Annotated in this window: 56 protein-coding genes and 1 pseudogene (1 of these 57 running past the window's edge); 33 read left to right on the top strand and 24 right to left on the bottom strand. The window is 73.2% G+C overall.

Annotation, left to right across the window (positions count from 1 at the left end; genetic code table 11):
- The first annotated feature begins 240 nt into the window (after window positions 1-240).
- Together ACZ7BZ_RS15355 and ACZ7BZ_RS15350 are read left to right on the top strand one after the other, a co-directional pair.
- Window positions 241-1743 carry a S41 family peptidase gene (locus ACZ7BZ_RS15355; protein ID WP_470358753.1) on the top strand — a complete coding sequence of 501 codons (1503 nt, stop codon included), beginning with the start codon at window positions 241-243 and terminating at the stop codon, window positions 1741-1743.
- Between the two features lie 22 nt (window positions 1744-1765).
- Window positions 1766-2655 (top strand): IS5 family transposase gene (locus ACZ7BZ_RS15350; RefSeq protein WP_470358752.1). Its coding sequence is split into 2 segments (ribosomal slippage): window positions 1766-2120 and window positions 2120-2655, totalling 891 coding nucleotides; the frame shifts between segments, so codons are not numbered across the junction.
- Here ACZ7BZ_RS15350 and ACZ7BZ_RS15345 read toward each other — a convergent pair.
- Both ACZ7BZ_RS15345 and ACZ7BZ_RS15340 read right to left on the bottom strand, forming a co-directional pair.
- A complete protein-coding gene (locus tag ACZ7BZ_RS15345) occupies window positions 2656-3102 on the bottom strand; it encodes a hypothetical protein (protein ID WP_470358751.1) in 447 nt (148 codons plus the stop codon).
- 150 nt (window positions 3103-3252) lie between these two features.
- Window positions 3253-4860 (bottom strand): ABC-F family ATP-binding cassette domain-containing protein, encoded by a 1608-nt coding sequence (locus tag ACZ7BZ_RS15340; RefSeq protein ID WP_470358750.1) that lies wholly within the window; start codon window positions 4858-4860, stop codon window positions 3253-3255.
- A gap of 582 nt (window positions 4861-5442) precedes the next feature.
- Between ACZ7BZ_RS15340 and ACZ7BZ_RS15335 the strand changes: the two genes are divergently transcribed.
- From ACZ7BZ_RS15335 to ACZ7BZ_RS15320, 4 genes are all read left to right on the top strand, one after another.
- Window positions 5443-6648 (top strand): trypsin-like serine peptidase, encoded by a 1206-nt coding sequence (locus ACZ7BZ_RS15335; protein ID WP_470358749.1) that lies wholly within the window; start codon window positions 5443-5445, stop codon window positions 6646-6648.
- Between the two features lie 127 nt (window positions 6649-6775).
- A complete protein-coding gene (locus tag ACZ7BZ_RS15330) occupies window positions 6776-8413 on the top strand; it encodes an ABC-F family ATP-binding cassette domain-containing protein (RefSeq protein WP_470358748.1) in 1638 nt (545 codons plus the stop codon).
- A gap of 123 nt (window positions 8414-8536) precedes the next feature.
- On the top strand, window positions 8537-9220 hold the full coding sequence (locus ACZ7BZ_RS15325) for a nitroreductase family protein (protein WP_470358747.1): 684 nt from the start codon (window positions 8537-8539) through the stop codon (window positions 9218-9220).
- Window positions 9221-9362: 142 nt separating this feature from the next.
- Window positions 9363-10022, top strand: coding sequence for a GNAT family N-acetyltransferase (locus ACZ7BZ_RS15320; protein WP_470358746.1), 660 nt, complete (start codon window positions 9363-9365; stop codon window positions 10020-10022).
- Here ACZ7BZ_RS15320 and ACZ7BZ_RS15315 read toward each other — a convergent pair.
- A complete protein-coding gene (locus ACZ7BZ_RS15315; protein ID WP_470358745.1) occupies window positions 10016-10975 on the bottom strand; it encodes an aldo/keto reductase in 960 nt (319 codons plus the stop codon). The two genes, ACZ7BZ_RS15320 and ACZ7BZ_RS15315, sit on opposite strands and share 7 nt — an antisense overlap.
- A 310-nt stretch (window positions 10976-11285) precedes the next feature.
- Between ACZ7BZ_RS15315 and ACZ7BZ_RS15310 the strand changes: the two genes are divergently transcribed.
- From ACZ7BZ_RS15310 to ACZ7BZ_RS15300, 3 genes are all read left to right on the top strand, one after another.
- The gene (locus tag ACZ7BZ_RS15310; RefSeq protein ID WP_470358744.1) at window positions 11286-12779 is read left to right on the top strand and encodes a carbohydrate binding domain-containing protein; all 1494 of its coding nucleotides are present in this window, start codon (window positions 11286-11288) and stop codon (window positions 12777-12779) included.
- Between the two features lie 167 nt (window positions 12780-12946).
- Window positions 12947-13348, top strand: coding sequence for a peptidase inhibitor family I36 protein (locus ACZ7BZ_RS15305; protein ID WP_470358743.1), 402 nt, complete (start codon window positions 12947-12949; stop codon window positions 13346-13348).
- An 89-nt stretch (window positions 13349-13437) separates the two neighbouring features.
- Window positions 13438-14841, top strand: a complete 1404-nt coding sequence (locus ACZ7BZ_RS15300) for an SDR family oxidoreductase (RefSeq protein WP_470358742.1) — start codon at window positions 13438-13440, stop codon at window positions 14839-14841.
- A 117-nt stretch (window positions 14842-14958) separates the two neighbouring features.
- On the opposite strand, the gene ACZ7BZ_RS15295 is transcribed toward ACZ7BZ_RS15300, so the two are convergent.
- Complete coding sequence (locus tag ACZ7BZ_RS15295) at window positions 14959-15702, bottom strand: SDR family oxidoreductase (RefSeq protein WP_470358741.1); 744 nt, start codon at window positions 15700-15702, stop codon at window positions 14959-14961.
- A 111-nt stretch (window positions 15703-15813) separates the two neighbouring features.
- Between ACZ7BZ_RS15295 and ACZ7BZ_RS15290 the strand changes: the two genes are divergently transcribed.
- Window positions 15814-16452 (top strand): TetR/AcrR family transcriptional regulator, encoded by a 639-nt coding sequence (locus ACZ7BZ_RS15290; protein WP_470358740.1) that lies wholly within the window; start codon window positions 15814-15816, stop codon window positions 16450-16452.
- Between the two features lie 104 nt (window positions 16453-16556).
- Here the strand turns inward: ACZ7BZ_RS15290 and ACZ7BZ_RS15285 are convergent, their stop codons facing one another.
- From ACZ7BZ_RS15285 to def, 5 genes are all read right to left on the bottom strand, one after another.
- Complete coding sequence (locus ACZ7BZ_RS15285; protein WP_470358739.1) at window positions 16557-17075, bottom strand: hypothetical protein; 519 nt, start codon at window positions 17073-17075, stop codon at window positions 16557-16559.
- Between the two features lie 125 nt (window positions 17076-17200).
- Complete coding sequence (locus ACZ7BZ_RS15280) at window positions 17201-17440, bottom strand: hypothetical protein (protein ID WP_470358738.1); 240 nt, start codon at window positions 17438-17440, stop codon at window positions 17201-17203.
- A gap of 195 nt (window positions 17441-17635) precedes the next feature.
- The gene (locus ACZ7BZ_RS15275) at window positions 17636-18844 is read right to left on the bottom strand and encodes a serine hydrolase domain-containing protein (protein WP_470358737.1); all 1209 of its coding nucleotides are present in this window, start codon (window positions 18842-18844) and stop codon (window positions 17636-17638) included.
- Between the two features lie 189 nt (window positions 18845-19033).
- Entirely contained in the window at window positions 19034-19219 is a 186-nt protein-coding gene (locus ACZ7BZ_RS15270) for a hypothetical protein (RefSeq protein WP_470358736.1), read from the bottom strand.
- A 9-nt stretch (window positions 19220-19228) separates the two neighbouring features.
- Entirely contained in the window at window positions 19229-19858 is a 630-nt protein-coding gene (gene def, locus ACZ7BZ_RS15265; protein WP_470358735.1) for a peptide deformylase, read from the bottom strand.
- 10 nt (window positions 19859-19868) lie between these two features.
- Between def and ACZ7BZ_RS15260 the strand changes: the two genes are divergently transcribed.
- Complete coding sequence (locus ACZ7BZ_RS15260; protein ID WP_470358734.1) at window positions 19869-20423, top strand: winged helix-turn-helix domain-containing protein; 555 nt, start codon at window positions 19869-19871, stop codon at window positions 20421-20423.
- 1 nt (window position 20424) lies between these two features.
- Here the strand turns inward: ACZ7BZ_RS15260 and ACZ7BZ_RS15255 are convergent, their stop codons facing one another.
- Complete coding sequence (locus ACZ7BZ_RS15255; RefSeq protein WP_470358733.1) at window positions 20425-20955, bottom strand: hypothetical protein; 531 nt, start codon at window positions 20953-20955, stop codon at window positions 20425-20427.
- Between the two features lie 83 nt (window positions 20956-21038).
- Between ACZ7BZ_RS15255 and ACZ7BZ_RS15250 the strand changes: the two genes are divergently transcribed.
- Window positions 21039-21206 (top strand): hypothetical protein, encoded by a 168-nt coding sequence (locus ACZ7BZ_RS15250; RefSeq protein ID WP_470358732.1) that lies wholly within the window; start codon window positions 21039-21041, stop codon window positions 21204-21206.
- A gap of 85 nt (window positions 21207-21291) precedes the next feature.
- Here ACZ7BZ_RS15250 and hemC read toward each other — a convergent pair whose 3' ends face one another.
- The 4 genes from hemC to ACZ7BZ_RS15230 all read right to left on the bottom strand — a co-directional run bounded on the left by hemC (window position 21292) and on the right by ACZ7BZ_RS15230 (window position 26654).
- Entirely contained in the window at window positions 21292-22227 is a 936-nt protein-coding gene (hemC, locus tag ACZ7BZ_RS15245) for a hydroxymethylbilane synthase (protein ID WP_380463700.1), read from the bottom strand.
- Between the two features lie 25 nt (window positions 22228-22252).
- On the bottom strand, window positions 22253-23509 hold the full coding sequence (locus ACZ7BZ_RS15240) for a hypothetical protein (protein ID WP_470358731.1): 1257 nt from the start codon (window positions 23507-23509) through the stop codon (window positions 22253-22255).
- Between the two features lie 89 nt (window positions 23510-23598).
- Window positions 23599-25929, bottom strand: a complete 2331-nt coding sequence (locus ACZ7BZ_RS15235) for an ABC transporter permease (RefSeq protein ID WP_470358730.1) — start codon at window positions 25927-25929, stop codon at window positions 23599-23601.
- Window positions 25926-26654: an ABC transporter ATP-binding protein gene (locus tag ACZ7BZ_RS15230; protein WP_470358729.1), complete on the bottom strand. Its 729-nt coding sequence runs from the start codon at window positions 26652-26654 to the stop codon at window positions 25926-25928. Before ACZ7BZ_RS15230 ends, ACZ7BZ_RS15235 begins: the two co-directional genes overlap by 4 nt.
- A 139-nt stretch (window positions 26655-26793) precedes the next feature.
- Here ACZ7BZ_RS15230 and ACZ7BZ_RS15225 point away from each other — a divergent pair, with 139 nt between their 5' ends.
- The 6 genes from ACZ7BZ_RS15225 to ACZ7BZ_RS15200 all read left to right on the top strand — a co-directional run bounded on the left by ACZ7BZ_RS15225 (window position 26794) and on the right by ACZ7BZ_RS15200 (window position 32578).
- Complete coding sequence (locus ACZ7BZ_RS15225) at window positions 26794-27624, top strand: sensor histidine kinase (protein ID WP_470358728.1); 831 nt, start codon at window positions 26794-26796, stop codon at window positions 27622-27624.
- A gap of 170 nt (window positions 27625-27794) precedes the next feature.
- Window positions 27795-28496, top strand: coding sequence for a response regulator (locus tag ACZ7BZ_RS15220; RefSeq protein ID WP_470358774.1), 702 nt, complete (start codon window positions 27795-27797; stop codon window positions 28494-28496).
- 198 nt (window positions 28497-28694) lie between these two features.
- Window positions 28695-29903 (top strand): cytochrome P450, encoded by a 1209-nt coding sequence (locus ACZ7BZ_RS15215; RefSeq protein WP_470358727.1) that lies wholly within the window; start codon window positions 28695-28697, stop codon window positions 29901-29903.
- Window positions 29904-29930: 27 nt separating this feature from the next.
- Window positions 29931-31088 carry a type III polyketide synthase gene (locus tag ACZ7BZ_RS15210; RefSeq protein ID WP_470358726.1) on the top strand — a complete coding sequence of 386 codons (1158 nt, stop codon included), beginning with the start codon at window positions 29931-29933 and terminating at the stop codon, window positions 31086-31088.
- 365 nt (window positions 31089-31453) lie between these two features.
- Window positions 31454-32047 (top strand): NUDIX domain-containing protein, encoded by a 594-nt coding sequence (locus ACZ7BZ_RS15205; protein ID WP_470358725.1) that lies wholly within the window; start codon window positions 31454-31456, stop codon window positions 32045-32047.
- Between the two features lie 81 nt (window positions 32048-32128).
- The gene (locus tag ACZ7BZ_RS15200) at window positions 32129-32578 is read left to right on the top strand and encodes an SHOCT domain-containing protein (protein WP_470358724.1); all 450 of its coding nucleotides are present in this window, start codon (window positions 32129-32131) and stop codon (window positions 32576-32578) included.
- A 94-nt stretch (window positions 32579-32672) separates the two neighbouring features.
- Here ACZ7BZ_RS15200 and ACZ7BZ_RS15195 read toward each other — a convergent pair whose 3' ends face one another.
- A complete protein-coding gene (locus ACZ7BZ_RS15195; protein ID WP_470358723.1) occupies window positions 32673-35153 on the bottom strand; it encodes a Tex family protein in 2481 nt (826 codons plus the stop codon).
- Between the two features lie 355 nt (window positions 35154-35508).
- Between ACZ7BZ_RS15195 and ACZ7BZ_RS15190 the strand changes: the two genes are divergently transcribed.
- Entirely contained in the window at window positions 35509-36408 is a 900-nt protein-coding gene (locus ACZ7BZ_RS15190) for an aminoglycoside phosphotransferase family protein (RefSeq protein ID WP_470358722.1), read from the top strand.
- Between the two features lie 241 nt (window positions 36409-36649).
- Window positions 36650-37996, top strand: a complete 1347-nt coding sequence (locus ACZ7BZ_RS15185; RefSeq protein WP_470358721.1) for a methyltransferase domain-containing protein — start codon at window positions 36650-36652, stop codon at window positions 37994-37996.
- Window positions 37997-38027: 31 nt separating this feature from the next.
- Here the strand turns inward: ACZ7BZ_RS15185 and ACZ7BZ_RS15180 are convergent, their stop codons facing one another.
- Entirely contained in the window at window positions 38028-38930 is a 903-nt protein-coding gene (locus ACZ7BZ_RS15180; RefSeq protein WP_470358720.1) for a LysR family transcriptional regulator, read from the bottom strand.
- Between the two features lie 72 nt (window positions 38931-39002).
- Between ACZ7BZ_RS15180 and ACZ7BZ_RS15175 the strand changes: the two genes are divergently transcribed.
- The 5 genes from ACZ7BZ_RS15175 (at window position 39003) to ACZ7BZ_RS15155 (ending at window position 41805) form a co-directional block, all read left to right on the top strand.
- Complete coding sequence (locus ACZ7BZ_RS15175) at window positions 39003-39401, top strand: RidA family protein (protein ID WP_470358719.1); 399 nt, start codon at window positions 39003-39005, stop codon at window positions 39399-39401.
- 84 nt (window positions 39402-39485) lie between these two features.
- Window positions 39486-39998 (top strand): DUF6232 family protein, encoded by a 513-nt coding sequence (locus ACZ7BZ_RS15170; RefSeq protein WP_470358718.1) that lies wholly within the window; start codon window positions 39486-39488, stop codon window positions 39996-39998.
- Entirely contained in the window at window positions 39995-40318 is a 324-nt protein-coding gene (locus ACZ7BZ_RS15165; RefSeq protein ID WP_380459546.1) for a hypothetical protein, read from the top strand. Before ACZ7BZ_RS15170 ends, ACZ7BZ_RS15165 begins: the two co-directional genes overlap by 4 nt.
- Window positions 40319-40415: 97 nt before the next feature.
- Window positions 40416-41048 (top strand): TetR/AcrR family transcriptional regulator, encoded by a 633-nt coding sequence (locus ACZ7BZ_RS15160; RefSeq protein WP_470358717.1) that lies wholly within the window; start codon window positions 40416-40418, stop codon window positions 41046-41048.
- Between the two features lie 22 nt (window positions 41049-41070).
- Complete coding sequence (locus ACZ7BZ_RS15155) at window positions 41071-41805, top strand: tyrosine-protein phosphatase (protein WP_470358716.1); 735 nt, start codon at window positions 41071-41073, stop codon at window positions 41803-41805.
- Window positions 41806-41980: 175 nt separating this feature from the next.
- On the opposite strand, the gene ACZ7BZ_RS15150 is transcribed toward ACZ7BZ_RS15155, so the two are convergent.
- Complete coding sequence (locus tag ACZ7BZ_RS15150) at window positions 41981-42898, bottom strand: pentapeptide repeat-containing protein (protein ID WP_470358715.1); 918 nt, start codon at window positions 42896-42898, stop codon at window positions 41981-41983.
- A gap of 137 nt (window positions 42899-43035) precedes the next feature.
- On the opposite strand from ACZ7BZ_RS15150, the gene ACZ7BZ_RS15145 reads away from it, so the two are divergent.
- Window positions 43036-43677, top strand: coding sequence for a GNAT family N-acetyltransferase (locus ACZ7BZ_RS15145; RefSeq protein ID WP_470358714.1), 642 nt, complete (start codon window positions 43036-43038; stop codon window positions 43675-43677).
- A gap of 31 nt (window positions 43678-43708) precedes the next feature.
- Here the strand turns inward: ACZ7BZ_RS15145 and ACZ7BZ_RS15140 are convergent, their stop codons facing one another.
- Both ACZ7BZ_RS15140 and ACZ7BZ_RS15135 read right to left on the bottom strand, forming a co-directional pair.
- A complete protein-coding gene (locus ACZ7BZ_RS15140) occupies window positions 43709-44488 on the bottom strand; it encodes an SGNH/GDSL hydrolase family protein (protein WP_470358713.1) in 780 nt (259 codons plus the stop codon).
- Between the two features lie 254 nt (window positions 44489-44742).
- Window positions 44743-45135, bottom strand: a pseudogene (locus ACZ7BZ_RS15135) (winged helix-turn-helix transcriptional regulator); the annotation flags it as partial.
- Window positions 45136-45232: 97 nt separating this feature from the next.
- Here ACZ7BZ_RS15135 and ACZ7BZ_RS15130 point away from each other — a divergent pair.
- On the top strand, window positions 45233-46447 hold the full coding sequence (locus ACZ7BZ_RS15130; RefSeq protein ID WP_470358712.1) for a pyridoxal phosphate-dependent aminotransferase: 1215 nt from the start codon (window positions 45233-45235) through the stop codon (window positions 46445-46447).
- A gap of 19 nt (window positions 46448-46466) precedes the next feature.
- Window positions 46467-46799, top strand: coding sequence for a YnfA family protein (locus ACZ7BZ_RS15125; protein ID WP_470358711.1), 333 nt, complete (start codon window positions 46467-46469; stop codon window positions 46797-46799).
- A 60-nt stretch (window positions 46800-46859) separates the two neighbouring features.
- On the opposite strand, the gene ACZ7BZ_RS15120 is transcribed toward ACZ7BZ_RS15125, so the two are convergent.
- The 3 genes from ACZ7BZ_RS15120 to ACZ7BZ_RS15110 all read right to left on the bottom strand — a co-directional run bounded on the left by ACZ7BZ_RS15120 (window position 46860) and on the right by ACZ7BZ_RS15110 (window position 47948).
- Entirely contained in the window at window positions 46860-47087 is a 228-nt protein-coding gene (locus tag ACZ7BZ_RS15120) for a hypothetical protein (RefSeq protein WP_470358710.1), read from the bottom strand.
- A 60-nt stretch (window positions 47088-47147) separates the two neighbouring features.
- On the bottom strand, window positions 47148-47402 hold the full coding sequence (locus tag ACZ7BZ_RS15115) for a hypothetical protein (RefSeq protein WP_470358709.1): 255 nt from the start codon (window positions 47400-47402) through the stop codon (window positions 47148-47150).
- A gap of 117 nt (window positions 47403-47519) precedes the next feature.
- Complete coding sequence (locus ACZ7BZ_RS15110; RefSeq protein WP_470358708.1) at window positions 47520-47948, bottom strand: (2Fe-2S) ferredoxin domain-containing protein; 429 nt, start codon at window positions 47946-47948, stop codon at window positions 47520-47522.
- Window positions 47949-48114: 166 nt separating this feature from the next.
- Here ACZ7BZ_RS15110 and lepB point away from each other — a divergent pair, with 166 nt between their 5' ends.
- On the top strand, window positions 48115-48786 hold the full coding sequence (lepB, locus tag ACZ7BZ_RS15105) for a signal peptidase I (protein WP_470358707.1): 672 nt from the start codon (window positions 48115-48117) through the stop codon (window positions 48784-48786).
- A 233-nt stretch (window positions 48787-49019) separates the two neighbouring features.
- Window positions 49020-49958 carry an SGNH/GDSL hydrolase family protein gene (locus tag ACZ7BZ_RS15100; RefSeq protein WP_470358706.1) on the top strand — a complete coding sequence of 313 codons (939 nt, stop codon included), beginning with the start codon at window positions 49020-49022 and terminating at the stop codon, window positions 49956-49958.
- A gap of 131 nt (window positions 49959-50089) precedes the next feature.
- Here the strand turns inward: ACZ7BZ_RS15100 and nicT are convergent, their stop codons facing one another.
- Window positions 50090-51226, bottom strand: coding sequence for a Nickel transporter NicT (gene nicT, locus ACZ7BZ_RS15095; RefSeq protein WP_380459570.1), 1137 nt, complete (start codon window positions 51224-51226; stop codon window positions 50090-50092).
- 306 nt (window positions 51227-51532) lie between these two features.
- Between nicT and ACZ7BZ_RS15090 the strand changes: the two genes are divergently transcribed.
- Window positions 51533-53392 (top strand): CocE/NonD family hydrolase, encoded by a 1860-nt coding sequence (locus ACZ7BZ_RS15090; protein WP_470358705.1) that lies wholly within the window; start codon window positions 51533-51535, stop codon window positions 53390-53392.
- Between the two features lie 48 nt (window positions 53393-53440).
- On the top strand, window positions 53441-54232 hold the full coding sequence (locus tag ACZ7BZ_RS15085; protein ID WP_470358704.1) for an aspartate/glutamate racemase family protein: 792 nt from the start codon (window positions 53441-53443) through the stop codon (window positions 54230-54232).
- 22 nt (window positions 54233-54254) lie between these two features.
- Here ACZ7BZ_RS15085 and ACZ7BZ_RS15080 read toward each other — a convergent pair whose 3' ends face one another.
- Window positions 54255-54797 (bottom strand): TetR/AcrR family transcriptional regulator, encoded by a 543-nt coding sequence (locus ACZ7BZ_RS15080; protein WP_470358703.1) that lies wholly within the window; start codon window positions 54795-54797, stop codon window positions 54255-54257.
- A 111-nt stretch (window positions 54798-54908) separates the two neighbouring features.
- On the opposite strand from ACZ7BZ_RS15080, the gene ACZ7BZ_RS15075 reads away from it, so the two are divergent.
- Window positions 54909-55007, top strand: the start of a protein-coding gene (locus ACZ7BZ_RS15075; RefSeq protein WP_470358702.1) for a carboxymuconolactone decarboxylase family protein. It continues 408 nt past the right edge of the window; 99 of the gene's 507 nt are visible here — the first part of the coding sequence; its start codon is at window positions 54909-54911; the stop codon falls past the right edge of the window.

Here is a 55007-nt window from a genome sequence, read left to right as displayed (position 1 = left end):
TCGCCGATGGTACTGCAGCGCACGGCAGTTGGACCCGGTGCGACGGATTTCCACCCGCCGTCAAACGGTTTGCCGTCCATCCCTCCAGAGGCTGTTCGGGCGGGCGGACGAGTGGACCCACAGGAGGGTACGGCAGCGGCGCGTCGGATGACGCCCGGGCGGGGCCCAGGGTCCTAACGTCGGCGGCACGGCGGCGGAGGGGTTCCGCAGGGGGAGGCCGGGATTCGGCGGAGGCCGGAGATGACGCACAGGGGTATCGGCAGGGCGGCGGCCGCCGCGGTCGTGACGGCGGCACTGGCGACGACGGTCGCCGTGGTGACGTCGGGAGCGGCGTCGGCCGAGGAGGCGGCGTCGGGAGCGGCGGCGGCGCACGGGGTGACGCCGGCCGAAGGGGTGGCCGGAGCACAGGGGCAAGGGCAGAAGGGCGATCCGCTGCAGGGGGTCTGGCGGATGGACGGCTACGGCACGGTGGTCTCCGTCGCCGGGGGTCGGCTGACCACCTACGACGTGACCGCGCACAGCTGCGTGCCCGGCTGGATCACCGCGACGCAGGCCGGCCCCGCCGGGCCGGACGGCGCCGTCCGCTACGTCATGGGCAACGACGCGGTGTCCCTCACCCCGAAGAGCCGGAACCGGGCCGTCGAGCGCGAGGAGGGCGGGGTCGGCACCAAGGAGCTGAACCGGATCCCGGCGCTGCCACCGCTGTGCACCACCCCGGCGCCGAACGGCCCGCTCGCGGTCTTCGACCGGTTCTGGGAGGACTTCGAGGAGAACTACCCCTTCTTCGCGGCCAAGGGGATCGACTGGCACGCCGTCCGGGACGAGCAGCGGCGGCGGATCACCCCGGCGACGTCCACCGATCAGTTGCAGGAGGTCTTCGTCGACATGCTCCGGCCGCTCGGCGACGCCCACACCGGACTGGCGCGGATCGTCGACGGACAGCCGAAACCGGTGTTCGGCGGGCGGCGGCCCGGCTCGACGGTACGCACCGAGGAGCTGACCGCCCGGGCCGGACAGGCCGTCGCGGCCCAGCTCACCGGCCCGGAGCAGCTCTTCGCGGGCGGCAAGCTCGGCGTGAGCCGGCTCCCCGACGGCGTCGGCTACCTGCGGGTGGGCAGCTTCGACGGCTACACCGACGGCGACTACCGCAGCCAGGTCGCCGAGCTGGACAAGGCCCTTGACGCCCTGCTCGCCGATCCGGACCGGCTCAGCGGCCTGGTGCTCGACGTCCGGCTGAACGGCGGCGGCTCGGACGCGCTCGGGCTGCACATCGCCGCCCGGCTCACCGACCGCCCGTACCTCGCTTACCGGAAGGTGGCGCGCGACGACCCGGCCGACCCGACGAAGTTCACCCGGCCCGTACCCGTCCCCGTGCTGCCCTCGGACGGCGAGCACTTCACCGGGCCGGTGGCGCTGCTCACCTCCTCGATCTCGGCCAGCGCCGCGGAGACCTTCGCCCAGGCATTGATGGGACGGTCCCCGCGGGTGACCCGGATCGGCGAGAACACCCAGGGCGTCTTCTCGGACGTCCTGATCAAGCCGCTCTCGCCGGACTTCGCGGTGGTGCTGCCAAACGAGGAGTACCTCACCCGGAACGGCAGCACCTTCGACGGCCCGGGCATCGCGCCGGACCTCCGGACCCCGGTCTACAGCCCCGAGGAGCTGGCCGCGCTCAAGGACTCCGCCCTGAGCACGGCCCGCCGGGTGCTCGCCGAGGACGCGGGAGGCGACCGACGGCACTAGGACGTGTCTGACAATTGATCTTGTGGCGGGTCGAGGTGAGTTGACGGACGCGGCGTGGGAACGGATAGAACCCCTGTTGCCGCAGGTGGATGGGCGTGGTCGTCCGTGGCGTGACCACCGGCAGGTGGTCAACGGGGTGCTGTGGCGGCTGCGGACTGGGGCTCCGTGGCGGGACCTCCCGGAACGCTATGGGCCATGGCAGACCGTCTACGAGCGGTTCGCCCGCTGGGAATCGGACGGGACCTGGGCGAAGCTCCTCGAACACGTCCAGGTCCGGGACGACGCGGTAGGGCGGGTCGAGTGGACCGTCGCCGTCGACTCCACAATCAACCGGGCCCACCAGCACGCCGCCGGCGCCCGAAAAAAGGGGCCGCAGACGGGGACAAACTGGAAGATCCGGGCCGCTCGCAGGCGCGCCAGGCCCTCGGCCGGTCCCGCGGCGGGCTGACCACCAAGGTGCACCTCGCCGTCGACGGCCGCGGCCTGCCCCTGTCGATCGTGCTCACCCCAGGCAACGCCAACGACGCCACCACGTTCGGCCAGGTCCTCGACGGCATCCGGATCCCGCGCGCCAGCACGGGCCGTCCGCGCACGACACCGCACCGAGTGCTGGGCGACAAGGCCTACTCCAGCAGAGCGATCCGCCACCTGCTGCGGCGCCGGGGCATCGCCGTCACGATCCCCGAACGCCGCGACCAAGAGGCCAACCGCCGGCGACGCGGAGCCCTCGGCGGCCGACCACCCACCTTCAATAAGGAGATCTACCGCGGCCGCAACGTGCTCGAACGATGCTTCGCCCGCCTTAAGCAGTTCCGCGCGATCGCCACCCGCTTCGACAAACTCGCCGACCGATACCGGGCCGGAGTCGTCTTGGCCTCCCTGATCCTCTGGCTCCGCGAACCAGCCCGATGATCACTTAACGTCTCTCGGCTGCCGTTGCTCGACCTGCTCGACTGCCCGGCGAACGGCAGCGCGGAGTTCCTCGTCAGGCTCGTTCCGCCTGAGTACGGATTTGAGAGAGACATCCGCTGCCGACCGCACATCGGGATCCGGGTCGGAGAGCGCGGCGGCGATGATCGGCGCGTGCGCCACGGCGTCGGGTCCGAAAATGCCGAGGCCCTCGATCCCCGCGCGCCGCAGCTTCACATCCTGTGCCGCCGTGGCCGCGACGAGTAGTTCCAGGGCCTCAACAGGCGCCTCCGCGCACCGCCGCGCCAGACCAAACAGCGCCTGCTCGAATTCCGCGCTGTCGTGGCGGGCAGCCGCGGCGAGCCGCATGAGCGCCTCGCTCACCGCCGGCGGACAGGCCGCACGGAGGCTGACCTCGTCGACCCAGGTGGGGGCAGTGTCGTCGTCCATCCGGCCATCCTGCCAGCAACCGAAACCCGATTCCCAAAGCTGGGGAGCAGCCGGCCCGGCCACCACGAGCGACCTGCTGGGCCTTCAGGCTGCGGACAACGTGGCTCCGCAAGCCAGCCAGATGATCATTTGTCAGACACGGCCTAACCGCTACATCGGATCCACCGCCCTCAGTTCGCCGTCCAGCTCCAGCCACCTGGTCAGGCCCAGGCCGCGCAGGAACGGCAGGTCGTGGCTGACCACGACCAGCGCGCCCTGGTAGGCGGCCAGCGCCTGGGTGAGCTGGCGGACACTGGCGAGGTCCAGGTTGTTGGTCGGCTCGTCGAGCAGCAGCAGCTGCGGTGGCGGGTCGGCCAGCAGCAGGGCGGCCAGCGTCGCGCGGAACCGTTCGCCGCCGGAGAGGGTGCCGGCCGGCTGGTCGGCCCGGCCGCCGCGGAACAGGAAGCGGGCCAGCCGGGCGCGGACGGCGTTGTCCCCGGCACCGGGGGCGAACAGCTTGACGTTCTCCGCGACCGTCAGCCCGTCGTCCAGCAGGTCGAGCCGCTGCGGCAGGTGGCGCAGCGGCACCTGGGTGGTGACCATGCCCTCCAGCGGGGCGAGTTCGCCCGCCATGGTGCGCAGCAGTGTGGTCTTGCCGGATCCGTTGCGCCCGACCAGGGCGATCCGCTCGGGGCCGCGCAGGTCGAGGTCGACGGTGCCGCCGGTGGGCAGCCCGACCTTCTGCAGGGTGAGCACGGTGCGCCCGGCCGGCACGGCGGTGCGCGGCAGGTCGATCCGGATCTCGGCGTCGTCGCGCACCGCCTCCTCGGCGGCGGTGAGCCGCGCCTTGGCCTCCTCCAGGCGTTCGGTGTGCATGCCGGTGAGCCGGCCCGCCGTCTCCTGGCCCTTGCGTTTGAGCATCCCGGCGATGATGTGCGGGTCGTTGCGGGTGACCGAGCGCTTCTTGCCGTAACTGGCGCTGCGGTCAAGCTTGGTGCGGGCGTCGACCAAGTCCCGCTTCTGGCGCTGGACGTCGGCCTCGGCGTTGCGCAGCAGCCGCTCGGCCGTCTCCTGCTGGGCCGCGAGGGTGCGCTCGTACTCGGCGAAGTTGCCGCCGTACCAGGTGACTCCGCCGTCCCGCAGGTCGGCGATCTGGTCGACGTGCTGGAGCAGCTCGCGGTCGTGGCTGACGATCACCATGACGCCCTGCCAGCCGGCCACCGTCTCGTAGAGCCGCTCGCGGGCGGCCCGGTCGAGGTTGTTGGTGGGCTCGTCCAGCAGCAGTACGTCGGGGCGGCGCAGCAGCAGGGCGGCCAGCCGCAACAACACCGCCTCGCCGCCGGAGAGTTCGCCGGTGGTGCGGTCGAGGTCGAGGCTGCGCAGGCCGAGCCGGTCGAGGGTGGCGCGGGCGCGCTCCTCGACGTCCCAGTCGTCGCCGACGGCGTCGAAGTGCCGCTGGTCGGTGTCGCCGGACTCGATGGCGTGCAGGGCCTCGCGGGCGGCCCGGATGCCGAGCGCCTCGTCGACCCGAAGGCCGGTGTCGAGCGTGAGTCCCTGCGGGAGGTGACCGAGTTCGCCCGCGACCCGGACGGTGCCGCCGGTGGGGGTGAGTTCGCCGGCGATCAGCCGCAGCAGGGTGGACTTGCCGGCGCCGTTCAGGCCGATCAATCCGGTGCGGCCGGAACCGACAGCGAGGTGGAAGCCGTCCAGGACGGATTTGCCGTCGGGCCACTCGAACGCGAGGTCGGTGCAGAGGACGGCGGTGGTGGGTTGTGCCATGCAAGGCCTCCCGGGTGGTTGCTGAAAGGGTGACGAGCAACACGGGGAGACACCGCGGGTGCGGAACCGGTACGGCCGAACGACAGGAGGGCAGCGCAACGAGGCGCCAGGGGGCCGTGACTGAGGTCGCACACTCGCACACCACGCGGCGGCAGGGCCTGCGCGGCGGGGGCGGTGTCCCGGGACCTCAGTAGAGCAACGGCCTTCTCCTTGTCTGGCGGATGACGCGAACCACGCTAGAAGCCCCGACGGAGGCATGCAACCGATTTTCGAGGGCCGCACGGAGCCCGGAGAGGAAGGCCGCACGGAGCCCGGAGGAGGAGCCCGGACGGACCCCGGACCGAGCCCGGACCGAGCCCGGACGGAGGCCGGACGGAGCCCGGACGGAGGCCGGACGGAGCCCGGACGGAGGCCCGGTGCCGATCCCGTGCCGATCCGGTGACAGCCTCGTACCGGCCGGGGCCGGGTGTAAGGAGTTCCTTATCCGCATGGCAGACTCCTCACCTGCCATACCTGCGGCCCCGGGGCCGTACCCGAGGAGAACGGGCCGTATGGCGGTAGTCAACAGGGGGATTTGAACTCATGTCACCGATATCCCGGCCGAGCCGTGCCGTCCTGGGCGCTTCCGTCGCCGCGCTGACCATGGTGGTCGCCACCGGTTGCGGGCCGGACAACAGTGACCCGGCCGGTGCCCAGACCGCCGCGCCGTCGGTCGCGGCCAGCGCCTCCGGGAAGCCGGGCGCGGCTCCGATCAAGCTGCCGACGGTCGAAGAGCTGAAGACCTGGAAGCTCGAGGACTGGGACAAGTGGGCCCAGGCCAACGTGATCACCCCGGCGGTCAAGGGTTACTGGACCCTGCAGAAGCTGCTGAACGCCAAGCCGAAGCCGCTGCCCCAGGCGCCGACCCAGAGCCCCTCGCAGGCGCCGGCCCAGCCGACCGGCGCGGCCCCGGCCCAGCCCACCGGCGCGCAGCCGCCGACCGGCCCGGACCAGCTGCCCTCGGTGGTCGCGGCGAAGCCGGTGGCGCACCCGTTCCCGAAGAACATGCACGTCAACGGCAAGATCTTCTTCAAGGACGGCAACGACGACTACGTGTGCTCCGGCACCGTCGTCTCCGACCCGGCCAACCCCGGCAAGAGCAACCTGGTGTGGACCGCGAGCCACTGCCTGCACGGCGGCAAGGGCAACAAGTACTACACCGACATCACCTTCGCCCCCGCCTTCAACAGCAACGGCGTGCTGAGCAACGGCAACAAGCAGAAGTCCAAGCTGGACGACGCCGAGCCGTACGGCGAGTGGGGCGCGACCGCCGGCATGGTCTCCCCGCAGTGGACCCAGGAGGCCGACCCGGAGCGCGGCGGCCCGTGGAGCCAGTACGACTTCGGCATCATCAAGGTCGCCAACCCGGACCCGAACGGCAAGTCGCTGGAGGAGACCGTCGGCGGCTCGGTGCCGCTGTGGTTCAACGCCCCGCGCGACCAGCTCGCCTCCGTCGCCAACTACGGCTTCCCGGAGGGCAAGCCCTTCGACGGCGTCGAGCTGGAGCACTGCGACGGTGGCAAGCCGGCCGCCAAGCCCGGTGACCCGAGCCGCCCGGCGATGCTGATGATCGGCTGCAACATGACCGGCGGCAGCAGCGGCGGCGGCTGGTACACCACCAAGGACGGCAAGCCGGCCCTGGTCAGCGACACCTCCGTCGGCAACGGCGCCAACACCTACGAGGCCGGCCCCTACCTGGAGGACGTCGCGGCGCACATGTTCGACTACTTCTCCAAGAAGGCCAAGTGATCGACGGGTAGCGCCCGCCCAGGGGCCGCGACCGCCGATCGGGCGCGGTCGCGGCCCCTGGCTCTTCCGGCTCACGGCCCCCGGCTTTTCCGGCTCGGGCCCCGGTCCTCCTACAATCGGCCCCATCATGAGCGCCACACTCGTAGTCAAGGACCTCAGCGCCGGCCACGGCGAACGCACCCTCTTCTCCGGCCTGGACCTGGTCGTCGCCCCCGGCGACGTGGTCGGCCTGGTCGGCGTGAACGGCGCCGGCAAGTCGACCCTGCTGCGGCTGCTGGCCGGCCTGGACACCCCTGAGGGCGGCTCGCTGCGGCTCAGCCCGGCCAGCGCCAACGTCGGCCACCTGCCGCAGGAGCCGGAGCGGCGCGAGGGCGAGTCGGTGCGCGACTTCCTGGCCCGGCGCACCGGCGTGGCGGCCGCCCAGGCCGAGCTGGACGAGGCCACCGAGGGCCTGGTCGAGGGCCGCCCGGGCGCCGACGACGCGTACGCGGCGAGCCTGGACCGCTGGCTGGACCTCGGCGGCGCTGACCTGGAGGAGCGGGCCGAGGAGGTGGCCGACTCGCTCGGCCTGAAGGTCTCCCTCGACCTGCCGATGACGGCGCTCTCCGGCGGCCAGGCCGCCCGGGCCGGCCTGGCCTCGCTGCTGCTCTCCCGCTACGACGTGTTCCTGCTGGACGAGCCCACCAACGACCTCGACCTGGACGGCCTGGAGCGGCTGGAGTCCTTCGTCAAGGGCCTGCGCGCCGGCACCGTGCTGATCAGCCACGACCGCGAGTTCCTGGCCCGCACCGTCACCAAGGTGCTGGAGCTGGACCTGCACCAGCAGCAGGTCAACCTGTACGGCGGCGGCTACGAGGCGTACCTGGAGGAGCGGGCGGTGGCCCGTCGGCACGCCCGCGAGGAGTACGAGGAGTACGCGGACACCAGGTCCTCGCTGGAGGCCCGCGCGCAGATGCAGCGCAACTGGATGGAGCACGGCGTCCGCAACGCACGTCGCAAGAGCGGCGACAACGACAAGAACGCCAAGGCGAAGCGCACCGAGTCCACCGAGAAGCAGGCCTCCAAGGCCCGGCAGACCCAGCGGATGATCGAGCGGCTGGACGTGGTCGAGGAGCCGCGCAAGGAGTGGGAGCTGCGGATGGAGATCGCCACCGCGCCGCGCTCCGGCTCGGTGGTGGCCACCCTGCGCGCGGCCGTCGCCAAGCGCGGGGACTTCACCTTCGGCCCGGTGGACCTGCAGATCGACTGGGCCGACCGGGTCGCCATCACCGGCGTCAACGGGGCGGGCAAGTCCACCCTGCTGGCCGCGCTGCTCGGTCGGCTCGAACTCGACTCCGGCAACGCCGCGCTGGGCTCGGGCGTGGTGGTCGGCGAGGTGGACCAGGCGCGTGGGCTCTTCCTCGGCGGGGAGCCGCTGTCGGACGCCTTCGCGGCCGCCGTACCGGAGTTCACCGAGGAGGAGGTGCGCACCCTGCTGGCCAAGTTCGGCCTCAAGGCGGTGCACGTGCGGCGCCCGGCGGGCACCCTCTCCCCCGGCGAGCGCACCCGGGCCGCGCTGGCACTGCTGCAGGCGCGCGGGGTCAACCTGCTGGTGCTGGACGAGCCCACCAACCACCTGGACCTGCCCGCGATCGAGCAGTTGGAGTCGGCGCTCGGCTCGTACACCGGCACCCTGCTGCTGGTCACCCACGACCGGCGGATGCTGGACACGGTGACGGTGAACCGGCGGATCGAGGTCCGGGACGGCCGGGTGCACGAGCTGTAGCCCCCACGCTGAAGCCCCGCGCCGACGCCCCGCACTGCAGCCCGCCGCTCGCGATGGTCGGCCGCTCCCGGAATTGGTCTCTACCTCTTCCCGGAGCGGCCGTCATGTGCTGTGCTGTCGGCCATGGTTGACACGATTGACAGCGCAGTGGCGGGGACGCCCCACCCGACCGTCCCGCTCACCCCGATGACGGTGCCGGCCCACCAAGCCGAGGCCCGCGGCAAGGCCTTCCACGACGTGATGGCGCAGCGCCGGACCGTCCGCGACTACTCCACCGAGCCGATCCCGGACGGGGTGATCGAGTGGGCCGTGCGCACCGCGAGCACCGCGCCCAGCGGCGCCCACGTCCAGCCCTGGCGGTTCGTGGTGATCACCGACCCGGAGCGCAAGCGGCTCCTGCGCGAGGCGGCCGAGGCGGAGGAGCGCGAGTTCTACGGGCACCGGGCGTCCGAGGAGTGGCTGGCGGCCCTGGCGCCGATCGGCACCGACTGGCGGAAGCCGTTCCTGGAGGACGCGCCGGCCGTGATCGTGGTCTTCGAGGTGCACAAGGGCCCCAACTCGCCGCGCCCGTACTACACCAAGGAGTCGGTGGGGATCGCGGTCGGGCTGCTGCTGGCCTCGCTGCACCAGTCCGGGCTGGCGACGCTGACCCACACGCCGAGCCCGATGCGCTTCCTCAACGAGGTGTGCGACCGCCCGGCGGAGGAGCGCGCCGCCTATGTGATCCCGGTCGGCTACCCGGCCGAGGGGGCGCGCGTGCCGGACCTGCGGCGCAAGGAGCTCGACGAGGTGATGATCAGGCTCTGACGCGCCGGGGGGCACCGGGCACGACGCGCCCGCGGCCCGGGACCGACGCGCCGGGGCAGCGAACGCACCCGCCGGACGGAGGGGCCCCGGATGCACCTCCGTCCGGATGTGGCAGGTCCGGGCCAAGGACATAATCGCCGCCATGAGCCCAGCACAGTCGCAGTCCTGCGGGCGGGCGCGGCCGCCGTCCCGCGAGCCCTCCCGGGCGGCACCGGAGGTGACCGCGGGGCGGCCGCCGGAACTGCTGCGGCTGCCCGGCGGCCTCTCCCTGCACCGCCGCCGCAGCACCCACGCGCCGGCCCTGCACCGGGCCGTGCACACCAACCTGGAGCACCTGCGGCCCTGGCTGGACTGGGCGGACGAGGCCCCCAGCCGGGCCCGGACCGCCGAGCGGACCCGGGCCGGCACCGCCGCCTGGGAGGCCGGAACGGACTTCATGTACCTGGCCGACCTGGACACGGCGCCCGGCCGGGTGGTCGCGGCCCTCGGGCTGCACGGGCGGATCGGCCCGGGCGCGCTGGAGATCGGCTACTGGGTCGCCGCCCGGTACGTCGGCCGCGGCATCGCCACCGCCGCGGCCGGGGCGCTGACCGAGGCCGCGCTGGCGCTGCCCGGGATCGCCCGGGTCGAGATCCGCTGCGACCAGGCGAACGGCGCCAGCGCGGCCGTCCCGCGCAAGCTCGGCTACCGGCTGGACCGGGTCACCGAGGCCGCCGTCCGGGCGCCGGGCGAGACCGGACGGCAGCAGGTGTGGGTCATGGAGCGACGGGCGGACCCCGGGGCCCGCCCGGTGGCTCAGTAGTAGCGCCCGCCCGCCGCGTCCGGCAGCGCGTCCAGCTCCGCCAGGTCGGCCGCCGAGAGCTCGATCGCGGCCGCGCCCGCGTTGTCCAGCAGGTAGCGCGGCGTCTTGGTGCCCGGGATCGGGAAGACGTACCGGCCCTGCGCCAGCACCCAGGCCAGCGCGACCTGCGCGGGCGAGGCACCGATCCGCTCGGCGACCGCCCGGACCCGCCCGACCAGCTCCAGGTTGGCCTGCAGCGCCTCCTGCTGGAAGCGGGGCAGCCGGCGGCGGAAGTCGTCCTCGGGCAGCTCGTCCAGGGAGGTGATGCTGCCGGTCAGGAAGCCCCGGCCGAGCGGCGAGTACGGCAGGAAGGCGATGCCCTGCTCCTCGGTGTACGGCAGCACCTCGGCCAGTGCGTCCCGGGTCCACAGCGACAGCTCGGACTGCACCGAGGCCACCGGGTGCACGGCCTGCGCCCGCCGGATCTCCTCGACGCCCACCTCGGAGAGCCCGATCCGGCGGACCTTGCCGGCCCGGACGGTCTCGGCCAGCGCGCCCCAGGTCTCCTCGATCGGGACGGCCGGGTCGACCCGGTGCAGCTGATAGAGGTCGAGGTGGTCGGTGCCGAGGCGGCGCAGGCTGTCGTCGACCGAGCGCCGCACGTGCTCGGGGCTGCCGTCGCGGGCCGCGTCCTGGCCGCTGCCGCCGGGGACGATGCCGACCTTGGTGGCCAGGAAGGCGCGCTCGCGGTGGGGGCCGGCCAGCGCGGCGCCGACCACCTCCTCGTTGGTGTACGGGCCGTACATGTCGGCGGTGTCGATCAGGGTGACGCCGAGGTCCAGCGCCTGGCGGATCACCCCGACGGACTTCTCGTCGTCCCGGCTGCCCACGTCGTAGGCGAAGGTCATCCCCATGCAGCCGAGGCCGATGACGCCGATCTCCGGGCCGTTGCTGCCGAACGGGGCGTTGCGCATGACGGTGCTCCTGTCTGGTTTCCGGCTGGTCCTGCGGTGGGGCGGCGCCCACGATCGATCATGACTGACGATCGATCACTTCGGCTGCGAGTCGGGAACTTTGACCGACGGACCTCCTTGAACCCGCCCTGAAACCTGCCCTCGGAGGGCCCCGGAAGCCCGGAAGTGCTTGACGTGCACAGCTGGTCTAGTCCAGTTTGATCCTCAGCACCGCGCTCCTCCCCGCACCGGACCAGCCCCCATGCTGCCGCCCGCCCCGTGTCTCCCCCCTTCACGGCGCGGACGGCCCCACGTCCCGAGAGGCACCCCCATGCCCAGCGCGCCCCAGCACGCCCCCACCCACCGCCGCCCCGCCGGCCGGACAAAACTGCTGAGCCTCGCCGCCGCCACCGTGCTCGCCGCCGGCGGCCTCGCCACCCTCGCCGGGAACGCCGGTGCCGCCGACGCCGACCTGCTCGCCAACGGCGGCTTCGAGAGCGGCACACTCGCCCCGTGGAGCTGTTCCGCCACCACCGGGAGCATCGTCAACTCCGGTGCGCACAGCGGGACGTACGCGCTCAAGGGGGCGGTCGGCGCGAGTGACACCGCGCAGTGCGGCCAGACCGTGAGCGTCCAGCCCAACACCAGCTACACCCTCAGCGCCTGGGTGCAGGGTCAGTACGTCTACCTCGGCGCCACCGGCAGCGGCGTCACCGACCCCGCCGTGTGGACCCCGGGCGGCACCAACTGGCAGCAGCTGTCGGCCGGTTTCACCACCGGTCCGAGCACCACCAGCATCACCGTCTACCTGCACGGGTGGTACGGGCAGGGCGCCTACCTCGCCGACGACGTCACCCTCACCGGCCCCGGCGGCGGCCCGACCACCCCGCCGACCACCCCGCCGAGCGGAACCCCCACCGGCGGCCCGACCACCCCGCCGCCGAACGTCGCGCTCCCGGTCGCCCCGTACATCGACATGGGCGCCTGGCCCACCCCGTCCATGCCCGACATGGCCAAGGCCGGCGGCGTCAAGGGCTACACCATGGGCTTCGTCACCGGCGTCGGCTGCAAGGCCAGCTGGTTCAACGCCTACGACCCGCGCACCGGCTGGGCCAAGGACCAGGTCGACGCGCTGCGCGCGGCCGGCGGCGACGTCAAGCTCTCCTTCGGCGGCGCCAGCGGCACCGAACTCGCCGCCGCCTGCACCTCGGTGGACTCGCTGTTCAACGAGTACGACGCGGTCGTCAACGCCTACAACCTGCGCTACGTCGACTACGACATCGAGGGCGCGGCGATCGCCGACACCGCCTCCAACGACCGCCGCTCCGCCGCCCTCGCCAAGCTCCAGCAGGCCCACCCGGGCCTCAAGGTCTCGCTCACCCTGCCCGTCCTGCCCGAGGGCCTGACCAGCGACGGCGTCGCCGTCGTCAAGTCCGCCCGGGACGCCGGGGTCGACCTCGACCTGGTGAACGTCATGGCGATGGACTACTACCGCTCCGGCAGCGACTACGGCAACGCCGCCGTCCAGGCCGCGCAGGCGACCTTCGGCCAGCTGAAGGCGCTCTACCCGGCGAAGACCGACGCCCGGCTGTGGGCCATGGTCGGGGTCACCCCGATGATCGGCGAGAACGACGACCACCAGATCTACAACCAGGCCGCGGCCCAGCAGTTGGTGACCTTCGCCCGGCAGAACCGCCTCGGCCTGCTCGCCTTCTGGGACGCCACCCGGGACGCCAACGCCTGCACCGGCTCGCTGGCCAAGTGCACCAACATCCCGCAGCAGCCGTACGAGTTCGCGAAGGTCTTCAGCCAGTACACGGGCTGAGCCGCAGCACTTCCGGGGCCCCGGCGGGCCGGGGGCCGTCGGCGCCCCGGCCCGTTCCCCGGGGACCGCCCGGCCGCCCGCGTGGCGCCGACCGTTCGACCGGGAACCATCTAGCATGCGGTGACCCCGACGACACCGTCGGTCACCACCTCGTGTTGGGAGCCCCCGTGCGTCACCGCCTGATCCGCGCCGCCCTCGCCTCCGCCGCCGCCCTCGGCCTCGCCGCCGCGACCGCCCCCGCCGTCCACGCGGACCCGGCCTCCCGCGCGGCCGTCCACTGCCCCAAGGGCCACCTCTGCCTGTTCGAAGGCCCGAACCTGACCGGCCGCCTGCTGCTCGACGAGGACGCCCACATCACCAAGGAGGGCTTCCAACTGCGCGAGCTGGAGGACATCGAGCCGCCGATCTTCCCGCGCTCCGCAGTCGACCCGCTCCCCGACGACTTCGGCTGCATCATCCGCCTGAACGACCAGCCCGGGTTCGCCGGGGACGAGCAGGAGCTCTCCGGCTTCGGCAAGCACGAGCTGGACGGCCGCCGGGTCGGCTCGCTCACCTCCGACTGCGGCTGAGCAGGCCGGACAGCCGGAGAAATTGGCATCTCATCCTCCCGGACCGTCCACTACAGTCCCTCCCACCTGTACGGAACGAGGGGGCGGACATGACGGTCCGGGACGACCACCATCAGCTGATCACCGACACCACGACCAGCGAAGCCGCCTGCGCGGCGGGCCTCACCCCCGAGGAACTCGGCGCGTTCAGCGCCACCCTGGGCCGCCTGCGCGACCTCCCCTTCCAGGACCGCACCCGGCTGCACGCCGAGCGCCAGCTCAGCTCCTTCGTGATGGAGAGCCGCAAACGCCGCCGCCAGGAGGCCAAGGAGGCCGTCCGGCAGGCCGACGCCGCGCTGCTCGCCGCCACCGCGACCGGCGCCCGGCAACGCCGTGAGGACACGCCGCTCCCGCCTGCGGGAGGGCCGGTCGGCGAGCTGCTCGTCCCGCGCAAGTGCTACGTCTGCAAGCAGCCGTACCGCCAGGTCGACGGCTTCTACCACATGCTCTGCCCGGACTGCGCGGCCGACAACACCGCCCGCCGCGACCTCTCCGCCGACCTGCGCGGGCGCCGGGCACTGCTCACCGGCGGGCGGGTGAAGATCGGCTTCCAGCTCGCGCTGATGCTGCTGCGGGACGGCGCCGAGCTGATCGTCACCAGCCGCTTCCCACAGGACACCGTCCGCCGCTTCCGCGCCGCCGAGGGCAGCGGGCAGTGGTGGGAGCGGCTCACCGTGGTCGGCATCGACCTCCGCGACCCGCGCCAAGTCCTCGGCCTGACCGATGAGTTGCGCACTGACGGGCGGCCGCTGGACATCCTGGTCAACAACGCCGCGCAGACCCTGCGGCGCCCGCCGGAGTCGTACGCCCTGCTGGCGGCCGGGGAGTCCACCGCCCTGCCGGGCACCGACCGCCGGGCCGTCACCCACGCGCCCGGGTTCCGCCCGCTCACCGATGTCGCCCAACTGCCCTCAGGGGCCGGTTCGCTGCTGGACCTCACCGACGAGGCCGGACTGCTGCCCGACCTCGCGCCCGTCAACTCCTGGTCCACCACGCTCGGTTCGCTCGACCCGGCGGAGGTGCTGGAGACCCAGCTGGTCAACGCCCTGGCCCCGGCGCTGCTCTGCGACCGGTTGCTGCCGCTGCTGCTCGCCTCCCCGCGCCCCGCCCGCTACATCGTCAACGTCACTGCGGTGGAGGGCCGGTTCGCCGTCCGCAACAAGACGGCGCGCCACCCCCACACCAACATGGCCAAGGCCGCGCTCAACATGCTCACCCGCACCAGCGCCGCCGAACTCGCCCCGCAGGGCGTGCACATGTGCGCCGTGGACACCGGCTGGATCACCGACGAGAACCCGGCGCCCACGAAGACCCGGATCGCCGCCCGGGGCTTCCGCACCCCGCTGGACATCGTGGACGGCGCCGCCCGGGTCTACGACCCGATCGTGCGCGGCGAGGCCGGGCACCCGGTGTCGGGGGTGTTCCTCAAGGACTACCGGGTGGCGGAGTGGTGACGCCCCAGCCGTCGCATCAGCCGTCGCACCCGGTACCGCACCAGGTGCCGTAGCGGTGCACCGGAACGGCCCGGCCCGGGGCGGTCCCGGGCCGGGCCGTCGGCGTACCGGCAGGGCTCAGCGGCCGGTGGGCAGGTTGGCCCCGCCGGTGCAGTCGAGCACCACGCCGGTGACGAAGGTGTTGGCGGCGAACATGTGGATCGCCCGGGCGACGTCCTCGGGGCGGCCGACCCGGCCGACCGGGGTGGTGGCGGCCAGGCCGTCGAAGAGGGCGGTGCGCTGCTCGGTGGGGACGCGGTCCCACCACGGGGTGTCGATGACGCCGGGCGAGACGGCGTTGATCCGCAGCGGGGCGAGTTCGACGGCCAGCGGCGGGACCATCGCCTCCAGGGCGCCGTTGATGGCGGCCAGGCCCGCGGTGCCGGGGATGGCGGCGCGGGCCGAGGCGGCGGTGATCAGGGTGACCGAGCCGTCCTTGCGCAGGTGCGGCAGGGCCGCCTGGAGCACCCGGACCTGCGGCCAGAACTTGGCGTCGAAGCCGTGGGCGAGGTCGGCGAGGTCGAGTTCGGCGAACGGCCCGCTGCCGGCCGCGCCGCTGACCGCGACCACCAGGTGGTCGACGGTGCCGGCCCCGGCGAAGAAGGCGGCCAGCGCGGCCGGGTCGGTGGCGTCGAGCCGGGTGCCGCTGGTCTTGCCACCGATCCGGGCGACGGCGGCGTCCAGCTTCTCGCGGTCGCGGCCGGTGATCACGACCTCGGCGCCGTCGGCGGCGAAGGCGGTCGCGGTCGCCTCGCCGATGCCCGAGCTGCCGCCCATGACGACGACGTGCTGTCCGGCGAAGGGGTTCGCTGCAGTGCTCATGTTCGGGCCTTTCCGGCTTGCTCGAGTTATTGTCGAGACCGCTAGTTCCGGTAATGATAGTTGCCGAGACTGCTAGTCTTGTCAAGCGGGGGAAGGGAGAAAGGGACCACGATGAGCAAGAGCGACCCCTCGGCCGAGCAGGCCTCCGCCGTCCGGCCGCACACCGGCCGCCGCCGCAACGAGGCGGCCCACCGGGCGATCCTGGACGCGGCACTCCACCTGCTCGCCGACTCCGACGGCACGCCCGTCACCATCGACGCCATCGCCCGCACGGCCGGCGTCGGCAAGCAGACCGTCTACCGCTGGTGGCCCTCCAAGGGCGCCGTCCTGCTGGACGCCCTCACCGACCGCGCCGACCGGGACGTCACCGACCACCCTGACACCGGCACCCTCCGCACCGACCTGCGCGCCTTCATCGGGACCACCTTCGACGCCGCCCAGCGCGGCACCACCGCCTCCGCACTGCGCACCGTCGCCCGCGAAGCCGCCCGCGACCCGCACCTGGCCGAGCTGATGCGGACCTTCACCGCCACCCGGCGCACCGCACTGCACGAACTCCTCGCCCGGGGCCGCGAGCGCGGCGAACTGGCCGACCACGCCGACCTCGACCTGATCGTGGACCAGGTCTACGGGGTGTTCTGGTACCGCTTCCTGCTCGGCCACGGCACACTGGACGACTCCACCGCCGAGCGGCTCGCCGACACCCTGATCGCCGGGAACGACTCACCGGCGACGGCGTCCACGAACTGACCGCCCGGGCCGGGCTGGTCGCCGTCGGCGAGTACTACCGGACGCACTGAGAAACGCGGCGCGGGAGGTCGGCCGGGCCGACTTCCCGCGCCGCCGGGGATCCTTCAGGCCGTGCGGCGGCGGTAGTAGGCGACGCCGAGGGCGATGGTGATCGGCCCCCAGAGCATCGCCGGGCCGATGCAGACCCGGGCCAGCGCCTCCCACCAGCCGCTGCCGAAGCCGACCTCGTCCAGCAGGCCGAACCAGGCCAGCGGCTGGAGGCCGAAGAGGCCGAACAGCACCAGGCCGCCCAGCAGCGTGGCGAGCAGCGGCCCGAGCGGCGGCACCCGACGGCCGCGCAGGAGCGGCACCCAGCGGGGGAACACCTCGCCCCAGCCGCTGACCAGCCCCAGGGTGAGCAGCGCCAGCGCCTCGGTGACCAGGCTCAGGCCGAAGACGTACGGGGTGGCCCACCAGGTGTGCGGCGGGCCGCCGGGGTCGACGATGCCCATCTCGAAGCCGAAGGCGAACGGCAGCCGCCACAGGCAGTGCGGCAGGAGGACCAGCGGCAGGGCCTTGGCGAGGCGCAGGGCCCAAGCGGGAACGGGGCGTTCGGTGTCACCGACCGGGAGGTTCATCAGCATGGGTCCACCGTCGCGGACACCAGCCGTCCGCCACCTCCGTCCCGCGGCCCGGCCGCCTCCCCCGGACGAGCCAACCGCGGCTCACCCCAAGGGAGGAGGAGGGACCGGCCTCCGGCGCGGGGAGGTCAGAGGCCGAGCTGCTCGGCGGCCCGGGCCGTACCCTCCAGCCGGGCCCCGATCTCGGCGGAGGCCGTCTCACGGGACGTGGACCGGTCGTCCCCCAAGGGCGCGAGGCCGCTGTCGTCGCAGGTGCCCAGGCGGTCGGCGGGCAGGTGGCGGACGGTGGCGAGGACGCGGTCCCGCACCTGCTCGGCGGTCTCCACCCGCGGGTCGCTCGGGTCGGTCACCCCGACGAACGACCTCACCGCGCGCCCCCTGACAGAACCCGGCCACCAGGCATTCCGCGACCGTTTCCACGTCCCCGAGGACCGGCTCCCCGTCTAAGAGTGGGACAGCCCTTTGGCACCGGTGGGCGCCCGGCCGCCGGACACCGCCGGTCCCACCCGCGATCCCGCTCCCTGGTGGTGACGCGGGTGGTCCGGCCTGACGGCGACGCCGCGTCAGACCACCGAGCTCAGCCCGAAGGAGGCCGCCACCAGCCCGAGGACGTACGGCGTCTCGGCGCCGTTCAGGGTGGTCGGGTCCATCGAGTAGACGACCTTGCGGGAGAGGTCGCGGGTGGCGAAGACCCCGCTGGTGGAGCCGGGGCGGGAGCCGGTCTTGCCCCAGGCCGTGATGCCGTGGGACTGCAGGCGCTCCAGGCCCATGCTCATGCACGCCTTGCCGTCCGGGCAGTGGCTGCTGTGGGCGGCGACGGGCACGTCGGGCACGGTGAACAGCTGCTCCTGCTGGGCCGCGGGGAGCAGCCGGCCGCGGAACAGGGCGGTCATGAAGCGGTCCAGGTCGGCGGCGCTGGAGATCATGCCGCCCTCCGCCCAGGGCCAGGGGCTCTGTTCGGTCACGTCCGCCCGGTGGGTGCCGCCGTCGGCGTCGGGGACGGACAGGTAGGGATGGGTGGCGGGGTGCCGCAGCTCGGGGTCGTCGCCGTCCGGGAGGGCGGTGTCGTGCAGGCCGAGCGGCCGGATGATCCGGTCGCGCAGCTCGTCGGCGAAGCCGCGGCCGGTGACCTTCTCGACGACCAGCCCGGCCACGAAGGTGTTCATGCCGTTGTACTGCTGCTCGGTGCCCGGCCGGAAGCCCAGCGGGTAGCCGTGCATGGTGGCGATGACCTGCTCGGGGGTGAAGGAGTCCAGCCGGTGGGCCTCGAACCAGGTGGTGCTGCCGTCGCCCCAGGGCACGTTGGAGCCGTTGGGCAGTCCGCTGGTGTGGTTGAGCAACTGGCCGACGGTGACCCCCTCGTAGGGGAAGTCCGGCAGGTACTGCCGCACGGTGGCGTCCAGGTCGATCCGGCCCTCGGCGGCGAGCTGGAGGACGACGGTGGTGGTGAAGACCTTCGAGACCGACCCGATCCGGAACCGGCCGTGCGGGTCCACCGCCATGCCGTCCTCCGCCGAACTGCCCTCGAACCGACCGGTGGTGCCGGTGATGCGGACGAAGGCGGCGGAGACGTCGGCAGCGGGCCGCTTGGCCAGTGCCGCCCGGACGGCCGCCCGGTCCAGCGGCGCCGGCGCGGACGCGCCTGCCGCACCGGCGGGAGCGGCGGGAGCGGCGGCGAGGGCGGGGGTGCCGGCGCCGACCGTCAGCGCGGCCGCCAGGGCTCCGGCGGCAGCGACGACGGCCCAACGGCTGCGGTGGGTAGCGGCGTTCACGGTGTTTCGGCTCCAGACTGGTCGTCATCGGGCCGGAGGAGTCCGGCCCGTCGACGAGTCTGCCGACCCGCCGGGCCGCGAGCATCAGGGTCGGGGCCCCGGTGATCCCTGGTCTTCCGTCAGGGTTCGACCCGGAGACCCCCCCGGAGAACCCACCCCGGAAAGACCCCTGCCCACGAGCGCCCCGGATCAGACGTGCCCCAGCAGGCAGACGTGCGAGCGGTCCGTTCGCTGCGGATGCGGCTGTTCCAGCCGGGTGGTGACGGTGAAGCCCGCCCGCTCCAGCAGCTCGGCCAGCCGCCCCGCCGGGACGAAGTCGGCGGCGACGGTGTCGTACGACGCGCGGACGGCGGCGAGGTGGGCGGGCTCGGTCACCGCGCCACCCTAACCGGCCTTCGCGGTCCTGGCGGCGCGCTCGGCGAAGACCTTCTCCCTGCGGTCGGCGGTCTGCTTCATCATCCGCTTGCGGTCGCGGGCGGAGAGCCGGTCGAGGTAGAGGCCACCGTTGAGGTGGTCGGTCTCGTGCTGGAGGCAGCGGGCGAAGTAGCCGACGCCCTCGATCGTCACAGGGGCACCGTGCTGGTCGACGCCGTGCACCACCGCGTGGGCGGGGCGGGCGAGTTGGGTGTTGGCACCGGGAACGGAGAGGCAGCCCTCGACGTCCTCGGCCAGCCGGCGGCCGGGCTCCTGTTCCTCGACCACCGGGTTGAGCACGTGTCCGACGTGCCGGACGCCGTCCTCGTCGGTGCAGTCGTAGACGAACAGCCGCAGGTCCACGTCGACCTGGTTGGCGGCGAGGCCGCAGCCGTCGGCGACGTACATGGTGGCGAACATGTCGTCGATCAGCCGGGCCAGGCGCTCGCTGCCGAAGTCCTCCTCGGTCGCCGGGCGGCAGGTGCGGCGGAGGATCTCCTCCCCCACCTCGGTGATCCTCAGGACGGTCGGACGGTCGCGCAGCTCGGACACGGGTGCTCCCCCTTCGGTGGACTTGCTGTCGACTTTGCAAAGTAGCATACTTTGCAAAGTGACCGAAGACCTCGTCAGATCCGGCGTCCTCCCCGAACACGCCGTCCGCACCGCGCTGCTGGAGCTGCTCGCCGAACGCGGCACCCTCACCTCCACCGAGGCCGCCGCCCGGCTCGGCCTCAGTTCCGGGCTGTGCTCGTTCCACCTGCGGCAGCTGGCCCGGTACGGCCTGATCGAGGAGGCCCCGGCCACCGACGGGCGGGCCCGGCCGTGGCGGCTCCCCGACAGCGAACCGCCCGCACTTCCCGAACCACCCGGACCGCCCGTCCCGCAGGACGAGTTCAGCGAGCTGGCCCGAGGCCTGGAGGACGAGAGCTACCGGCGCTGGCTCGCCGGGCGCGCCGGGGCCCCGGCCGAGTGGCAGCAGGACGAGGCGTTCAGCGCCGTCGTCCACCTCACCCCCGAGGAGCTGACCGCCGTCGGCGCCGAGGTGCGCCGGCTGCTCGCCCGCTACCGCGACCGGGACACCGACCCGGCCGCCCGTCCCGTCGGGGCCCGTCCGGTCGCAGCCGTCGCCCGGCTGTTCCCGCTCCTCGACCAGCTCGACCGGTAGCTCAGGCGGCGGCGCGGGCGCGGAGAGCCCGCACCACCGGCCCGACCACCAGACCCACCACCGCCCCCAGCACGACCCCCTGCACACCGTCCCAGACGTCCTGCGCGTCGCAGGCCCGCCCGATCTCGGGCACCGCGTACTGCAGCGCCGACACCGCGAACGGCAGCACGGCCGTGCCCACCAGCGCCACCGCCGCCCGTCGCCTGGTCCCGGCCAGGGCGGCCGCGAACCCCACCGGGGCGTAGGTGGCCAGCTTGAGCTCGATGTGCCGTACGTGCAGCAGCTCGTACGGCGAGCGCGGTCGGGCTCCGGCCACCGCGCAGTGCCGCACGGCGTCCCGGGAGAGCTGGAACGCCTCCGGCAGCAGCGTCGCCACCACCACCCCGCCGAGCCCGAGCAGCAGCAGGAAGCCCACCGCCCAGTGGGCCCGCAGCAGCCGCCCCACCGGCCGGTTCAGCAGGGCGGCCGGCACCAGCGAGAGCAGCAGCCCGGGCCAGAAGTTCGGCATCCCGCCGAGCACCGCACTGATCACGCCTCAACGGACGCCCCGAACACCCGCCCGGTTCTCCCCCGCGCGCGGGTTCCGGTACCGCCCGCGCGCGGTACAAAGGAAGCATGGCAAGCAAGACGATCGCCGTGGTCTACGTGCTCGCGATGGTGGCCGTCGTGGTCGGCGTGGACGTCCTCTTCCTCCGGCACCACTTCTGGGGGCGGCTGGCGGTGAACGTCGGGATCGTCGTGGTGTTCGCGGCCTGCTACGCCAGGTTCCTCCGGCGTTCCTGAGAACCACCGTCACGCAGCCGGAATCGGCTCAGCCGTGGGCGCGGCGGAACGGTTCACGGAGGCGGAAGGATCACCGGCCCCGGCCTCAGTGCGGGATCGAGGAGATCAGCTCCTGCGCCCCCTGCCGCTTGAGCGCCAGCGCGACCGAGGTGCCGAGGTCCTCCGGGCTGAGCACGCCCGCCCACTCGTGGGCGTCCAGCACCCGCTTGCCGTCCGGGGTGAAGACCCGGCCGCGCAGCGAGAGCCGCCCGTCCCCCTCGGCCCGGGCGAAGCCGGAGATCGGGCTGTTGCAGTGGCCCTGCAGCACGTGCAGGAACATCCGCTCGGCGGCCGCCTCCCGCCAGGTGTCGTGGTGGCCGAGGCCGGCCACGGCCTCGATGGTCGCGGCGTCGTCCTCCCGGCACTGCAGCACCAGGATCCCGGCGCCGATCGGCGGGCACATCTCCTCGACGCCGAGGACCTCGGTGATCCGGGCCCGCTCGCCGATCCGCTCCAGGCCGGAGACGGCGAGCAGCAGCGCGTCGACGTGCCCCGCCGCCAGCTTGGCGAGCCGGCTGTTGGCGTTGCCGCGGATCGGGACGCACTCCAGCTGCGGGTGGGAGGCGGCGAGTTGGGCGGTGCGGCGGACGGAGGAGGTGCCGATCCGGGTGCCGGGCGGGAGTTGGGCCAGGGTCAGGCCGCCGGGGTGGACGAGTGCGTCGCGGATGTCGTCGCGGCGCAGGTAGGCGGCGAAGACGGTACCGGCGGGCAGCGGGCGGTCGGCGGGCACGTCCTTGAGGCAGTGCACGGCGACGTCGGCCTCCCCGGCGAGCAGCGCGGCGTCCACCTCCTTGGTGAACGCGCCCTTGCCGCCCAGGGCGGCGAGGTCCCCGGTCCAGCGGTCGCCCGAGGTGGTGACCGGCACCACCTCGGTGCGCAGTCCCGGGTGCAGCGCGGCGAGTTCGGCGCGGACCCGGTCGACCTGGGCGAGCGCCATGGGAGAGGAGCGGGACACGATGCGGATCAGCTCAGCGGTGGCCATGGCGCGATGATAGGCGCTCCTACGGTCACGGCCGGGGGCGCGTCACGTACTCGGCGTAACGGCGTGGCACGGTGACCCGCCGGACGTCCCGCAGCAGCGGACCGACCGCGCCCAGCGCCGTACCGGCGGCCACCAGCAGGCTCGCGCCGCTGAAGCCGTGGCCGTCCGCCGCGCCGACGGCCCCCAGCGCCAGCACCGGCAGCACGGCGACCAGACCGGTGCCGAGCACCTCCGCGACGGCGAGCCGTCCGCGCAGGTAGGCCAGGAACTCGACGGTGGGCCGGCCGGGCCGGATCCCGGGGACGAACGCCCCCTCGCGCATCATCACGTCCGCGCTCCCGAGCACCGACCGCCCGGCCAGTACGGCCAGCCACGCGCCGGCGGCGGCCAGCCCGAACAGCAGCGCCAGGTACGGCAGCCGGGGCAGCGGGAACGGGGCGAGCAGCAGGGCCGCCGCCACCGCCGGGACGAACCCCCGGTGGCTGAGCACCAGCGGCAGGTGGCGGGGCTCGCCGCCGCCGGACCGCACCCCGATCATCCGCCGGGCGTACTGCACCGGCACGCGCCGCTCGCCCCGACGCCCGGCGATCACCAGCGCGGTGGTCGCCACCAGGGAGAACAGCACCGCCGCCAGCACCAGCGCGTAGCCGCCGGGGCCGGACTCCCCCTCCACCGCCCACAGTTGGCCCGGCAGCACGGCGAGGACCTGGGCGAACAGCAGCACCGGCACCCCGTCGCCGAGCCCGTACCGGCTGATCCAGCGAGCCAGCCACAGCACCGCCAGCGCGCCGGCCGCGGTGCAGCCGGTGAGCACGGCGACGGCGGGCGCGCCGTGCCACCGCAGTACGCCGTCCCCGGCGGCCGGGCCGGGCAGCAGTCGACCGGCGTCGGCGGCCAGAGCGAGCGCCAGCCCGCCGAGCAGGCCGAGGGCCAAGGTGGTCCAGGCTTCAGCCCGCCGCATCCCGGCGCGGCTGCCGGCCGCCCGCTCGGGGCGCAGCGCGGCGAGCCGGGGGTGCAGCCGGGTGAGGGCCAGGACGAGCGGGCGGGCCAGGAAGACCACCAGGACGCCGAACGGGAGCAGCGCCAGCCGGTACAGTCCGCCGCCGGTCACCAGGTCGGCCAGGCCGCGCAGTTGGTCGCCCGGCAGGGTGCGGTCGGCGACCCGCCGCAGCACGGCCGGATCGGCGCCGGGCAGCGGCATGCTCTGCCCGAGCCGGAACAGCACCACCCCGCCGAGCGTGACGGCCGCTCGCAGGACCAGTCCGGAACGGTGGACGGACACTCGCCTCAGCTCCCCCGATGTCGACGGGAGTTGGGACGCGACGGACGGCCGGGCGGTTCCCCTCCCGGCCGTCCGCGTGCCCCGTGGGCTCACTCGTTGTGCAGCACCTCGGCGATCGGCAGCCGGGCCGCCGAGCGGGCCGGGACGAGCGCGCCGAGGACGGCGATCGCGATGCCCGCGAGGGCGAGGACGGCCAGCAGCGGGGCCCCCCAGACGTCGATCATGCCGTCCGTGAAGTGGATGATCCGGACGTTCTCGACGATCAGCCGGTGCACCAGGATCCCGACCGGGATCCCGACGATCCCGCTGACCACGCCCTGCCAGACCACCGAGGTGATCGTCATCCCGACGACCTGCCGGGGCGTCATCCCGATCGCCTTCAGCATCCCGAGGTCGCGGCGGCGCTCCCGGATGGTGAGCAGCAGGGTGTTGAAGACGCCGAGCGCGGCGACCACCGACAGCAGGACGGAGAAGGTCGTGCTGAAGGTCTTGATCGCGACGACCGGCCCCGCGGTGCCCGCCGTGACCACCGAGGTCGACAGGGTCGGGTCGGCTGCGGCGACCGCGTCCTGGTAGGCCTTGGCGTCGGCGCCGGCGGCGAGCCGTACGTCGTACTCGACCACGTGCCGGTCCGGGGTGAGCAGGGCCCGGGTGGCGTCGTTGGAGGTGAGCGCGTTGGCGTTGCCCTGGGACTCCAGGCCGACCAGGGTGACGGTGGTCTGCCGGTCGTCCAGCACCAGGGTGACCTTGTCGCCGAGCTTGAGCCCGCGCTGGTCCAGGAAGGCCGGTCCGGCCTCGGCCTCGCCCAGCCCGGTCGCCGGGCGGCCCTCGACCACGTTCAACCGGCTGTGGTCGACCATGGCGTCGCCGCCGTAGAAGTCGGCGAAGACCACCTGGGGCTGGCCCACGACGGCGACCCGGACCAGGCCGCGGACGGAGACCCGGTCGGCCCCGGGGGCGGCGTGCAGCATCGCCTCGGTCTGCTCCTGGGTCAGCCGGGGGGCGCCCTTGTCCACGGTGAAGCCACCGGTCAGTACGTCGATGTGGGTGTACTCGTCAGGTGCGGACATGGCCTTGGCCAGGGTGCCGGTCACCCCGGTGGTCACCGTCACGGTGACCACCCCGAGCGCGATCGCCGCCATGGTCAGCGCGGTGCGGGCCGGGCGGGCGAAGGGCTGGCCGAGGCCGAGGCTGACGGCCCGGGGCAGCCGGGTGCCGCTCAGCCAACGCTGTACCTTCAGCCCGCGCCCGGTGCGCGGGGCGCTGCCGGCCGAGATGGCCTGGGCGGCGGAGAGCCGGCGGGCCCGCGAGGCGGGCAGCAGTGCGGCGAGGGCGACCAGCAGCGGGACGCCGAGCAGGGTGGCGACCGGCAGCCAGCCGGCCGGCGCGATGACGGCGGTGCCGGTCGCGATCCCGGAGAAGGCGGTCTGGAGGATCGGGTACGCGGCCGCCCAACCGGCCGCCGTCCCGAGGACGGTGCCGACGGCGGCGGGCACCGAGACCATGGTCAGGTAGACCGTGACCACCTGGCGCGGGGTGAAGCCGATCGACTTCAGCACCCCGATGTGCCGGTAGCCGGAGACCACCGCGCCGCTCACCACGTTGCCGACGATCAGCGTGGCGACGATCAGGCCGAGCACCCCGAAGACCGTCATCAGCGGCAGGTAGGCGTCGGCGCCGGCCGAGAAGGCCTGCTTGAGCACCAAGTAGGACTGCCCGTTGGCGACCGCGTCCTTCGGCAGGCCCTCGGTGGCCTTGTCGAGCGAGGCGGTCAGCTGCTGCTCGGTGTCCGCGTCGGCGAAGCGGTAGAGCATCTGCCGGCCGATGGGGTGCAGGGCGGCCGCCTGCTCGGGGGTGACCCAGCCGCCGGCGGACTGGCTCATGTCGGTGGCGGAGCCGACGATGGTGAGCTTCAGCCCGGTGTTGGTGGTGACCGACTTGCCGAGGTTCCCTTCCCCGGCACCCCCGGCCGTGGCCATCACCAGTTCGCCGGGGGCGGTGGCCCAGCGGCCGGACAGCAGCTCCACCCGGTCCACCGGCGCGGCCGCCGGGTCGGGCCGGCCGACCAGGGTCAGCGGGCCCGGCGGGCGGCCGACCCAGTCCGTGGGGATGGTCACCACGGCCTGGTCGAAGGGCCCGGCGGCGGCCTCGACGCCCGGCCGGTGGGCGGTGGCGGCCAGTTGCTCCGCCGAGGCCTTGGCCGGGTCGAAGACGGCGTTGACGTGCGCGCCGCGCTCGGCCTCGAAGGCGGTGTCGAAGGGGGCCCGGGCGGCACTGATCACCGCGAGGGCGAGCAGCACGGTCGCGGTGGAGCAGAAGACGACCAGCCCGATCACGACGGTCTGCACCCGGCGGCGCTTCACCGCCGCCCGGGAGGCACGCCACACGGCGCCGCTCCCCTTGATGGTTCGCTCGCTCACGACGACGCCTCAAGCATCCGCTCGCGCGCCACCTTGCCGTCCGCGACCTCGACCAGCCGACTGGCGCAGCGGGTGGCCAGGTTGGGGTCGTGGGTGACGATCATCAGGGTCTGCCCGATCTGGTTGAGGTCGATCAGCAGGTCCATCACCTGCTCGCCCGAGCGGCTGTCCAGGGCGCCGGTCGGCTCGTCGGCGAGCAGCAGCGCCGGGCGGTTCATCAGGGCGCGGGCCACCGCGACCCGCTGGCGCTCGCCGCCGCTGAGGGTGGCCGGGTAGACGTCCTTGCGGTGTGCGACGCCGAGTTCGTCCAGCAGTTCCAGTGCTCGGCGGCGGGCCTGCCGGGCGCTGGTCCCGGTCAGCTGGGCGGCCAGGGCGACGTTGTCCAGGGCCGGGAGGTCGTCGATCAGGTTGAAGAACTGGAAGATCATGCCGATGTGGCGGCGGCGGAACAGGGCCAGGCCGTTCTCGTTCAGCCCGCCGAGGTCCTGCCCCTGCACCCGTACGGTGCCGGAGGTGGGCCGGTCCAGTCCGGCCACCATGTTCAGCAGGGTGGACTTGCCGCACCCCGAGGGGCCCATCACGGCCACCGCCTCACCCGCGCGGATCCGCAGGTCGACACCGTCGAGCGCCTTGGCGTCGCCGAACTCCTTGTGCACCCCGGACAGCTCGACGACGAACGGCGCGTCGTCGGAGCGGGTGGTGGTCCCGTCGTGGTCGTTGCTCATGCCGACGAAGGTAGGCGCGGCGGCCCGGGCCGGACGTCCCACCCCGGGTGTAACCGCAGGTGGCCGTAGTACCGGGGATGTACGGCGGCGGCACCCCCGGATGATGTGGATCAAGGGCCGACCTGGGAGGCTGGGCGTCGTGTGGGGAACGGGGACTGACTGGATCGCGCTCACGGTGGCGGGCGCCGCCTGTGCGGCCGCCGGCTGGCTGGGCGTCGCGCTGGTACGGGCACGCCGGCTGTACCGGGCCGCCATCGGCGAGCGCGGCTGGCTGCTGGAACGGGAGCGGGAGAGCGCCGCGAGCGCCGCCGTGGACGCCGAACGGGCGCGGATCGCCGCCGAGTTGCACGACATCGTGAGTCACAACGTGAGCCTGATGGTGGTGCAGGCCGGGGCCGCCCGCGAGGTGCTGGCCACCATGCCGGAGGAGGCGGCGGCCGCGATGGGCGCGGTCGAGGCTGCCGGACGGGACACCATGACCGAACTGCGGCACCTGCTGGGCCTGCTCGCCCCGGCCGCGGACGGCAGCGAGGAGCCGGAGCGGAACGACTTCACGCCGCAGCCCAGCCTGAGCCGACTGAGCCCGCTGATCGACCGGTTCGCCTTCGCCGGGCTGCCGGTGGAGGTGCGGATATCCGGCGAGCCGCGGCCGCTGCCCGGCGGCATCGACGTGACGGCCTACCGGATCGTCCAGGAGGCGCTGACCAACGCGCTCAAGCACGGGGACGGGGTGACGGCCCAGGTGACGGTGCGCTACGCGGACCACTACCTGCGGGTGGAGGTGCTGAACAGCGGCCAGAGCGTGCTCTCCGGGGCCCCCGCCCCCGCGCCCCGGCAGGCGGACGGCGCCGGACGCGGGCTGATCGGCCTGCGCGAGCGGGTCGCGGTCTACGGCGGGGACCTCGACGCCCGGCGCCGGATCGGCGGGGGCTACCGGGTGCGCGCCCGCCTCCCGCTGGACCGGCCGTGACGAAGGGGACCGTGACGGCCGTGACCGAGGGGGCCGTGGAGGCCGTGGAGGCCGTGGAGGCCGTGGAGGCCGTGGAGGCCGTGGAGGCCGTGGAGGCCGTGGAGGCCGTGACCGAGGGGACCGTGGAAGCCGTGACCGGGAGGACCGTGGAAGCCGTGGCGGAGGGGACCGTGGAACAGGACCAGCAGCGCCGCCCCCGGGTGGTGATCGCCGACGACCAGGAGCTGGTCCGCACCGGCTTCCGGATGATCCTCACCGCGCGCGGCATCGACGTGGTCGCCGAGGCCGCCGACGGCGCCGAGGCGGTGGCCGCCGCCACCCTGCACCGGCCCGACGTGGCCCTGCTGGACATCCGGATGCCCACCATGGACGGCCTGGAGGCCGCCCGCCGGATCCTGGCCACGGTGCCCGGCTGCCGGGTGATCATGCTGACCACCTTCGACCTGGACCACTACGTCTACTCGGCGCTGTCCGCCGGCGCCAGCGGGTTCCTGCTCAAGGACGTCACCTCGGCCCATCTCGCCGCCGCGGTACGGCTGGTGGACACCAGCGACGCCCTGCTCGCCCCGTCGATCACCCGCCGGCTGGTCGAGCGCTTCGCGGCCGGCGCCCCGCACCCCGCCGCACGCGGCACCACCGCCCCGCGGCTGCACCGCGACCTCGCTCCGCTCACCCCGCGCGAGGTGGAGGTGCTCGGACTGCTCGGACGCGGGCTGTCCAACACCGAGTTGGCGGTCGAGCTGACCCTCAGCGAGTCGACCGTGAAGACCCATGTGGCCCGGATCTTCTCCAAGTTGAACCTGCGCGACCGGGCCCAGGCCGTGGTGCTCGCCTACGAGACCGGACTGGTCGCACCGGGCGCGAACGACTGATCGTCAACTTCGTTACGGGAGAAGATGATTCGCATGACAATCAGCCATCTCACTCAATAGGGGGAACGGCTCCGGGAATTCACATCTTTGCCAGTCCATGGGGGAACATCTGCGTGACCGCGCCCCGACCGCCGACAGCCGGTCCGGGCGGCATCACCCGCGGCATCACCCGCACGACGAACACCATTGGACAGGCCCGTGACCACCAGCACTCCCGTGTGGGACTGCCCCTTCCACCACACCGACGGCCTGGAGTTCGACCCCCTCCTCAAGCGGCTGCTCACCGAGGCCCCGATCGCCAGGATCCGACTGCCGCACGGCGAGGGCGAGGCCTGGCTGGCCACCCGCTACGAGGACGTCAAGGTGGTCACCACCGACCGCCGCTTCAGCCGCGCCGCCGGCATCGGACGCGACCTGCCCCGGATGACGCCCGCCACCATCGCCCAGGCCGAGTCGATCAACCTGATGGACCCGCCCGAGCACAACCGGCTGCGCCGGCTGGTCGCCCAGGGCTTCACCAACCGCCAGGTCGAACGGCTGCGCCCGGCCACCCAGCGGATCGTCGACGGCTACCTCGACGAGATGACGGAGCACGGCGCCCCCGCCGACCTCGCGCACTTCCTCTCCGCCCGGCTGCCGCTCACCACCATCTGCGAGCTGCTGGAGATCCCCGAGCAGGACCGCGACCGGCTGCGCGGCTGGGCCGTCGCGATGATGCGGATGGGCCCGGACAGCCGCGAGGGCCAGGAGGCCGCCAAGGCCGGCCTGCGGGCCTACTTCGCCGCGCTCACCGCCGAACGCCGCGCCGCCCCCGGCGAGGACCTGATCAGCGCGCTGGCCACCGCCCGGGACGGCGAGGACCTGCTGGACGCCGACGAGCTCACCGTCATGGCGATGGTCCTGCTGGTCACCGGCCACGACACCAGCACCTACCAGCTCAGCAACATCACGTACACCCTGCTCACCCACCCCGAGCAGCTCGCCGAGCTGCGCACCCGGCCGGACACCCTGCCGCGCGCCCTGGAGGAGCTGCTGCGCTTCATCCCGTTCCGCCAGGGCCCCGGCATCGCCCGGGTCGCCACCGAGGACGTCGAGCTCGGCGGGGTGCTGATCCGGGCCGGCGAGGCCGTGCACGTCTCCTACCTGACCGCCAACCGGGACGCCTCGGTGTACGAACGCCCCGACGAGCTGGACCTCGACCGCACCGACGGGCCGGTCAACATGGCCTTCGGCCACGGCCAGCACCGCTGCCTCGGCTCGCACCTCGCCCTGATGGAGCTGCAGGTCGCCATCGGCACCCTGCTGCGGCGCTTCCCCGGGCTGCGGCTGGCAGTCGACCCGGCCGAACTCGACTGGAACTCCGGCTCGATCTGGCGCTTCCCGCGCACCCTGCCGGTCGCCTGGTAGCCCCCCGTCCCCCAGGAGACCCCCCTCATGGCCACCCTCTGCCGCCCCGCCATCGCCGTACCCGAACACGTCATCACCCTCGACGAGACCCTCCACCTGGCCCGCACCCTGCACGCCGGCCACCCCCAACTCGGCCTGGCCCTACGGCTGATCGAGAACACCGGGGTTCGCACCCGGCACCTGGTCCAGCCGATCGAGCAGACCCTCGCCCACCCCGGCTTCACCCACCGCAACCAGGTGTACGAGCGGGAGGCCAAGCTCCGCGTCCCCGAGGTGGTCGAACGCGCCCTCGGCCATGCCGAGTTGGGCGCCCAGGACATCGACCTGATCATCTACGTGTCCTGTACCGGCTTCATGATGCCCTCCATGACGGCCTGGCTGATCAACACCATGGGCTTCCGCTCCGACACCCGCCAGGTGCCGATCGCCCAACTCGGCTGCGCCGCCGGCGGCGCGGCCGTCAACCGCGCCCACGACTTCTGCCGCGCCTACCCGGGCGCCAACGTGCTCATCGTCGCCTGCGAGTTCTGCTCGCTCTGCTACCAGCCGAGCGACCTCGGCGTCGGCTCGCTGCTCTCCAACGGCCTGTTCGGGGACGCGATCGCCGCCGTGGTGATGCGCGGCCACGGCGGCCGCGGGGTGCACGTCGAACGCAACGGCTCGCACCTCGTCCCGGACACCGAGGGCTGGATCTCGTACGGGGTCAAGGAGACCGGCTTCCACTTCCAGCTGGACAAGCGGGTGCCCGGCACCATGGAGATGCTCGCCCCCGCGCTGCGCACCCTGGCCGGGCAGCACGGCTGGGACGTCTCCGGGCTCGGCTTCTACATCGTGCACGCCGGCGGCCCGCGCATCCTGGACGACCTCTGCCACTTCCTCAACCTCGAGCCCTCGACGTTCCGCTACAGCCGGGCCACCCTGACCGAACGCGGCAACATCGCCAGCGCCGTCGTCTTCGACGCCCTGGCCCGACTGTTCGCCGACGGCGGGGTGGGCGAGGGCACCACCGGGCTGATCGCCGGCTTCGGACCGGGCATCACCGCGGAGATCTCGCTGGGCAGTTGGGTGGACTCCCCCATCGAGCCGGTCCGCCGGCGGCCGCGCGCCATCTCCACCTCCGACATCGCCCTCGTCCATCAGGGCGCCCCCCGCCGTTTCCCCGCCGGCACTACGATCTCCGATTGACTTCCCTCCCGCCCGAGGGGTTCCCCTCAGTCTCGCGGCTGAGCCGCTGCGCGCGTGCGCCGCGGTGGGACGGCTTCCTGCTTCACCGACGACTGCCCGCCCGGAGTTCTCCGTTGAGGTCTTACACCGTCCGGCTTTCCGGCACAACCAGAAGCGGTACTCGAGGGCCCGCTTCACGCAAGTGGCCACGGGTTACATGATTGGCCGTCAGTTTGTACCATTCGGGCTCTCGCGTTCTCGATGCCGACTCGTCCGGCTTCAAAACGGCCGACCTCGCCACTTCCCCAGCCTCGACCGAGGATCCAGCACGAGATGTCTCATTCCTTCCCGACTTCCAAGGCCTTCACCTCCTCGGAGATATTCAGATGACCGACACCACGGACCGCGCCGACACCGCGGACGCCCCCGCCAGAGCCGCCGAACTCTCCGCCCTGTTCCCGGCGCTGCACGCGCCGCAGTACTGGACCTGGGGCCGCTACGACGCGCAGTTCTCCACCGAGCTGCCGCCGGACGGGCTGGTCACCAACATCCACCTGGTCGGGTTCGCGGGCGGCGGCGTGGTGCTCTGCCGGGACGACCGGAACCACTGGTTCCTGCCCGGCGGCACCCGGGAGCGGGACGAGTCGGTCACCGACTGTCTGGCCCGCGAGCTACGCGAGGAGGCCGGCGCCCGGCTGCTCGGCGAACCGGGCTGGCTCGGCGCACACCGCTGCCACACCGAGGACCCGGTGCCGTACCGGCCGTGGCAGCCGCACCCGGACAAGGCCTGGCTGTGGGGCTGGGGCGAGGTCGAGCTGGACTCGACGCCGACCAACCCGGCGGACGGCGAGCAGGTGGTGGAGGTCCGGACCGTCCCGGTCGCCGAGGCGCAGCGGCTGCTGCTCACCGGGCACGAGGCCTGGTGGGGCGAGCTGATCGGGCTGGCCGTGGAGCTGCGGCGCCGGTCCCAGCAGGGCTGAGCATTCCCGCCGGGGCGGAAGATCACTGGAATGGCCGAACAGCGGAGAGCGGTGTCCGTTTTACGGTGATACGACTTTTTTATGGACACCAACGGCTTGGCTGCTTCACTGGCAGTGGATTATCCGGTGCTCAACATCTTCTGGACGATGTTGGAGCTGTTCCTGTGGATCCTCTGGTTCTTCCTGCTGTTCAAGATCATCTCGGACATCTTCCGCAGCCATGACCTGAGCGGCTGGGGCAAGGCCGGCTGGCTGGTCCTGGTGATCATCCTGCCGCTGATCGGCATCCTCGCGTACCTGATCGCCCGCGGCCAGGGCATGGGGATGCGGGACGTCGAACAGGCCCAACAGGCCGACGCGGCCGTCCGGGCGTACATCCGGGACGCCGCCGGGACGCCCTCGGAGGGCGGCGCCGGCGCGGGCGCCGGCCGCAGCCACGTCGAGGACCTGGCGAGACTGGCCGACCTGAAGGACCGCGGCGCCATCTCCGAGGAGGAGTACCAGAAGGCCAAGGACAGGCTCCTGACCTGACCGTCCGAGCAGCACCACGGCCGGGCCGGTGGACGCGTGAGGCGTCCACCGGCCCGGCCGTTCCCGGAGACCCCCGGCCGTTCCCGGAGACCGCTCAGCGCCGTCCGGAGCGCCGGTCCTTGGAGCCGCCGTCGCCGCCGCCGGTCAGGCCGGCCCGGCGCAGCGCGTCCGCCATGGCGCTGTTCGCCAGCGGGGCGTTGCCGCCGGAGCCGCCGCCGCGCCGCTCCTGGCCGCCACGGCCGCCCTGAGCGCCGCCCTGGCCGCCCTGAGCGCCCCGGTCGCCGCCGCGCCGCTCCTGGCGCGGCGGGCGGGCCTGCCGCTCACCCCGGTCACCCCGGTCGCCGCCCCGCTCCCGGCCCCCGCCGACCTCGTCGTCCAGCCGCAGGGTCAGACCGATCCGCTTGCGCGGCACGTCCACCGTGAGCACCCGGACCTTGACGATGTCGCCCGGCTTGACCACCTCGCGCGGGTCCTTGACGAAGTTCCGGGACAGCGCCGAGACGTGCACCAGGCCGTCCTGGTGGACGCCCACGTCGACGAAGGCGCCGAAGGCGGCCACATTGGTGACCACGCCCTCCAGCACCATGCCGACCTCCAGGTCGCCGATCTTGTCGACGCCCTCCTTGAAGGTCGCGGTGCGGAAGGCCGGGCGCGGGTCGCGGCCCGGCTTGTCCAGCTCGCCGAGGATGTCGGTGACGGTCGGGACGCCGAAGGTGTCGTCGGCGAAGTCCGCCGGGCGCAGCGCCCGCAGCCGCTCGCCGTTGCCGATCAGCTCGCGCAGCTCCCCGCCGGTGGCGGCGAGGATCCGGCGCACCACCGGGTAGGCCTCGGGGTGCACGCTGGAGGCGTCCAGCGGGTCCTCTCCGCCGGGGATGCGCAGGAAGCCCGCGCACTGCTCGAAGGCCTTGGGGCCGAGCCGGGAGACGTCCTTGAGCTGTCGGCGGGTGCGGAACGGGCCGTTGGCGTCGCGGTGGGCCACGATGTTGTCGGCCAGCGTGGCGGTGATGCCGGAGACCCGGGTGAGCAGCGGCGCCGAGGCGGTGTTGACGTCGACGCCGACGGCGTTGACGCAGTCCTCGACCACGGCGTCCAGCGAGCGGGAGAGCTTCACCTCGCTCAGGTCGTGCTGGTACTGGCCGACGCCGATCGACTTGGGGTCGATCTTGACCAGTTCGGCCAGCGGGTCCTGGAGACGGCGGGCGATCGACACCGCGCCGCGGATCGACACGTCCAGCTCCGGCAGCTCCTGGGAGGCGAACGCCGAGGCCGAGTAGACCGAGGCGCCGGCCTCGCTGACCATCGCCTTGGTGAGCTTCAGCTCGGGGTGGCGCCCCAGCAGGTCCTCGGCGAGCTTGTCGGTCTCCCGGGAGGCGGTGCCGTTGCCGATCGCCACCAGGTCGACGTCGTGCTTCTTCGCCAGCGCGGCCAGGGTGTTCAGCGCCGCGTCCCACTTGTTGGCGGGCTGGTGCGGGTAGATCGTCTCGTACGCGACCACCTTGCCGGTGGCGTCCACCACGGCGACCTTCACCCCGGTGCGGAAGCCCGGGTCCAGGCCCATGGTGGCGCGGGTGCCGGCCGGCGCGGCGAGCAGCAGGTCGCGCAGGTTGGCGGCGAAGACCCGTACCGCCTCGTCCTCGGCCTCGGCCCGCAGTCGGGACCGCAGGTCGATGCCGAGTCGCACCAGGATCCGGGTGCGCCAGGCCCAACGGACAGTGTCGGCCAGCCACTTGTCGGCCGGGCGGCCGCGGTCGGCGATGCCGAAGCGGGCCGCGATGCGCTGCTCGTAGTCGTTCTCCCCGGGCAGGTCGCCCTCGGAGTCGCCGTCGTAGGGGGAGAATTCGAGGTCCAGCACCTCCTCCTTCTCGCCGCGCAGCATCGCCAGGATGCGGTGCGAGGGGAGCTTGGGGTACGGCTCGGCGAAGTCGAAGTAGTCGGCGAACTTGGCGCCGTCGGCCTCCTTTCCGTCCCGCACCCGCGCGACCACCCGGCCGCGGCTCCACATCCGCTCGCGCAGCGAGCCGACCAGGTCGGCGTCCTCGCCGAAGCGCTCGACCAGGATCGCCCGGGCGCCCTCCAGCGCGGCCGCGCCGTCCGCCACCGACTCGTTCAGGTACCCGGCGGCGAGCGCGGCCGGATCCTGCGTCGGGTCGGCGAGCAGGGTGTCGGCCAGCGGCTCCAGCCCGGCCTCGCGGGCGATCTGCGCCTTGGTCCGCCGCTTCGGCTTGAACGGCAGGTAGATGTCCTCCAGCCGCGCCTTGGAGTCGGCGGCCAGCACCTGGGCGCGCAGCGCGTCGTCCAGCTTGCCCTGGGACTCGATCGACTCCAGCACGGCCGCCCGGCGCTCTTCCAACTCCCGCAGGTAGCGCAGCCGCTCCTCCAGGGTGCGCAGCTGGGCGTCGTCCAGCGAGCCGGTGACCTCCTTGCGGTAACGGGCCACGAACGGCACGGTCGAGCCGCCGTCGAGCAACTCGACGGCGGCCTTCACCTGCCCCTCGCGGACGCCCAGTTCCTCGGCGATCTTGCGCTCGATCGCCTGCTGGGCCTGCCGGGCCACCTGTTCGACTGGCGTGGTCACGAAGCCGGTCACCTTCTCCTTCAGTGCTTTCGCCGTACGCCCAGCATTCTGGCAGGTACCGGTGACGGCTCCCGGCCGCACCCGGGGCGGCGGGCGTGGCGCGAACCGGCCCCGGCCCCAACGAGTTGCGAGCGGAGTCCAGTTGTGGCTTCCCGGGCTGCCGGGCGTGAACACCCCGGGCACCTCCGAGGCCTCCGCGCCGGGCCGCTGTGCGCGGTGGCGCCGGTCGGGAACGTGCTGCGGTACGGCCGGGGCGGCACCGTCCGGGGGCGGATCACCCTCCGCTGATCGAACTCCGGTACGCAGTTCGCCGATCCGGCTGATCCCCGGCGATCCGCGCTGTACGCTGCCGGGCATGTGCGCTGCCGCCCGGATGCACCCCGATGAACCGGTCGTCGACGCTGCCCTGGTACGGCGGTTGATCTCCGCCCAGTTCCCGCAGTGGGTGGGCCTGCCGGTCACCCCGGTCGGGTCCGCCGGGACGGACAACGCGATGTTCCGGCTCGGGCCCGAACTCGCCGTCCGGCTGCCCCGGGTGGAGTGGGCCGCCGGGGACGTCCGCCGCGAGCACCGCTGGCTGCCCCGGCTGGCACCGCTGCTGCCGCTGCCCGTCCCCGCCCCGCTGGCCGTCGGCCGCCCCGCCGCGGGCTACCCGTGGGAGTGGTCGGTGGTGCGCTGGCTCGACGGCGTCAACCCGGCGGTCGGCGTGCTCGCCGCGCCCGAGGCGCTCGCCCGCGACCTGGCCGGCTTCGTCACGGCCCTGCGCACCCTCGACCCGGCCGGCGCCCCGGCCGGCCCCCGCAGCGTGCCGCTCGCCTCCCGGGACGGCTCCACCCGTGCGGCGATCGCCCAGCTGACCGGCGCCATCGACACCGCGGCCGCGACCACCCTGTGGGACAAGGCGCTCCGCCTCCCCGACCACGCCGGCCCACCGGTCTGGATGCACGGCGACCTCACCCCCGGCAACCTGCTGCTGAACCGCTCCGGCCGGCTCGCCGCCGTCCTCGACTTCGCCCTGATGGGCGTCGGCGACCCCACCACCGACCTGCTGCCCGCCTGGAACCTCCTTCCCGCCTCCGCCCGCCCCGCCTTCCGGGCCGCCCTGCGCGCCGACGACGCGATGTGGGCCCGCGGCCGCGCCTGGGCCTTCTCCATCGCCCTGGTGACCATCCCGTACTACCGCCACACCGACTCGGCCCGCACCGCCCACGCCCGCCACGTGATCCGCGAGGTGCTCGCCGACCGCAGCGTCTGAAGGCCGCCCGCGCGTCTGCAGGTCGGCGCGGAAGGTCGGCGCGGAAGGTCGGCGCGGAAGGTCGGCGCGGAAGGTCGCAGCCTGCGAGTCCCCGCGCACGGACGGGTACGAGACGGCGGTGACGGACACGGTGGGGACGGCCGCTCGCCGGAGATCGTCCCGGGACGGGGATGGCGCGGGTTGTGGCGGCCCGGAGGGAGCGGGACGCTGTTCTTACACCTCTGGAAGGGGGTTGATCGGCATGTCGTTCATGCAGGTCATCGAATACGAAACCACCGAGGCCGACCGCGTCGACCGGCTCATGGACGAGTGGCTGCGGGCCACCCACGGCAAACGCACCGCCCAGCACGCCACGATCGGCAAGGACCGCGACCGGCCCTCCCACTTCGTCCAGATCGTGGAGTTCCCCTCCTACGAGGAGGCGATGAAGAACAGCGACCTGCCGGAGACCCGGCACATCGCCGAGGAGATGCGGGAGGCGTGCGACGGGGCTCCGCGCTTCGTCAACTTGGACGTGGTCCGGGACATGACGCTCGACGAGGACGCGCTGGAGACCCTGATGGGCCGCGTCGTCAACGATCTGGGCGCCGTGGCGATCGCACCGCTGCTGTCGATCGGCGACCGGCTCGGGCTCTTCCGGGCCATGGCGGACGAAGTACCGCTCACTTCCTCCGAGTTGGCCGAAAGGACGGGCACCCAGGAGCGCAACGTCCGGGAGTGGCTGGCGGCGATGGCGGCCAGCGGCTACGTCGCGCTCGACCCGGACGGACGGTTCCGGCTCACTCCCGAGCAGGTCGCCGCCTTCTGCGACGAGGACAGCCCCTTCTTCGCCCTCGGCGGCTTCCAGTCCTTCATGGCCGCAGCCGCGCAGGAGACCCGCGAGAAGCTGCAGCGCGCCTTCGTCGAGGGCGGCGGCGTGGGTTGGGAGCAGCACCACCCGGACCTGTTCACCGGCACCGCGCGCTTCTTCCGCCCCGGCTACGCGGCGCACCTGGTGCAGGAGTGGCTGCCGGCCCTGGACGGCACGGTGGAGCGACTGCGCACCGGCGGCAGCGTCGCCGACGTCGGCTGCGGGCTCGGCCACTCCACCATGCTCATGGCCCGGGCCTTTCCCGCGTCCGGCTTCACCGGGTTCGACTACCACCTGCCCTCGGTCGAGAAGGCCCGGGCCCTGGCCGAGGAGAACGGGCTGGCAGGGCGCACCGCCTTCGAGGTGTCCGGCGCCGCGGACTTCGGCGGCGGCCCCTACGACCTGATCACCTTCTTCGACTGCCTGCACGACATGGGCGACCCCGTCGGCGTGCTCTCGCACTGCCGGGCGCGCCTCTCCGACGGCGGCGTGGTGATGCTGGTCGAACCGCACGCCCAGGACGACCTCGCCGACAACCTGAACCCCCTCGGCCGAGCCTTCTACAGCGCGTCCTCACTGATCTGCGTGCCCGTGTCCCAGGCACAGCCGGTCGGCCGCGCCCTCGGCGCCGCCGCCGGCGAGGCGCGCACCCGCGAGGTGGCCGCAGAGGCCGGGTTCCGCCACTTCCGCCGAGCCACCGAGACCCCCTTCAACCTGGTCTACGAACTGCGGAACTAAGGCCTGTCCGGCGGAGCCTGCCGGACAGGACCTAGGACGCCCGGTGCCGCCCGGTGATGGCCAGCAGGTGGGCCACCAGCGGACTGCGGTCGTCGGCGCGCCAGGCGACGGCGGCGCGGGTGCGGGCGGTGCCGGGGTCGATCCGGCGGAAGGCCACGCCGCGCAGCCGGATCCGCCGGATGCTCGCCGGGGCCAGCGAGACGCCGAGCCCGGCCCCGACCAGGGCGCACACCGTCTGCCACTCCACCGCCTGCTGCCCGGCCCGCGGGGTGAAGCCCGCCCCGACGCACAGGCCGGTGATCCGGTCGTACAGCTGCGGCCCCTCCTCCCGGGGCAGCAGCACGAACGGCTCGTCCGCCAACTGCCCGAGCTGAACGGTCCGTTGGGCGGCCAGCTGGTGATGTGCCGGGAGCACGGCGACGAACGGCTCGCTGAGCACCGTCCGGAACCGCAGCTCCGGTTCGTCCGCCGGCGGTTCGCGGAGCAGGCCGACGTCGATGCCGCGCTCGCGCAGGGCGGCGAGCTGCGGCGCACTGGTCATCTCCCGTACGTCCAGCCGCACCCCGGGGTGGCGGTCCCGGAAGGTGCGCAGCAGCCCGGGCAGCACGGTCAGGGCGAGCGAGGCGGAGAACCCGATCCGCAGCCGGCCCGCCTCGCCGCCCCCGACCGCCCGGGCGGCGGCCAGCCCGTCCGCGAGGTCGGCCAGGGCCCGCCGGGCGGCGGGCAGCAGCTCGCGCCCGGCGGGGGTCAGGGTGACACCGCCGGGCTCCCGCCGGAACAGCGGGTGGCCGACCTTCTCCTCCAGCCGGCGGATCTGCTGGCTCAGCGGCGGCTGGGCGATGCCGAGGCGGGCGGCGGCCCGGCCGAAGTGCAGTTCCTCGGCGAGCACGGCGAAGGCGTGCAGCTGCGGCAGGGGTAGTTCCGGGCGCTCCATACGCGTAGGGATATCAGATCGGCACCGGATGAGTATTGGACGTATCTCCGCAGGCCACCTAGCGTTCGGCGCATGACGAACACGACGGATCGACGCGCCGTCCTCAGCGGCTCCACCTTCGAGGAGCAGATCGGCTACGCCCGCGCCGTGGTGGACGGCGACTGGGTGCACATGTCCGGGACGACCGGGTTCGACTACGCCACCATGACCATCTCCGAGGACGTGGTGGAGCAGGCCGAGCAGTGCCTGCGCAACATCGGGGCCGCGCTGGCCGAGGCCGGCTCCGGCTTCGCCGACGTCGTACGGGTGCGCTACCTGCTGCCCGAGCGTGCGGACTTCGAGCCCTGCTGGCCGGTGCTGCGCCGCTGTTTCGGCGAGGTCCGACCGGCCGCGACGATGCAGGTCTGCGGTCTGGCCGATCCTCGGATGCGGATCGAGATCGAGGTGACGGCCCGGCGGCGGGGCGCGTGAGATCCGGCCGATCCGCCGCCAGGCCCCCACCCGTCCGCAGCCATTGCTATGGTTCTCCCCGCACGAGCGGCAGGGGGAGCGGACTTGGCACGGAACGTGATCGACGTCAGGGTGAGCCGGCGGGTGTTGTGGATCGGCGGCGACGCGTACCCGCTGCAGCACATCGCCCGGGCACGGCAGTTGGTGTGGTGGCCACCCAAGCGCTCGCGGACGATCATCAGGTTCGTCCGACAGGTGCTGGGGCTGCTGTTCGCCGCCAGCTTCCTCAGCGCGCTCACCCACAACTCGACGGACAAGACCCAGGCGGCGGCCGTCCCGGCCGTGCTGCTGGTGGCGGGCTTCCTGTTCTTCCTCTACCGGTTCGTCACCCGGCTGCGGCAGAAGCCGCTCTACAAGCTGGTCATCGAGACCTCGAACGCCGCGACCACCGCCGTGGTGAGCCACAACGAGTGGCAGATCAGCAACCTGATCCAGATGATCATGGAGGCGATCGACAACCCCCAGGCGGAGTTCGCGCTCCAGGTGGAGAACCTCCACGTCGGCGACAAGATCACCCAGTACGGCGACCACAACACCGGAAAGCGGGTCGGACAGTGAGCAACTCCTTCCACTTCGGTGACTCCGTCACCCAGCACGGCGACCACAACATCGGCATCGTCAAGAACCAGGGCCCGGTCGACCCGCAGGCCGCCCTGCGCGAACTGGTCACCGCCGTACGGCTGTTGCGCGACCAGGTGCCGGCCGAGGACCGCGAGGTGCTCGACGAGTCGCTGGAGGCCATCGGTGACGGCTCCGAGGCCTCGCCGTCCGCCCTGCGGCGGGCGCTGCGCAACATCTCGGGAGTGGCCTCGCTGGTCCGGGCGGGCGCGCCGGTGGTGGAGTCGGTGCGGCGGATCCTGGACTCGCTCAGCTCCTGATCTCCGCTCCTGATCTCCGCTCCTGATCTCCGCTCCTGATTTTTCGTACCGGGTCAGAAACCTGCCCCGGTCAATCCCGGCTGCTAGCCTGGCCGGCATGACAGGACTGCGGGAGCTCAAGAAGGAACGAACGCGACGGGCCATCTCCGAGGCGGCCATCGCGCTCTTCCTGCAGCACGGCTTCGACCAGGTCTCGGTGGCCGACGTCGCGGCCGCCGCCGAGGTCTCCAAGCCCACCCTGTTCAGTTACTTCGCCAGCAAGGAGGACCTGGTCGTCCACCGCTTCGCCGACCACCAGGAGCAGGCGGCGGACGTGGTCCGGGGCCGGGCCGACGGCGAGAGCGTCCTCGACGCCCTGCGCCGGGACTTCCTGGACGGCCTCGCCCGGCACGACCCGGTCACCGGCCTCAACGACCACCCCCAGGTGCTGGCCTTCACCGCGCTCGTCCACGGCACCCCGAGCCTGGCCGCCCGGGTCGGCTCCTACCTGGCCCGCGCCGAACAGTCCCTCGCCGAGGCGCTGCGCGAGGCCCCCGGCCTCGCGCAGCCCCGCGAACTCACCGCCCCGCTGCTCGCCGCCCAGGTCACCGCCACCCAGCGGGTCCTCGCCCTGCACAACTGGCACCTCATCCACGACGGCGGCCGCACCGCCGACGACCTCCACCCCGAGGCCGTCGCCGCCGCCGACCGCGCCTTCGACCTGCTCACCGGGGGCTACGGCCAGGGTTGACACCGCTGGATACAGTCCGGGCATGACAACGCGTCACGTCGAATTCGAGGACCTGCACAACTTCCGCGACCTGGGCGGCTACCCGGCCGCCGACGGCCGGACGGTCCGCTGGGGCCTGCTCCACCGCTCCGACTCGCTCGGCAAGCTCACCTCCCCCGCCGACCTGGACCGCCTCCGGACCCTCGGCGTGCGGACCGTGATCGACCTGCGCTACGACTGGGAGATCGCCGCCAAGGGCCGGGTGCCCCACTTCGACGGCCTGGAGTACCACCACCTCTCGATCGAGCACCGCCCGTACGACCAGGCCTCGATCGACCCCGCCCTCGACCCCTGGCGCTACCTCGCCGACCGCTTCGCCGAGGTCGCCGAGGACGGCGTGCGGGAGATCCGCCGGGCCCTGGACGTGATCACCGACGCCGAGGCCCCGGTCGTCTTCCACTGCGCGTCCGGCAAGGACCGCACCGGCCTGATCGCCGCCCTGGTGCTCACCCTGCTCGGCGTCTCCGAGGACGACATCGCCGCCGACTTCGCCCTCACCGAGCGCGCCACCCCGCGGCTCATCGCCGACTGGCACGCCGCCCACCCCGGCCGCACCCTGGGCTGGCCCGGCTACGGCCGCGCCCCGGAGACCGTCATCCGCCTCACCCTCGCCGACCTCGCCGCCCGCCACGGCTCCGTCGAGGCCTATCTCACCGGCCCGGTCGGCTTCGCCCCGGACCGGGCGGCCGCCCTGCGGTCACGGCTGCTCACGTCCTGACCACCTGCGTCGAAGGCGATCCAACCGCCGGTCGACCGGCCGTCAACCTCGTGCACGCCTCCACCCCTGCGCCCCCGGCCTCCCGCCGTGCGGATCGCCGCGGTCGCCCCGGAGGACCCGCTCCACCCCGGGCCCTGATCCCGCAGCGCGGGCCCTGGGGCGTGTCCGACATGCCCTAACGGCGACGCGGCTTGCCGGGGCGGCTGCCGCCCCTGCGCGCGGGCTTGCGGTCGGCGGACGCCGGGGCCGGGGCGGTGTCGGGCCAGTGGGTGGGGCGGGTGAGGGCCGCCGGGAGGCGGGTGGTGGCGTCGCCGCGGGCGGCGTCGAGCTGGGCCTGGGTGAGGAAGAGGGCGGTGGTGAGGTCGGCGCCGGCCAGATCGGCGTCGCGGAGGTCGGCGCCGATGAGGTCGGCGAGGCGCAGGTCGGCGCCGGAGAGGTCGGCGGCGACCAGGAGGGCGCCGCGCAGGTTGGCGCCCTGGAGGTCGGCGCCGCGCAGGCGGGCGCCGAAGAGGTCGGCGCCGCGGTGTTCGCGGCGGCGGGGGACGGAGACGCGGACGAGTTCGCTGGCCCGCAGCAGGAGGTCGCTGATCCGCCCGCGGTGGGCCGGGACGTCGACGGCGAGGATCTCCTCGGGGGTCCCGCCCGCGAGGCGGTCGGTCTCTTCGAGGGCCTGCCGCAGTTCGGGGTGAACGGGCCGGGCGGGGGCGAAGGTGAGCGCCTCGGTGAGGTACCGGAGCAGTTCGTGGAGCTGCCGGACGACCGGGAAGACGTCGAACATCGGCTTGGCGCTCGCGGGTTCCTCGCGCCAGCTGACCCCGCCGAAGGTGACCTGGGAGACCCGCTGTCCGGCGCCGAAGCAGTCGTAGACGGTGCAGCCCTGGAAGCCGCTGTCGCGGAGCCGGGCGTGGATGCCGCAGCTGAAGTCCGTCTGCAGGTTGCGGCAGGGGGTGCCAGCGGCCTTGTCGATGGCGAAGTCGGCGCCGGCGGCGAACGGCAGGGCCGCGCAGCAGAGTCCGAAGCAGCTGCCGCAGTCGGCCTGGAGCGGGGTCGGCGCGGCCGCCGTGGGGTCCTGCGGCGACTCGGTCTCACTCACGGTCCGGGGTCCTTCCAGCGGCTGGACGCCGGTGGAGTCCGGCGCGTCGAACCCGTCAAGATTACTGTGCAGGCCACCCCCCACGCGGGTAAGGTGTAAGTGCCTAGAGAGACCCTTACATGCGGAGGAATCGCGCCATGCCGCAGTCGAACATCACCGAGCTGGTCCGAATGTGGATCAGCGGCTGGACCGTCTCCCGAGGCGCCGCCGACCCGGTGGAGCAACCCTGGGGCTGGACCATCGACGTCGGCGCGCCGACCAGGGAGGTCGGGCGGCACGTGCTGCCCGAGCCGACCGAGGCGGAGGTCCGCAAGCTCGCCGAGGCGACCACCGCGCCGACCACCTGGCTGAAGCTGTTCGCCGAGGACGCGACCGTCCGGCCCTGGCTCGGCCCTCAGTGGCGACTGGACCCGCCGGGCTTCCTGATGACCGCCCCGCTCACCCCCGAGCGGCCGGCCATCCCGGCCGGCTACACCCTGACCCACTGGGAGCGGGGCGGGATCCTCCGGGTGCTGCTGCGCACCGAGGAGGGGCACCTCGCCGCCCGCGGCCAGGCGGGCCTGGCCGGCGCGGTGGCCGTGCCGGACCAGATCGTCACCGCCCCCGAGCACCGCCGCCGGGGCCTGGGCTCGGTAGTGATGGGGGCCCTGCGGTCCGGCGCGTACGAGACGGGCGCCCGCACCGGCGTGCTGGTCGGCACGGTGGACGGCCAGGCGCTCTACACGGCCCTCGGCTGGACCACCCGCGCCCCGATGGCGAGCCTGGTGCTGGAGCCCTGACGAGCGACCCCGGCCGACGGCCGGGCCCGCACTAGCGGTACGGCAGCAGCTCCGGCCGCTTCGGCGGGCGGCCGTCGCCGGAGGAGCGGCCGGTGAGGCGGCGGCCGATCCACGGGCCGAGGTGAGCGCCCAGCCAGCGGGCGTCGGAGCGCAGCTTCTCGGCGCGGCCGGGCGGGGCGGCGGCGGCCAGCGGGGCGCGCCAGTCGAAGGCGGCGGGGCGGCCGAGGGCTTCCAGGACGCCTTCGGCGACCCGGCGGTGGCCCTCGGGCGAGAGGTGCAGGCGGTCCTCGGCCCAGAGCCGGCGGTCGTCGAAGCAGGGTGCGGAGAACAGGTCGACGACGGCGATGCCGTCCTGCCGCCCGAGTTCCTGGACGAAGGCCTTCATCCGCCGGATGGCGGGCAGCAGCCGGGCGCTGCCGGCCATCCGGCGGGTGGGGTCGGTGCTGGTGAACAGGACGACGGTGGCACCGCCGGCGCGCAGTTCCTCGACGCAGCGGCCGAGCAGCCGCTCGACCCGGTCGATGTCGCAGCCGGGGCGCAGCACGTCGTTGAGGCCGCCGGCCAGGGTGACGAGTTCGGCGCCCATCCCGACCGCGGTGGCGAGCTGCTCGTCGTGGATCTGGCCGATCAGCTTGCCCCGGACGGCGAGGTTGGCGTACCGGAAGTCCTCGGCCTGGCCGGCGAGCACGGTGGCGACCCGGTCGGCCCAGCCCCGGTAGTGGCCGTCGGGATGGAGGTCGTCGCACATGCCCTCGGTGAAGGAGTCCCCGATGGCGACGTAGCTGGTGTAGCTGCGGCTGGTGGTGGGCACGGGCGGCCTCCGCTCTCCTCTACTGGCTCCGGTGGCTCCGGCGAAGCGATCCGACGATCGTACGCGTGCACTTGCCAACCAGTTCCGCGGGGGCCCGGCCCGCCCATTCGGCGTCCAGTGCGCGTTTATCGCCCCGGGCCATCCTGGGTCCACGGGGCGGCGGCCGGCGACGGGGGCCTTGCCGCCGCCCCCTCATCCGGCCCGTGGCCGCCGCCCCCCTCACCGCACCGGCTGGGCGTTCACCCCGCGACGGTCGCACCCGTCGCCGCCGGAGCAGTCGTCGCCGTCGCCGTGAACCAGTGCTCGCGCACCGCGTCGGTGGGCCGCTGTTCGCCGAGGGCGCCGAGCCCCCACTCCCCCAGTGCCTCGATCACCGGCCGCAGTCCGCGGCCGCGCTCGGTCAGCTCGTACACCGTGGCGTTGGCCGGCCGCTCCAGCTTGCGGCGCAGAGCGAGCCCTTCGCCCTCCAGCTGCTTGAGCCGGGCGGCGAGGATGTCGGTGGAGACGCCGGGCAGGTCGGCGTGCAGGTCGGTGTAGCGGCGGGGGCCGCGCAGGAGTTCACGGACGATCAGGAGGCTCCAGCGCTCCCCCACCGCGTCCAGGGCGCGGGCGACGGCGCAGTACTGGTCGTAGCTTCGGCGTGACATGTGGATCAGCATAGCCAAGAGGTTGGACTTTCCAAGTGCCAACTTGGTAGAACAAAGCTGAAGCAACGGAGCGGTGGTGACGGTCGGGAGGCCGCAGATGGAGTTTCGCCAGTCCAGCAAGCTGAATGGCGTGTGCTACGAGATCCGGGGCCCGGTGGTGGACCAGGCCAACGCCCTGGAGGAGGCCGGGCACAGCGTGCTGCGGCTGAACACCGGCAACCCGGCCCCGTTCGGCTTCGAGGCGCCCGAGGAGATCATCCAGGACATCATCCGCAACCTGCCCTCGGCGCACGGTTACAGCGACTCGCGCGGCATCCTGCCGGCCCGCCGCGCGGTGGTGCAGTACTACCAGCAGCGCGGTGTCCAGGGCGTCGGCGTCGACGACGTCTACCTCGGCAACGGCGTCTCCGAGTTGATCCAGATGGCGATCACCGCGCTGGTCGACGACGGCGACGAGGTGCTCGTCCCGATGCCGGACTACCCGCTGTGGACGGCCTCCGTCCGGCTGGCCGGCGGCAAGGCCGTGCACTACCTGTGCGACGAGCAGGCCGAGTGGTACCCGGACCTCGACGACATCGCCGCCAAGATCACCGCCCGCACCAAGGCGATCGTCGTCATCAACCCCAACAACCCCACCGGCGCGGTCTACCCGAAGGAGCTGCTGGAGGGCATCCTCGACCTGGCCCGCCGCCACCAGCTGATGGTGCTGGCCGACGAGATCTACGACAAGATCCTCTACGACGGCACCGAGCACCACTGCCTGGCCGCGCTCGCCGACGACGTGCTCACCCTCACCTTCAACGGCCTCTCCAAGGCCTACCGGGTGGCCGGCTTCCGCAGCGGCTGGCTGGTCGTCTCCGGCCCCAAGCAGCACGCCACCGACTACCTGGAGGGCCTGACCATGCTCTCCGGCATGCGGCTGTGCCCCAACGTGCCCGCGCAGTACGCCGTCCAGGCCGCGCTCGGCGGCCACCAGTCCATCAACGACCTCGTCCTGCCCAGCGGCCGGCTCACCGAGCAGCGCGACATCGCGGTCAAGGCGCTCAACGAGATCCCCGGCGTCAGCTGCGTCAAGCCCAAGGGCGCCCTGTACGCCTTCGCCCGGCTGGACCCGGCGGTGCACCGGATCGTCGACGACGAGCGGTTCGTGCTGGACCTGCTGCTGCGCGAGAAGATCCACGTCGTCCAGGGCACCGGCTTCAACTGGCCCCGCCCGGACCACTTCCGCTTCGTCACCCTGCCGCGCGCCGACGACCTGGAGACGGCGATCAACCGGATCGGGCGCTTCCTGGCGACGTACAAGCAGGTCTGAGCGCCTACGATCCACCGTCATGACCACCCTGCGCTCCATCGCCCTGTTCGCCGTCGCCGCGCTCGCCGAGATCGGCGGCTGCTGGCTGGTCTGGCAGAGCGTGCGCGAGCAACGGCCTTGGTGGCTGGCCGGGTTGGGCGTGGTGGCGCTGGGCGCGTACGGCTTCGTCGCGGCGCTCCAGCCGGACGCGGACTTCGGCCGGGTGCTGGCCGCCTACGGCGGGGTGTTCGTGGCCGGCTCGCTGCTCTGGGGCGTGGTCGTGGACGGCTTCCGGCCGACCCGCTTCGACGTGCTGGGCGCGCTGGTCTGCCTGGCCGGGGTCGGCGTGATCATGTACGGGCCCCGGCGCTGAACCCGGGCTGGCCCCGGCGCTGAACCTCCAGCGCCGGGGCACCGTCACGAGCGCGGGGACCTACCAGCCCCAGCCGCCGCCCTGGCCGTCGTCGTCGCTGTCGGAGTCCCAGCCCTCGCCGACCGTGCGCAGGATCGTGCAGTTGTCGATCCGGGTGCCGTTCTCGGCCAGCGCGGTGACCTTCATGACCGACTTCCGGCCCAGGTGGGCCGGGGTGACGTCGACCTTGACGAAGGAGTAGCCGGTGTAGCGCACCCGCGACCACTGGATGGTCTCGGGGGTCTTCACCCGGCCCTTGCTCCAGTAGGAGGTCTGGACCTCGTCCTGGTGGTTGGCTCGGGGCGGGCGTCAGGCGGAGGGCTCGTCCCAGAGGTTCGCCGACCGGTTGCCGGTGCCGTCACAGGTACGGCAGATCTCGTCCCGGTAGGGCTGCTTGGCGCCGGTCGCGTCCACCCGGTAGCGGACGTACACCCCGGTGCCGTCGCAGAGGAAGCAGTTGCCGCCCCCGCCGCCCACCTCGGTGGTGCCGGTGCCCTGGCAGGTACGGCAGTTGAGGCCGGCGGTCCGGCCGGTGCCCGCGCAGATGCGGCAGACCGTCGTCATCGTCTTCCTCCCTTTGCGCGGAACCGCTCGATGCCACCGGTCATGGTAGTGGCCACGCCCCGACACCGCCCCGGGGCGTGGATCTGACGAACCGTCAGCACCGGCCAGGGCGTCCGGTCATTCCGGCAGGCCCTCGCGGACCCGGCGGGAGACCGAGATCAGCTGGAGGTCGAGCAGCCCGGGCGGATCGGCCAGGCCGGGCCCGCCCGCCCGCACCCAGGCGGCTATGTCGTCGATCATCTCGTCCATCAGCACGAAGCCGAGCCAGACCGGACGGCCACCCGCCGCCCGCCCCTCGCTGGACGGGCCGACCACCACCACGTTGGACTGGGAGCAGACGTCCAGGCACTTGACCGCACGGACCCGGCCCGCCGGGCCGACCGCCGTCCGCAGCCGTTCGTACTGCCCCGCGTGGTCCACCCCCGGGTGCTTCGCCTCGGTGCCGCAGCAACAGCCCCGGCAGACGGTGACGGTCACCGGGGAGCCGGCACCCCGCCTGCCCTCGCGGTCACGGTCGCGGTCGCGGTCGCGGTCTCGGCGGCTCATCCGCTCTGGTCCCCCTCCTGGTCGGCGGGCCCGGTCGACGGCACGCTCTGCACCGGAACTGTACCTGTCAGGCCGCAGGGTCCCGAGGGCAGCCCGAGCGCCCGAGCCGCCTGAAATAGGATCCGGCGGAGGAACGGTCGGGGAAAGACGAAAGAGGAACGGGCGGATGCCGAAGCAGAGGGCCCGGGGCCCGTGGTTCGCGGTGGCCGTGGCGGTGTTCGGCCTGCTGTGCGGGGCGCTCGGACTCTCGGTGGTGCTCACCGGCGGCTACTCCGTCCACCGCATGGACGGCACCGCGATGGCGCCGGACCTCCGGCCGGGCGACCGGATGCTCGCCGACCGGGTCGCGGCCGCGGACGTGCGACGCGGCGGGATCCACATCGTCGACTCCCCGTGGGGCCTGCCCGGCTCCCCCGTGTTCCGAGTGATGGCCCTCGGCGGCCAGCGGATCGCCTGCACCGGCGGACAGCTCAGCCTCGACGGGTCGCCGCTGGACGAGCCGGCCGATCGCCGGGCCGGCACCTGCGCCCACGACTTCGACGTCACCGTCCCGCCCGGGCGGGCCTTCCTGATGGGCGATCACCGCGACACCGCGGTCGACTCCCGGCAGCACGTGGACGACGCCCGGCAGGGCACGGTCGACCTCGCCCTGCTGACCGGGAACCGGGTGGTCTGGCACTCCGGCGGCGGCTCCCCCGCCCTGCCCGGCAAGCTGATCGGCGCGGCGTTCCTGATGGTCCTGGGGGCGCTGGTCACCGTGACCGGCCTGCTCGCCGCCGTGGTACTCGTCTCCTTCGCCGCCGCCCGGCGGCGGCCCGCGGCCGATCCCGCCGACTGAACCGAATTCCACTCCCGCACGTATCGCCTGCGCATACCGCCGTTGAATCGACGCCAATTCCGAAACGCGGTGGAGCGGAATTCGAAATGGCACCCGGTGCCATCTGACGGGATTTCCGGAAATCCCGTCGAAACCGTGGACGACGACGAAACCTGGCAGTAACTTACCTGCGAGTAGCTGTGGCCCGGCTCGGCATGACCCCCACCCGTCGTTTCTCTCCCCCAGGAGGAACCGTGCTCCGCCCTGCCCGGAATTCCCGGCGACTCCGCAATTCCGGCGTTCTCGCCGCCGTCGCCGTGGGCGCCGCCCTCGCGCTCACCTCCACCACCGCCCAGGCGGCCACCCCGGCCCCGAAGCACTACGTGGCCCTCGGCGACTCCTACGCCGCCGGCGCCGGCGTACTCAGCCCGTCGGCCGGTCTGTGCCTGCGCTCCGACCACAACTACGGCCACCTGGTCGCCGCCTCGCTCGGGGCCGGCGGCTACACCGACGTCACCTGCGCCGCCGCCAAGGTCAAGGCCATGACGCAGCCACAGTACGACGCCTTCATCCGGGTCAACGACCCCCAGCTGGACGCGGTGACCGCCGACACCGACCTGGTCACCCTCGGGATCGGCGGCAACGACCTCGCGACCAGCGACCTCGGCCTCGGCGAACTGGTCGCCACCTGCATCGCCGGCGCCGTCGTCAACCCGCTCGGCACCCCCTGCAAGGACGTCTACCACCACGGCTACTGGGACTGGCGCACGATGTCCTGGCAGTACGGCAACGACGACCTGGCCGAGCGGATCAACACCACCATCGCCCCGCAGATCGCCACCACCCTGCGGCAGATCCACGCCAAGGCGCCCAAGGCCAAGGTGTTGCTGGTCGGTTACCCGTCCGTGCTGCCCGCCGACGGCAACGCCTGCGTCCTGCGCCAGCCGGTGACGCCGGGCGACGTCGAGTACATGCACGGCGTGCTCGACGAGCTGAACGCCGCCCTCAAGTCCACCGCGGCCGCCAACGGCGCCACCTACGTGGACACCGCGACGCCGACCCGCGGGCACGACGTCTGCTCGGACGACCGCTGGATCGAGGGCGCACTGCCCGGTTCGCCCGCCGTGCCGTTCCACCCCAACGCGACCGGCGAGAAGGTGATGGCGGACGCGGTGCTCACCGCGCTCGGGTAACCGCCGCACGTGAGTCGTAGGTGACTCCGGAAAGCCCCGAGGGGCCGGTGACCAGACCCCGGTCACCGGCCCCTCGGTTCCTCCTCGGGCGCGCCGTCCCGTTTCGGCGGCGCTGTTCCGACTCGGCGGTGCTATTCCGACTCGGCGGCGGAACCGGCCGCCAGCCCCGCCGACCACTTCTCCTCGACCCGGCCGAACTTCCAGAACGCGATCGCCCCGGCCCAGGTCAGCACGAACAGTCCGACGATCGCGTAGCCGACGAAGTTGAGGTCCAGGCCGCCGACCCAGGCGATCGGCCCGCTGGTGATGTCCAGCTTCTCGCCGAGCAGGCCGATCAGTTCGACCAGGCCGATGACCAGCGCCACCAGCACCGACAGGCCGGTGACGGTCAGGTTGTAGTAGATCTTGCGGACCGGCTTGGAGAACGCCCACTCGTAGGCGAAGTTCATGAACGAGCCGTCGATGGTGTCCAGCAGGCTCATCCCGGCCGCGAACAGGATCGGCAGCGTCAGCAGCGCGTACCAGGGCAGCGAGAAGGCCGCCGCGCCGCCCGCCAGCACCAGCAGGGACACCTCGGTGGCGGTGTCGAAGCCCAGGCCGAACAGCAGGCCCACCGGGTACATGTGCCACGGTTTGGTGACCGCCCGGGTCACCTTGCCGAGGATCCGGTTCATCAGCCCGCGCCGCTCCAACTGGCGCTCCAGCTCGGCCTCGTCGTACTCGCCCAGGCGCATCCGGCGGAACACCTTGAGGATGCCGTTGAAGGCACCCAGGTTGATCAGGCCGAGCAGCAGCAGGAACGAACCCGAGACGGCCGTGCCGATCAGGCCGGTCAGCTTGTGCAGGGTCGAGTCGTCCGCCTGGACCTGGTCGGCCAGCGTGCGGATGCCGAAGGCCAGCAGCGCGCAGAGGCCGAAGACGATCGAGGAGTGCCCGAGCGAGAACCAGAAGCCGACCGACAGCGGCCGTTTGCCCTGGCCCATCAGCTTGCGGGTGGTGTTGTCGATCGCCGCGATGTGGTCCGCGTCGAAGGCGTGCCGCATGCCGAGGGTGTAGGCGGTCAGGCCCATGCCCGCGCCGAAGACCTGGCCGCCGACGTCGTAGTGCTCGGGCGCGACCAGCGCGAGCAGCGTGAACCAGCCGATGACGTGCAGCGCGAGGATGAAGCCGCCCATCCCGGCCAGCCGGATCCACTCCTCGCGGGTGAGCCGGTCGCGCCATCGGACGGCTGCGGCGCCTGCCGGGGCACCTGTGGCGGCGCTGGGCATCGTGTGGTCCTTTCGGGTGGGTCGGGTTCGGTGGTCCGGGCGGAGCTGGGCCATCTTTCCCCCCTCGGGCAAGCAGTTGCAAGTCATGTGCAAGTGCTGGACGGCGGCGAACCGATCCACGACGGCGCAGGCCGGGGGCGCGCGACGCGCGGCCGCACTCTGCCGGGGTGTCACCACCGCAGGGCTTTCATCAGGAAATCGGGCGGTTCCTCCCCTAGGGTCGGAATGCCGAGCCCGCGGCGCGATCCCCGTCCGCGCCGCGAGCCGCTCGGCAGTCACCGGCCCGGGACCCCGATGGGAGCGGCCATGCCGTCGTACCCGTTCCACACCACCCGCGAGGATCTCCGCATCCCGCTGCCCGACGGCACCGAGCTCGCCGCCCGCCTGTGGCGCCCGGTCAGCGACGAGCCCGTCCCCGTCCTGCTGGAGTACTCGGCCGACCGCCTCGCCGACCGCACCGCAGCCGAGGACGCCCGCCGCCACCCCTGGTACGCCGGCCACGGCTACGCCGCCGTCCGGGTCGACACCCGCGGCCACGGCAACTCCGGCGGGCTGCCCGGCGAACCCGGCGGCGAGCAGGAGCTCACCGACGGCACCGCCGTCGTCGACTGGCTCGCCCGCCGCCCCTGGAGCAACGGCCGGGTCGGCCTGCTAGGCGTCGGCGCCGCCGGCACCACCGCGCTGCGGCTCGCCGCCCGGGTGCCGGAGACCGTCGGCGCGGCCGTCACCGCCTGCCCCGAGGGCGGCCACCGCCTCGGCGGCGCCGTCCTCGCCGCCGACCTGCACACCCGGCTCACCACCCTGATCGCCGACGCCGCCCTCCCCCCGGACCCGCGCCACCTCGGCGACGCCTGGCGGCCCGCCTGGCTGGCCCGGCTCGAATCCCTGGAGCCCCCCGTCGACGCCTGGCTCGCCGCCGGGGACACCACCGTGCCGGTGTCCGTCCCGGTGTTCGCCGTGGCCGGCTGGGGCGACCCGTCCTGCTCCTTCGTGCTGCGGCTGCTCGCCGAATCCCCCACCGCACACGCCCTGCTCGGCCCCTGGCCGCACGGACTGCCCGAGGCCGCCCTGCCCGAGACCCTGCGCTGGTGGGACCACTGGCTGCGCGGCGTCGACACCGGCGCCCTCAAGGAACCGGCCCTGCGCAGCTGGATCGGCACCCGCTGGACCGGCGACGACACCTGGCCCTCCCCCGACGTCCGGGAGATCCACTACGACCTGGACGGCCAGCTGCGCACCGCCGGCACCGCCTCCGACGACCGGTACGTCCACGTCCGCTCCCCCCAGCACACCGGCCTCAACGCCGGCGCGTACGTCCCGCACGGCCGCCCCGCCGACCGGCCGCCGGACCAGCGCGAGGAGGACGGCCGCTCGGTCTGCTTCGACTCCCAGCCGCTGCCCGAGCCGGTCGAACTGCTCGGCGCACCGACGGTACGGCTGCGGCTGCGGTCCGGGGACGCCCCCGTCCAGGTGGTCGCGCGGCTGTGCGCGGTCGGCCCGGACGGCACCTCCGCCCTGCTCACCCGGGGCGTGCTGACCACCACCGGCCCGGACGCCGAGGTCGACCTCGCCGCCTGCGCGGCCAGCGTCCCGACCGGGCACCGGCTGCGGCTCGCCCTCTCCTCCGTCTACTGGCCCTGGGTGTGGCCCACTCCCGACGACACCGGCTACGCCCTCGACCCCTCCCGCTCCACCCTCAGCCTGCCCGTCCGCCACCTGGCCGCGGACGTCGGCGCCGCCCCCGTCACCCTCGCGACGCCTTCGCTGCCCGACCCGCTGGACATCCACCTCACCGAACCGCTCACCGCCCGGCCCGAACACGTCACCGTGCACGACATCGGCCGCCACGAATGGCGCACCGAGCTCTCCCCCGCCACCGACGGCACCCGCACCCACCCCGACGGCCTGGTCCGCGACGAGCACACCGTCACCGCCTACCGAGTCCTCACCGGCGCCCCGCTCAGCGCCCAGGCCCGCACCGACCGCACCGTACGGCTGGAGCGCCCGGACCTCGGCTGGGACGTCACCGTCCAGACCCGTACCCAACTGCGCTGCGACGCCGGGCACTTCCTCAGCACGGTGCAGCTGCGGGCACTGGAGGCGGGGTCGGTGGTGTTCGCCCGGGAGTGGCAGCACCGGGTCGCACGGGAGAGCGAGTCAAACTAATCCTTATACAATTGCTTTCTGTGCATCAATTGCCTTATAACTAGCCGCATGAAAACCCTCGGCCTGATCGGCGGCATGAGCTGGGAGTCCACCGCCGAGTACTACCGCACCCTCAACCAGCTCACCCGGGACCGCCTCGGCGGACTGCACTCCGCCCGACTCATTCTCTACTCCGTCGACTTCGCCGCAGTCGAGGAACTCCAGACCGCCGGGCGCTGGGACGAGGCCGGCGCGGTCCTCGCCGACGCGGCCCGCGCCCTGGAGGCGGCCGGCGCCGACCTGCTGCTGATCTGCACCAACACCATGCACAAGGTCGCCGACCAGGTGGCCGAAGCCGTCTCCATCCCCCTGCTGCACCTCGCCGATGCCACCGCCGGCGCCGTCCGAGCCGCCGGACTTCGCCAAGTCGGCCTACTGGGAACGGCGTTCACCATGGAACAGGACTTCTACCGCGGCCGCCTGGCCTCCGGCGGCCTGACCGTCCTCACCCCCGGGCCCGCATCCCGCGCCCTGGTCCACCGGGTGATCTACGACGAACTGTGCCTCGGCATCGTCCGCGAGGAGTCCCGCGCGGCCTACCGGCAGATCATCGCCGAGTTGGTCGCCGCGGGCGCCGAGGGCATCATCCTCGGCTGCACCGAGATCGAACTCATGGTCCGCCCCGAGGACAGCCCCGTCCCCCTCTTCCCCACCGCCCGGCTCCACGCCGAGGCGGCGATCGACGCCGCACTGTCCGCATGGGCCGGCACCGCGGAGAAGGCCGAGCCGCCGGTCGACGCACAGGACCACCCCGTCGAGTCGCCGATGGACCTCCGCACGGCCCACGTCACGGTCGACTGACGCCCGAGCCGCGGGCGCCGGCTCAGGAGGCCAGCAGGGACTCCGCGATGCCGCGGGCCCGCCATGCGGCCTCCGGGGTGCCCTCGCGCAGGGCGGTGACGATGGCGCCGTCCATCAGGAGTGCGAACTGCTTGGCACGAACGGCTGGTTGGGGGATGTCCGCGTCGCGCAGGAGCTGCTCGACGAGTTCGATGACGCGGGTCTTGTGCAGGGCCGCCATGCGGCGCGCCGGACTGGACGGGTCCGCGATCTCGGTCATCGTGTTGATCGCGACGCAGCCGCGGTAGTCCTGCGCCGCGAAGCGTTCGGCGAGCGCGTCGAAGACGTTGAGCGGCTGGCCGCCGTAGGCCGCGACCCGCTCGCTCAGCCAGGCGCGCCACCGTGCGTCGCGCCCCTCCAGCACCGCGGTCACCAGAGCCTCCTTGCCGGCGAAGTGCCGGTAGAAGGAGGCCCGGCCCACGCCGGACTCGGAGAGGATGCGCTCCACGCCGACCGCGCGGATTCCGTTCGCGTAGAAGAGGGACTCGGCGGTGGCGAGCAGGCGCGCCCTTGCATTTACTGCCATGCACTCGATCCTAACCACCCTTGACGCCAAACGGCACCGATCGGTACCGTCCTGCTGTCGGTACCGATCGGTACCGTTTTCGGGGGACCGCATCACCTCGGGGGAGAAGTCGTGCAAAAGTCCGTGGACAAGGCCGAGTTGCTCGAACGCGTACAGAAGCAGCTGGGGCGGGTACCGAATCTCTACGCCTCGATGGCCGAGGCGCCCGCC

Source organism: Kitasatospora sp. NPDC036934, from assembly GCF_055608425.1.
Note: the sequence above shows the minus strand (reverse complement) of the source record. Positions and strands in the feature narration are given on the sequence as shown.

Bases quoted from the DNA above. Each gene is read 5' to 3' on its own strand.
- ACZ7BZ_RS15130 (WP_470358712.1), top strand. From the start codon at position 45,233: ATGGAGTTTCGCCAGTCCAGCAAGCTGAATGGCGTGTGCTACGAGATC.
- ACZ7BZ_RS15340 (WP_470358750.1), bottom strand. From the start codon at position 4,860: ATGGCACAACCCACCACCGCCGTCCTCTGCACCGACCTCGCGTTCGAG.
- ACZ7BZ_RS15160 (WP_470358717.1), top strand. From the start codon at position 40,416: ATGACAGGACTGCGGGAGCTCAAGAAGGAACGAACGCGACGGGCCATC.
- ACZ7BZ_RS15250 (WP_470358732.1), top strand. From the start codon at position 21,039: ATGGCAAGCAAGACGATCGCCGTGGTCTACGTGCTCGCGATGGTGGCC.
- ACZ7BZ_RS15210 (WP_470358726.1), top strand. From the start codon at position 29,931: ATGGCCACCCTCTGCCGCCCCGCCATCGCCGTACCCGAACACGTCATC.
- ACZ7BZ_RS15320 (WP_470358746.1), top strand. From the start codon at position 9,363: ATGAGCCCAGCACAGTCGCAGTCCTGCGGGCGGGCGCGGCCGCCGTCC.
- ACZ7BZ_RS15310 (WP_470358744.1), top strand. From the start codon at position 11,286: ATGCCCAGCGCGCCCCAGCACGCCCCCACCCACCGCCGCCCCGCCGGC.
- lepB (WP_470358707.1), top strand. From the start codon at position 48,115: ATGCCGAAGCAGAGGGCCCGGGGCCCGTGGTTCGCGGTGGCCGTGGCG.
- ACZ7BZ_RS15330 (WP_470358748.1), top strand. From the start codon at position 6,776: ATGAGCGCCACACTCGTAGTCAAGGACCTCAGCGCCGGCCACGGCGAA.
- ACZ7BZ_RS15180 (WP_470358720.1), bottom strand. From the start codon at position 38,930: ATGGAGCGCCCGGAACTACCCCTGCCGCAGCTGCACGCCTTCGCCGTG.
- ACZ7BZ_RS15290 (WP_470358740.1), top strand. From the start codon at position 15,814: ATGAGCAAGAGCGACCCCTCGGCCGAGCAGGCCTCCGCCGTCCGGCCG.
- ACZ7BZ_RS15315 (WP_470358745.1), bottom strand. From the start codon at position 10,975: ATGCGCAACGCCCCGTTCGGCAGCAACGGCCCGGAGATCGGCGTCATC.
- def (WP_470358735.1), bottom strand. From the start codon at position 19,858: ATGCTACTTTGCAAAGTCGACAGCAAGTCCACCGAAGGGGGAGCACCC.
- ACZ7BZ_RS15345 (WP_470358751.1), bottom strand. From the start codon at position 3,102: ATGGACGACGACACTGCCCCCACCTGGGTCGACGAGGTCAGCCTCCGT.
- ACZ7BZ_RS15085 (WP_470358704.1), top strand. From the start codon at position 53,441: ATGAAAACCCTCGGCCTGATCGGCGGCATGAGCTGGGAGTCCACCGCC.
- hemC (WP_380463700.1), bottom strand. From the start codon at position 22,227: ATGGCCACCGCTGAGCTGATCCGCATCGTGTCCCGCTCCTCTCCCATG.
- ACZ7BZ_RS15295 (WP_470358741.1), bottom strand. From the start codon at position 15,702: ATGAGCACTGCAGCGAACCCCTTCGCCGGACAGCACGTCGTCGTCATG.
- ACZ7BZ_RS15190 (WP_470358722.1), top strand. From the start codon at position 35,509: ATGTGCGCTGCCGCCCGGATGCACCCCGATGAACCGGTCGTCGACGCT.
- ACZ7BZ_RS15335 (WP_470358749.1), top strand. From the start codon at position 5,443: ATGTCACCGATATCCCGGCCGAGCCGTGCCGTCCTGGGCGCTTCCGTC.
- ACZ7BZ_RS15325 (WP_470358747.1), top strand. From the start codon at position 8,537: ATGGTTGACACGATTGACAGCGCAGTGGCGGGGACGCCCCACCCGACC.
- ACZ7BZ_RS15300 (WP_470358742.1), top strand. From the start codon at position 13,438: ATGACGGTCCGGGACGACCACCATCAGCTGATCACCGACACCACGACC.
- ACZ7BZ_RS15285 (WP_470358739.1), bottom strand. From the start codon at position 17,075: ATGCTGATGAACCTCCCGGTCGGTGACACCGAACGCCCCGTTCCCGCT.
- ACZ7BZ_RS15110 (WP_470358708.1), bottom strand. From the start codon at position 47,948: ATGAGCCGCCGAGACCGCGACCGCGACCGCGACCGTGACCGCGAGGGC.
- ACZ7BZ_RS15185 (WP_470358721.1), top strand. From the start codon at position 36,650: ATGTCGTTCATGCAGGTCATCGAATACGAAACCACCGAGGCCGACCGC.
- nicT (WP_380459570.1), bottom strand. From the start codon at position 51,226: ATGCCCAGCGCCGCCACAGGTGCCCCGGCAGGCGCCGCAGCCGTCCGA.
- ACZ7BZ_RS15080 (WP_470358703.1), bottom strand. From the start codon at position 54,797: ATGGCAGTAAATGCAAGGGCGCGCCTGCTCGCCACCGCCGAGTCCCTC.
- ACZ7BZ_RS15115 (WP_470358709.1), bottom strand. From the start codon at position 47,402: ATGACGACGGTCTGCCGCATCTGCGCGGGCACCGGCCGGACCGCCGGC.
- ACZ7BZ_RS15090 (WP_470358705.1), top strand. From the start codon at position 51,533: ATGCCGTCGTACCCGTTCCACACCACCCGCGAGGATCTCCGCATCCCG.
- ACZ7BZ_RS15145 (WP_470358714.1), top strand. From the start codon at position 43,036: ATGCCGCAGTCGAACATCACCGAGCTGGTCCGAATGTGGATCAGCGGC.
- ACZ7BZ_RS15200 (WP_470358724.1), top strand. From the start codon at position 32,129: ATGGACACCAACGGCTTGGCTGCTTCACTGGCAGTGGATTATCCGGTG.
- ACZ7BZ_RS15355 (WP_470358753.1), top strand. From the start codon at position 241: ATGACGCACAGGGGTATCGGCAGGGCGGCGGCCGCCGCGGTCGTGACG.
- ACZ7BZ_RS15155 (WP_470358716.1), top strand. From the start codon at position 41,071: ATGACAACGCGTCACGTCGAATTCGAGGACCTGCACAACTTCCGCGAC.
- ACZ7BZ_RS15230 (WP_470358729.1), bottom strand. From the start codon at position 26,654: ATGAGCAACGACCACGACGGGACCACCACCCGCTCCGACGACGCGCCG.
- ACZ7BZ_RS15175 (WP_470358719.1), top strand. From the start codon at position 39,003: ATGACGAACACGACGGATCGACGCGCCGTCCTCAGCGGCTCCACCTTC.
- ACZ7BZ_RS15205 (WP_470358725.1), top strand. From the start codon at position 31,454: ATGACCGACACCACGGACCGCGCCGACACCGCGGACGCCCCCGCCAGA.
- ACZ7BZ_RS15125 (WP_470358711.1), top strand. From the start codon at position 46,467: ATGACCACCCTGCGCTCCATCGCCCTGTTCGCCGTCGCCGCGCTCGCC.